General features: G+C 48.0%; 49 protein-coding genes (1 of these 49 running past the window's edge). 24 read left to right on the top strand and 25 right to left on the bottom strand.

Annotation, left to right across the window (positions count from 1 at the left end):
- Window positions 1–139: 139 nt before the first annotated feature.
- Entirely contained in the window at window positions 140–721 is a 582-nt protein-coding gene (locus tag VAE48_RS02265; protein ID WP_322791686.1) for a helix-hairpin-helix domain-containing protein, read from the bottom strand.
- Window positions 722–828: 107 nt separating this feature from the next.
- Between VAE48_RS02265 and VAE48_RS02270 the strand changes: the two genes are divergently transcribed.
- Window positions 829–1,248 (top strand): secondary thiamine-phosphate synthase enzyme YjbQ, encoded by a 420-nt coding sequence (locus VAE48_RS02270; protein WP_322791687.1) that lies wholly within the window; start codon window positions 829–831, stop codon window positions 1,246–1,248.
- Here the strand turns inward: VAE48_RS02270 and VAE48_RS02275 are convergent.
- Complete coding sequence (locus VAE48_RS02275; RefSeq protein ID WP_322791688.1) at window positions 1,181–2,140, bottom strand: DUF1385 domain-containing protein; 960 nt, start codon at window positions 2,138–2,140, stop codon at window positions 1,181–1,183. The two genes, VAE48_RS02270 and VAE48_RS02275, sit on opposite strands and share 68 nt — an antisense overlap.
- A gap of 19 nt (window positions 2,141–2,159) precedes the next feature.
- Complete coding sequence (locus VAE48_RS02280) at window positions 2,160–3,542, bottom strand: dipeptidase (protein ID WP_322791689.1); 1,383 nt, start codon at window positions 3,540–3,542, stop codon at window positions 2,160–2,162.
- Between the two features lie 333 nt (window positions 3,543–3,875).
- On the opposite strand from VAE48_RS02280, the gene ssnA reads away from it, so the two are divergent.
- The 15 genes from ssnA to VAE48_RS02355 are packed head-to-tail and all read left to right on the top strand — an operon-like array spanning window position 3,876 to window position 20,844.
- Window positions 3,876–5,228, top strand: coding sequence for a putative aminohydrolase SsnA (gene ssnA, locus VAE48_RS02285; RefSeq protein ID WP_322791690.1), 1,353 nt, complete (start codon window positions 3,876–3,878; stop codon window positions 5,226–5,228).
- Between the two features lie 25 nt (window positions 5,229–5,253).
- Entirely contained in the window at window positions 5,254–5,931 is a 678-nt protein-coding gene (gene npdG, locus VAE48_RS02290; protein WP_322791691.1) for an NADPH-dependent F420 reductase, read from the top strand.
- A gap of 9 nt (window positions 5,932–5,940) precedes the next feature.
- Window positions 5,941–6,711: a coenzyme F420-0:L-glutamate ligase gene (cofE, locus tag VAE48_RS02295; RefSeq protein ID WP_322791692.1), complete on the top strand. Its 771-nt coding sequence runs from the start codon at window positions 5,941–5,943 to the stop codon at window positions 6,709–6,711.
- Between the two features lie 9 nt (window positions 6,712–6,720).
- Entirely contained in the window at window positions 6,721–7,680 is a 960-nt protein-coding gene (cofD, locus tag VAE48_RS02300) for a 2-phospho-L-lactate transferase (RefSeq protein WP_322791693.1), read from the top strand.
- A gap of 3 nt (window positions 7,681–7,683) precedes the next feature.
- Entirely contained in the window at window positions 7,684–8,298 is a 615-nt protein-coding gene (gene cofC / locus VAE48_RS02305; RefSeq protein WP_322791694.1) for a 2-phospho-L-lactate guanylyltransferase, read from the top strand.
- Between the two features lie 23 nt (window positions 8,299–8,321).
- The gene (locus VAE48_RS02310) at window positions 8,322–9,320 is read left to right on the top strand and encodes an LLM class flavin-dependent oxidoreductase (RefSeq protein ID WP_322791695.1); all 999 of its coding nucleotides are present in this window, start codon (window positions 8,322–8,324) and stop codon (window positions 9,318–9,320) included.
- Window positions 9,321–9,371: 51 nt separating this feature from the next.
- A complete protein-coding gene (locus VAE48_RS02315) occupies window positions 9,372–10,133 on the top strand; it encodes an FAD binding domain-containing protein (RefSeq protein WP_322791696.1) in 762 nt (253 codons plus the stop codon).
- 13 nt (window positions 10,134–10,146) lie between these two features.
- The gene (locus VAE48_RS02320; RefSeq protein WP_322791697.1) at window positions 10,147–13,194 is read left to right on the top strand and encodes a molybdopterin-dependent oxidoreductase; all 3,048 of its coding nucleotides are present in this window, start codon (window positions 10,147–10,149) and stop codon (window positions 13,192–13,194) included.
- 17 nt (window positions 13,195–13,211) lie between these two features.
- Entirely contained in the window at window positions 13,212–14,006 is a 795-nt protein-coding gene (locus VAE48_RS02325; protein WP_322791698.1) for an XdhC family protein, read from the top strand.
- A 7-nt stretch (window positions 14,007–14,013) separates the two neighbouring features.
- Entirely contained in the window at window positions 14,014–15,441 is a 1,428-nt protein-coding gene (locus VAE48_RS02330) for an FAD binding domain-containing protein (protein ID WP_322791699.1), read from the top strand.
- Window positions 15,442–15,445: 4 nt separating this feature from the next.
- Window positions 15,446–15,823 carry a hypothetical protein gene (locus tag VAE48_RS02335; RefSeq protein ID WP_322791700.1) on the top strand — a complete coding sequence of 126 codons (378 nt, stop codon included), beginning with the start codon at window positions 15,446–15,448 and terminating at the stop codon, window positions 15,821–15,823.
- A 23-nt stretch (window positions 15,824–15,846) separates the two neighbouring features.
- Window positions 15,847–18,060: a xanthine dehydrogenase family protein molybdopterin-binding subunit gene (locus tag VAE48_RS02340; protein WP_322791701.1), complete on the top strand. Its 2,214-nt coding sequence runs from the start codon at window positions 15,847–15,849 to the stop codon at window positions 18,058–18,060.
- 19 nt (window positions 18,061–18,079) lie between these two features.
- A complete protein-coding gene (gene yqeB, locus VAE48_RS02345; protein ID WP_322791702.1) occupies window positions 18,080–18,895 on the top strand; it encodes a selenium-dependent molybdenum cofactor biosynthesis protein YqeB in 816 nt (271 codons plus the stop codon).
- Between the two features lies 1 nt (window position 18,896).
- Window positions 18,897–20,234 (top strand): selenium cofactor biosynthesis protein YqeC, encoded by a 1,338-nt coding sequence (yqeC, locus tag VAE48_RS02350; RefSeq protein ID WP_322791703.1) that lies wholly within the window; start codon window positions 18,897–18,899, stop codon window positions 20,232–20,234.
- On the top strand, window positions 20,227–20,844 hold the full coding sequence (locus VAE48_RS02355) for a nucleotidyltransferase family protein (protein WP_322791704.1): 618 nt from the start codon (window positions 20,227–20,229) through the stop codon (window positions 20,842–20,844). The genes yqeC and VAE48_RS02355 overlap by 8 nt, the downstream gene beginning before the upstream one ends.
- 3 nt (window positions 20,845–20,847) lie before the next feature.
- Here the strand turns inward: VAE48_RS02355 and VAE48_RS02360 are convergent, their stop codons facing one another.
- Complete coding sequence (locus VAE48_RS02360; protein WP_322791705.1) at window positions 20,848–22,041, bottom strand: S41 family peptidase; 1,194 nt, start codon at window positions 22,039–22,041, stop codon at window positions 20,848–20,850.
- A gap of 81 nt (window positions 22,042–22,122) precedes the next feature.
- Here VAE48_RS02360 and VAE48_RS02365 point away from each other — a divergent pair, with 81 nt between their 5' ends.
- Complete coding sequence (locus VAE48_RS02365; RefSeq protein ID WP_322791706.1) at window positions 22,123–22,977, top strand: aminotransferase class IV; 855 nt, start codon at window positions 22,123–22,125, stop codon at window positions 22,975–22,977.
- Here VAE48_RS02365 and VAE48_RS02370 read toward each other — a convergent pair.
- The 4 genes from VAE48_RS02370 to VAE48_RS02385 form a co-directional block, all read right to left on the bottom strand.
- Window positions 22,974–23,261: a putative signal transducing protein gene (locus tag VAE48_RS02370; protein ID WP_322791707.1), complete on the bottom strand. Its 288-nt coding sequence runs from the start codon at window positions 23,259–23,261 to the stop codon at window positions 22,974–22,976. The genes VAE48_RS02365 and VAE48_RS02370 overlap by 4 nt on opposite strands.
- Window positions 23,251–23,619: a hypothetical protein gene (locus tag VAE48_RS02375; RefSeq protein WP_322791708.1), complete on the bottom strand. Its 369-nt coding sequence runs from the start codon at window positions 23,617–23,619 to the stop codon at window positions 23,251–23,253. Before VAE48_RS02375 ends, VAE48_RS02370 begins: the two co-directional genes overlap by 11 nt.
- Window positions 23,616–24,581 (bottom strand): ribonuclease H-like domain-containing protein, encoded by a 966-nt coding sequence (locus tag VAE48_RS02380; protein WP_322791709.1) that lies wholly within the window; start codon window positions 24,579–24,581, stop codon window positions 23,616–23,618. The genes VAE48_RS02375 and VAE48_RS02380 overlap by 4 nt, the downstream gene beginning before the upstream one ends.
- Before the next feature lie 298 nt (window positions 24,582–24,879).
- Window positions 24,880–27,387: a DEAD/DEAH box helicase gene (locus VAE48_RS02385; protein WP_322791710.1), complete on the bottom strand. Its 2,508-nt coding sequence runs from the start codon at window positions 27,385–27,387 to the stop codon at window positions 24,880–24,882.
- Between the two features lie 163 nt (window positions 27,388–27,550).
- On the opposite strand from VAE48_RS02385, the gene VAE48_RS02390 reads away from it, so the two are divergent.
- Both VAE48_RS02390 and VAE48_RS02395 read left to right on the top strand, forming a co-directional pair.
- Entirely contained in the window at window positions 27,551–28,888 is a 1,338-nt protein-coding gene (locus VAE48_RS02390; RefSeq protein ID WP_322791711.1) for an MFS transporter, read from the top strand.
- Between the two features lie 2 nt (window positions 28,889–28,890).
- A complete protein-coding gene (locus VAE48_RS02395; protein WP_322791712.1) occupies window positions 28,891–29,637 on the top strand; it encodes a prepilin peptidase in 747 nt (248 codons plus the stop codon).
- A gap of 5 nt (window positions 29,638–29,642) precedes the next feature.
- Here the strand turns inward: VAE48_RS02395 and pckA are convergent, their stop codons facing one another.
- The 8 genes from pckA to VAE48_RS02435 form a co-directional block, all read right to left on the bottom strand.
- Window positions 29,643–31,244 (bottom strand): phosphoenolpyruvate carboxykinase (ATP), encoded by a 1,602-nt coding sequence (gene pckA, locus VAE48_RS02400; RefSeq protein WP_322791713.1) that lies wholly within the window; start codon window positions 31,242–31,244, stop codon window positions 29,643–29,645.
- Between the two features lie 33 nt (window positions 31,245–31,277).
- Complete coding sequence (locus VAE48_RS02405; protein WP_322791714.1) at window positions 31,278–33,749, bottom strand: glycoside hydrolase family 113; 2,472 nt, start codon at window positions 33,747–33,749, stop codon at window positions 31,278–31,280.
- Between the two features lie 60 nt (window positions 33,750–33,809).
- A complete protein-coding gene (gene nusB / locus VAE48_RS02410; RefSeq protein WP_322791715.1) occupies window positions 33,810–34,277 on the bottom strand; it encodes a transcription antitermination factor NusB in 468 nt (155 codons plus the stop codon).
- A gap of 43 nt (window positions 34,278–34,320) precedes the next feature.
- A complete protein-coding gene (locus VAE48_RS02415; RefSeq protein WP_322791716.1) occupies window positions 34,321–34,674 on the bottom strand; it encodes an Asp23/Gls24 family envelope stress response protein in 354 nt (117 codons plus the stop codon).
- Window positions 34,675–34,758: 84 nt separating this feature from the next.
- Window positions 34,759–35,547: an alpha/beta hydrolase gene (locus tag VAE48_RS02420; RefSeq protein ID WP_322791717.1), complete on the bottom strand. Its 789-nt coding sequence runs from the start codon at window positions 35,545–35,547 to the stop codon at window positions 34,759–34,761.
- 3 nt (window positions 35,548–35,550) lie between these two features.
- A complete protein-coding gene (gene larA / locus VAE48_RS02425) occupies window positions 35,551–36,819 on the bottom strand; it encodes a nickel-dependent lactate racemase (protein WP_322791718.1) in 1,269 nt (422 codons plus the stop codon).
- A gap of 1 nt (window position 36,820) precedes the next feature.
- Window positions 36,821–37,195: a VOC family protein gene (locus VAE48_RS02430; protein WP_322791719.1), complete on the bottom strand. Its 375-nt coding sequence runs from the start codon at window positions 37,193–37,195 to the stop codon at window positions 36,821–36,823.
- 5 nt (window positions 37,196–37,200) lie between these two features.
- Window positions 37,201–38,316, bottom strand: coding sequence for a VIT1/CCC1 family protein (locus VAE48_RS02435; RefSeq protein WP_322791720.1), 1,116 nt, complete (start codon window positions 38,314–38,316; stop codon window positions 37,201–37,203).
- Window positions 38,317–38,619: 303 nt separating this feature from the next.
- On the opposite strand from VAE48_RS02435, the gene VAE48_RS02440 reads away from it, so the two are divergent.
- Window positions 38,620–41,949 (top strand): HD domain-containing phosphohydrolase, encoded by a 3,330-nt coding sequence (locus tag VAE48_RS02440; RefSeq protein WP_322791721.1) that lies wholly within the window; start codon window positions 38,620–38,622, stop codon window positions 41,947–41,949.
- A complete protein-coding gene (locus VAE48_RS02445; RefSeq protein WP_322791722.1) occupies window positions 41,933–43,006 on the top strand; it encodes a mechanosensitive ion channel family protein in 1,074 nt (357 codons plus the stop codon). Before VAE48_RS02440 ends, VAE48_RS02445 begins: the two co-directional genes overlap by 17 nt.
- Before the next feature lie 6 nt (window positions 43,007–43,012).
- On the opposite strand, the gene VAE48_RS02450 is transcribed toward VAE48_RS02445, so the two are convergent.
- Together VAE48_RS02450 and VAE48_RS02455 are read right to left on the bottom strand one after the other, a co-directional pair.
- Complete coding sequence (locus VAE48_RS02450; RefSeq protein WP_322791723.1) at window positions 43,013–43,318, bottom strand: hypothetical protein; 306 nt, start codon at window positions 43,316–43,318, stop codon at window positions 43,013–43,015.
- 266 nt (window positions 43,319–43,584) lie between these two features.
- A complete protein-coding gene (locus VAE48_RS02455) occupies window positions 43,585–45,024 on the bottom strand; it encodes a flavin monoamine oxidase family protein (RefSeq protein WP_322791724.1) in 1,440 nt (479 codons plus the stop codon).
- Between the two features lie 98 nt (window positions 45,025–45,122).
- On the opposite strand from VAE48_RS02455, the gene VAE48_RS02460 reads away from it, so the two are divergent.
- Window positions 45,123–45,638: a peptidylprolyl isomerase gene (locus VAE48_RS02460; protein ID WP_322791725.1), complete on the top strand. Its 516-nt coding sequence runs from the start codon at window positions 45,123–45,125 to the stop codon at window positions 45,636–45,638.
- Here the strand turns inward: VAE48_RS02460 and VAE48_RS02465 are convergent.
- Together VAE48_RS02465 and VAE48_RS02470 are read right to left on the bottom strand one after the other, a co-directional pair.
- Window positions 45,635–47,311 (bottom strand): tetratricopeptide repeat-containing diguanylate cyclase, encoded by a 1,677-nt coding sequence (locus tag VAE48_RS02465; RefSeq protein ID WP_322791726.1) that lies wholly within the window; start codon window positions 47,309–47,311, stop codon window positions 45,635–45,637. The two genes, VAE48_RS02460 and VAE48_RS02465, sit on opposite strands and share 4 nt — an antisense overlap.
- A gap of 76 nt (window positions 47,312–47,387) precedes the next feature.
- On the bottom strand, window positions 47,388–47,849 hold the full coding sequence (locus VAE48_RS02470) for a copper chaperone PCu(A)C (RefSeq protein ID WP_322791727.1): 462 nt from the start codon (window positions 47,847–47,849) through the stop codon (window positions 47,388–47,390).
- A gap of 91 nt (window positions 47,850–47,940) precedes the next feature.
- Between VAE48_RS02470 and VAE48_RS02475 the strand changes: the two genes are divergently transcribed.
- Window positions 47,941–48,507, top strand: coding sequence for a DeoR family transcriptional regulator (locus tag VAE48_RS02475; RefSeq protein ID WP_322791728.1), 567 nt, complete (start codon window positions 47,941–47,943; stop codon window positions 48,505–48,507).
- Here the strand turns inward: VAE48_RS02475 and VAE48_RS02480 are convergent.
- Together VAE48_RS02480 and VAE48_RS02485 are read right to left on the bottom strand one after the other, a co-directional pair.
- Window positions 48,450–48,710 carry a DUF1858 domain-containing protein gene (locus VAE48_RS02480; protein ID WP_322791729.1) on the bottom strand — a complete coding sequence of 87 codons (261 nt, stop codon included), beginning with the start codon at window positions 48,708–48,710 and terminating at the stop codon, window positions 48,450–48,452. The genes VAE48_RS02475 and VAE48_RS02480 overlap by 58 nt on opposite strands.
- A gap of 91 nt (window positions 48,711–48,801) precedes the next feature.
- Complete coding sequence (locus VAE48_RS02485; RefSeq protein WP_322791730.1) at window positions 48,802–49,497, bottom strand: Crp/Fnr family transcriptional regulator; 696 nt, start codon at window positions 49,495–49,497, stop codon at window positions 48,802–48,804.
- A 315-nt stretch (window positions 49,498–49,812) separates the two neighbouring features.
- Here VAE48_RS02485 and VAE48_RS02490 point away from each other — a divergent pair, with 315 nt between their 5' ends.
- Window positions 49,813–54,345, top strand: coding sequence for a right-handed parallel beta-helix repeat-containing protein (locus VAE48_RS02490; RefSeq protein ID WP_322791731.1), 4,533 nt, complete (start codon window positions 49,813–49,815; stop codon window positions 54,343–54,345).
- A 77-nt stretch (window positions 54,346–54,422) separates the two neighbouring features.
- Here the strand turns inward: VAE48_RS02490 and aguA are convergent, their stop codons facing one another.
- The 3 genes from aguA to ptcA form a co-directional block, all read right to left on the bottom strand.
- Window positions 54,423–55,514 carry an agmatine deiminase gene (gene aguA, locus VAE48_RS02495; protein WP_322791732.1) on the bottom strand — a complete coding sequence of 364 codons (1,092 nt, stop codon included), beginning with the start codon at window positions 55,512–55,514 and terminating at the stop codon, window positions 54,423–54,425.
- Window positions 55,515–55,537: 23 nt separating this feature from the next.
- Window positions 55,538–56,920: an APC family permease gene (locus tag VAE48_RS02500; RefSeq protein WP_322791733.1), complete on the bottom strand. Its 1,383-nt coding sequence runs from the start codon at window positions 56,918–56,920 to the stop codon at window positions 55,538–55,540.
- Window positions 56,921–57,000: 80 nt separating this feature from the next.
- A protein-coding gene (gene ptcA / locus VAE48_RS02505; RefSeq protein ID WP_322791734.1) for a putrescine carbamoyltransferase crosses the window boundary here: on the bottom strand, window positions 57,001–57,671 show its 3' portion. The gene runs 337 nt beyond the window's last position; the window shows 671 of its 1,008 coding nt (coding positions 338–1,008); its start codon lies off the right edge, out of view; the stop codon is at window positions 57,001–57,003.

Raw genomic sequence — 57,671 nt, forward strand, 5'->3', positions numbered from 1 at the left:
TATCAATTTCAGCGTTCTTGATACTGGCAATGATTAATCGTAAAGTGCGCTTGCGAGTTTCGTTGCCGGACCTCATGGCGTCTTTCAATGCGCTTTCGATTTTTTGTTTTAGTTCCATGACTATTTTCCTCAAGTCGGGTCAGGGCAAATTCGTTACGGTGATATATGGCCGTATTTTTTCAAATAGGGCTGCACCAATTCCCGGTACATTTTGAATTTCTTCAATTGTAACAAATCTACCATTTTTTTGCCGATATGCAATGATTTCACTGGCTTTGGTTGGGCCAATTCCCGGTAAACTCTCTAATTCCTGCTGAGAAGCAAGGTTTAGGTCAATGATAACGGGAAATTCCTCCGAGGAATTGGTCGGGAGTGGGATTTGCATCGGGTTATTGACATTTAAGACCTCACCTTTTGCTGGAATGTAAAGTTTTTGACCGTCATTCAAGCGGGCTGCCAGATTAATTTGATCTGCATCGGCCTGTTCGGTGAAACCTCCCGCAATCAGCAAGGCATCCTGAACCCGGCTGCCGGGAGCAAGATAATATACCCCCGGCGAGTGCACCTGCCCAGAGAGGTGAACCGCGATCAATGGCGAAGTCGGTGTGGGTAATATAAGAATTGGCGCGCTGTGAGAAGGTGAAGAAATCAGTAAAATTAATCCTGCGGCCAGCAATCCGATTAAAATTCCAATCGCTAGGATATAGATCGTTTTTCCCATACTGCTGCTTCAAACCAAGATCTTCATTATCAGTATAATGAGGTTCGGTTAGTGGTCAAGTGGTTTTTGATTGGATTTCTGCCAACCTGTAAACAGGAAGGTGTATTATGAAAATTTTCACCATAGAATTTGAGATTGATACTCAAGGGAATACGGATATTCTCGATATCACCGGTAAAGTGGAGGAAATTATTCGTTCCAGTGATATTGAAACAGGAATTTGTGTGCTTTTTACTCCATCCAGTACCAGCAGCCTGACTACGATCGAATTTGAGCCGGGATGCCTTGAAGACTTAAAACGATCCTTTGAAAGAATTGCCCCTTCCACAGATCGCTATGCACACAATGCGCGTTGGGGGGATGGAAACGGTCACAGTCACATCCGGGCTGCATTGCTCGGTGCGTCTGTGACCATCCCGATTCAAAATCATCGGTTAACGCTGGGTACCTGGCAACAAATTATTCTGGTGGATTTTGATATCCGCCCCCGCCGCCGGCAGGTGAAGGTTCAGTTGTTGGGTGAATAGCCCGTGGCTGAAGTTTCTTTTCCAGTTCAAGCATGGCATTGAATGATGCAATGCTGACCTCAAGAATATCCAGATCCGGCTCGCGGGTTGTCAGAGATTGAAGCGCCAGATTTGGGCGAATCATCCATCGAATGAATGGATGATCGAGGTGGTTTGCGGTGAAACGGATATATTCGTACGCCAGCATGGCCAAAACAGGAATAAGAAGGACTCTGGAAAGCAGTAAAAACCCGAATGGTAAGTTCCCCACCAGTGAAAAGACCAGAACTGAAAGGACGATCAGGGTCAAAAGGAAAGATGTTCCACAGCGGGGGTGTTCCAATGGAAAATTCTTAACCGTTTCGGGTTTTAAGTCTGCTCCGGCTTCAAAGGCGTTAATGGTTTTATGCTCCGCGCCGTGATAGGCAAAAACGCGCTGGATATCTGGAACTCGCCCGATTGCCCAAATGTAGAGGACGACACCACCGAGCCGTAAAATACCCTCGATCAAATTCATGGCAAAGGATGAAATACCCGTCAGGTTTTGAATGGCTTTGCCGACTGCTGCGGGAGTGAGGAAGAATAACCCGATGGCAATCGCCAGTGAGGCTGCCAGGGTTAAATACAGAGAAACTCCTTCAATTTTTTCTTCTTCACCACTTTGTAAGTTTGCCGAGCGGGTCAAGTAACGCGTTCCCAGTCCTAACGCATCCCAAAGTAAAATCAATCCACGCAGGAATGGAACCTGGCTAAAGCCACTTTGATAAATCCCTTTCAACTCTTCCGTTTCAAGGATGATTTGACCATCCGGGGCACGCATGGCCGCGACAAGCGCGTACTTGCCGCGCATGAGAACTCCTTCGATGAGGGCCTGCCCACCATAAGAAGATAATTTTAATTTTTCCGTGCTCATGCCATAACCATTATTTTGTTCACCGTTGTTCACCGTAATTGTAAAAGAAATGGATCAAGGTCTGAATGCCTTTGTACCATGTCGGAAGGTGTAATTTTTCGTTTGGGCCATGAATGTTGTCATCTGACAACCCAAAGCCTGTCAGGACTGATTCAACCCCTAAAATTCTTTGCATGTTGCCAACCACTGGTATACTGCCGCCCTCTCTTTTATAAACAGGTGGCTTGCCCCATACGGATAAGAAAGCGCTGGCAAGCGCCTGAGTGGCCGGATGATGAATATCAGAAATGGATGCTGCCCCGTAAGACATTTGAATCAACTCCCAACGGACGGTTTTGGGGGCTTTCTCCATGAGGTATTGTTGGAGCTGATCAAATACCGCAGCCGGGTCTTGATCCGGCACCAGCCGGGTAGATACTTTTGCCATTGCCCATGAGGGTATGACGGTTTTTTGTCCCTGCCCGGTGAAACCAGAATAGATTCCATTCACATCCAGAGAGGGACGGGCTCCCACGCGTTCAACGGGGGTAAATCCCTTTTCACCATATAGTGCGGGCACGCCGGTCTGGCGTTTGTAGTATTCTTCGTCCATTGGCAATTTTGCCAGTTCTGCCCTTTCTTCTGCCGAGAGGTGACGTACACGGTCATAAAAGCCGGGCAGGGTAATCCTGCCATCCTGATCGTGCATCCCGGCAATCAGTTCACAAAGCACCTGTGCGGGGTTATGAACAACACCCCCAAACAAACCGGAATGAAGGTCATGTTCTGGTCCGTAAACCCGGATTTCAAAGTAGGCTAAACCCCGCAAGGCATAGGTGATGGTCGGAAGATCAGCAGCAATCATCCCGGAGTCGGGATTGAGCGCAACATCACAAGCCAGAAGTTCTTTATGGCTTTCCATGAAGGAGTTGAGGTTGGGCGATCCAATTTCCTCTTCGCCTTCGATCATGAACTTAATATTTACCGGCATATTTCCGTTCTTGAGAATGGATTCGACGGCAAAAATACTGGCCGCCACCTGTCCTTTCATGTCGGATGCTCCGCGCCCATAAAGGTTTTCCCCGCGGAGAGTCGCTTCAAAAGGCGGGCTATGCCAGAGATCGTCCGGCTCAGAGGGTTGGACGTCATAATGCCCATAGATCAAAACAGTCGGCGCATCTGGCCGATTGGCACAGCGGCACTCGCCATAAACTACCGGATGACCTTCGGTTGGAATGACTGCGACTTCATTCAACCCCAGGTCTTTCAGCTTGGTGGTAATCCACTCGGCAGCTGCCTGCATAGCTGCTTTTTTTTCGGGATCGGTAGAAATCGAGGGAATGTGAACAAAGGTTTTTAATTGTTCTAAAAAAGATTCTTGCATTGTTTGGGCGTATTCGAGTGCTTTTTGGCGGTTGTTCATGAACGATTCTCCTGATAGAAGGTGGTTTGATTATATGACAAAAGTCATTATTCAAAAAGAATTATTGCCTCAAGCGGAAATTCTGCTAAAATAAGGATACAGGTTCGGTGGTCAGTTCAAGTATATCTTGACTGGCGTCGGGTAATTTATGTTCAGCCCGTCGAAAAGTGCCGCCTTCCTCCTCCACCGATCCTATGCCAATCACTATTCAAATCACCTCCCCTAATTTCAATATTGCCCGGTATATATATCGGTCTGCAGGTTGATTAACCGAAAGGAACCCCTTTCGGTTTTTTTAAAATTCATTCTCCCAATCATGAGAGTGAGGTTGATATGATTATCAAGAATTGCAAGATCGTTACTTGGCAAAATCCCAACCAGATTCTTTACGATCAGGCCTTATGGATTGAGAATGGGGTTATCAAAAAAATTGGGCGATACGAAGATCTGAAACGGACGGCTCCATCGGAGGAGGTTATTGACGCAGCCGGACAATATGTGATGCCAGGAAATATTTGTGCTCATACCCATTTTTATGGGGCATTTGCCAGAGGAATGGGCATACCGGGGACGCCGGCAAAAGATTTTCCTGAAATTCTTGAAAAGTTATGGTGGTCACTGGATAAATCGCTTAATTTGGAGGATGTGCGCTACTCGGCGTTGGTATGCCTGATAGACGCAATCAAACATGGTACCACCACCTTGATTGACCATCATGCTTCTCCCAATGCAATTGGAGGTTCGCTGGATGAGATTGCTCAAGCCGTGGCGCAGGCCGGCGTGCGGGCCTCATTGTGTTATGAAGTCACTGATCGGGAGGGCGAGAAAGGTGCTGATGAGGGAATTCGTGAGAATATACGCTTTATCGAACTCGTAAAAAAGAACAATCCTCTACCGGGCAAACTGGCTGCAATGTTTGGCCTTCATGCCAGTTTATCTCTCTCTGAAGAAACCCTTAGAAAATGTCGTGAGGCGGTACCCGATGAGGTCGGTTTCCACATTCATGTTGCTGAAGATCCGGCTGATGAATATGATAGTCTGTATAAATGTGGTGAAAGAGTGGTGGACAGGCTCTATCGCCATGGTATTTTGGGCGAACGGAGTATTGCGGTTCATGCCGTTCACGTGGATATTCGGGAAGTGGAACTGTTGGCACAAACCCAAACATGGGTTACCCATCAACCGCGTTCCAACATGAATAATGCTGTGGGCATGTCGCAACCGGAAGGCATGCTGCGGGCAGGTGTGAAAGTGTGCCTGGGAAATGATGGTTTTTCCAATGCCATGTGGGAGGAGTGGAAAACGGCTTATCTGGCTCATAAATTATGGAATCGCGATCCCCGGAGGATGCCAGCAACCACGGTGGTGGAGATGGCTGTTTATAACAATCGGGAATTGGCCGAACAACAATTCAATACCGGCCCGTTAGGAATCATTAGCGAAGGCGCTCAGGCTGATCTGATTTTTGTGGATTACCATCCCTTCACGGAGATGAATGAAGGTAACCTGCCATGGCATATCATCTTTGGTTTTCATGAGAGTATGGTTACATCAACAATGGTAGCCGGCAAATTTTTGATGCGTAACCGTGAATTATTAACGCTCGATGAAGAAAAAATTGCATTTGAAGCGCGCCATCTTTCTTCGCAAACATGGCAGCGATTTCGGCAGCAATTTCAAGAATGATGAGATTGGGTAAAGGAGTAAATCAATGTCGCCACTCAAAGATTACACCATTGGAATTATTGGGGGAACGGGAAAAGAAGGGAAAGGACTGGCTTACCGTTGGGCAAAAGCAGGACACCGTATTATTATAGGGTCGAGGCAGGAAGAAAAAGCCCGAGCCGCGGCACAAGAAGTAATGGATCTGCTTGGGACGGATACCCAAATACGCGGTGAAGCCAACGAAACAGCCGCACAGGAAGCGGAGATTCTGGTCCTGACGGTGCCTTTTGCTGCTCACGCCGAGATGTGTGAACGAATGAAACCTTTTGCGCAGGGCAAGATAGTCATTGATGTTACCGTGCCATTGGTGCCGCCAAAAGTTACCCGCGTTCAAATGCCTCCCGAAGGAAGTGCTACCCAACAAGCCCAAAAAATTATGGGAGAGACGGTGCAGGTGGTTGCCGCGTTTCAAAATATCTCTTATGAACACCTGCTTAACGACGAAGAGGTAGATTGTGATGTGTTGGTGTGCGGTGGGAACAAAGAGGCACGCGAGGTTGTGCTGCAATTGGTTGAGGATGCCGGGCTGGTGGGCTGGAATGCCGGCCCGATTGAAAATGCCGTGGTTGTTGAGGGTTTGACTTCAATATTAATTGGATTAAATAAACAATATGGCGTTCCTTCCTCAGGAATTCGGATTACTGGTATTCCCCGAAAGTCATAACGGACTCAGATGAAAAAATTGGAGTTGACTCCATTAGCGGATATTCCTCTCATCCAGGCTGGGGATAATCTGGCAAAGATAACCCTGGATGCGCTGTCCCGACAGAATATAGATCTGTTCGATGGAGATATTCTGGTTTTTGCCCAAAAAATTGTTTCCAAAGCCGAAAACCGGCTGGTCTATTTACCGGAAGTTCAGCCATCCGAACAAGCCATTCAAATCGCTGCGGAAGTTGAAAAAGACCCCCGCTTCATTGAGCTGGTGCTACGCGAATCACACCAGGTGCTTCGGAAACGTGCCGGCACGATTATTGTCGAACATCGGAAAGGATTTATCTGTGCCAATGCGGGGATAGATCACTCGAATGTGCGAGGACCATACGGTGATCCGGATTTGTGGGTGTTGTTGCTGCCAGAAGAGCCAGATCGTTCGGCGCAGTTCATTCGCAATGAAATTGAGCAGCAAACCGGTGTGAAAATTGGGGTACTAATCATTGACTCTCATGGGCGCGCATGGCGGTTAGGGACTGTGGGTGTTGCAATTGGGCTGGCGGGAATGCCCGGTCTGGTTGACTTGCGCGGTGAAGCGGACATGTTTGGCTATCATCTGAGGATTACTCAGGTGGCCGTAGCAGATGAATTGGCTGCGGCGGCTTCTCTGGTAATGGGGCAGGCCGATGAGCGAACCCCAATCGTACATGTAAGAGGGTTTCCCTATCCGTTGCGAGAAGGTAGCTTTGAGGAATTGCCTCGACCAGCGGGAATGGATTTGTTTCGTTGAGAGGTGCTAATGGAGCATGTGACGGTTCTGGCAGGTGGCGTTGGTGGTGCAAAGCTGGCACATGGGTTTGCACTGTGTCAACCGGAGATTCACCTGACCGTAATCGTCAATACCGGAGATGATTTTGATCACTTTGGTTTGAGGATTTGCCCGGATCTGGATACGGTTTGTTACACGCTGGCCGGGCTGGCAAATCCACACACCGGCTGGGGGAGAAAAGAAGAAACCTTTGAGGTGCTGCGTCTGGTTGGTGAATTGGGCGGACCCACCTGGTTTCGCCTGGGGGACAAAGATTTAGCCACTCATCTTGAAAGAACCCGCCGTTTAAGAGAGGGGCAACGGTTGAGTCAGGTGGTTGAATCATTTTGCTCCCGATGGGGAATCACCGCGCGGGTATTACCGATGAGCGATGATCCGGTGCGGACAATGGTGCATACCCTCGAATATGGGTGGTTGGGTTTTCAGGATTACTTTGTGCGCTGTGCCTGTCAGCCGGCTGTGAAGGAATTTGCTTTTGAAGGGATTGAAAAGGCTCTCCCCGCTCCGGGGGTTTTGGAAGCGTTGGAAAGGAGTGACTTGATTGTAATTGCCCCATCCAACCCGTGGGTCAGTATTCAACCCATTTTATCGCTGAAGGGAGTTGCCTCATTAATTCAAACCAAAAAAGTGGTTGCAGTATCGCCAATCATTCAGGGTCAAACCATTAAGGGGCCGGCTGCAAAAATGTATCGCGAGATGGGGATTGAACCTTCGGCTTTAGCGGTTGCCCGTCAGTATCAACCTTATTTGTGGGGGTTTGTAATAGATGAATTGGACCGAGGATTGGAAACTACCCTGAAGTCGTCAGGTATAATGATATTGATTACTCAAACGATCATGCACCATGAAGAGGATCGGTTATTACTGGCAAAAAACATCCTTGCCTTCAGCAAAGCAAGAAAACTGGAACAACAAAGAAGGGAGTTTTGACGAATGGGCTTGTGGGCAATCGTCCCCGTAAAACCCCTGCGCCGCGGTAAATCGCGTTTGGCAAGCGTTTTATCGGAAGATGAACGGGCGTTGTTAAATTTCACCATGTTGAGCAACACCCTGCGCACATTGCGGGATGTTGAAGAAATCGAACAAATATTGGTCGTCAGCCGCGATCCGGCGGCACTCTCGCTGGCAAGAGAGTTTAACGCCCGAACCGTGCAGGAAGATGGTCAACCGGAGTTGAATACGGCTTTGCAACGGGCAACCGTGGTAGCGCAAATGTATGCCGCGCAGGAAATTCTCATCCTGCCCGCTGATTTACCCCTTCTCTCGGTAAGTGATGTACGGCGTATACTGCAATATGCAAAAAATCCACCTGTGGTCGTCATCTCGCCTGATCGGCGTAATGATGGAACCAATGCCCTTTATATGAATCCGGGGGGGATCATTGAGTATCGCTACGGGCCAGGGTCATTTCATCAGCACGTTGAACAGGCGCGTATAAAGGGGGTTCGGGTAGAAATCTGTCAATTATCTACGCTGAGCCTGGATCTGGATTTGCCGGAAGATTTAGATTTGTTGAAACAAATAGAAGCCATGCAAATCGAACCTTGAAAATATTCAAACAGGAGGAAACCATGTCCGAAAGAGTAGCGCTTTATTTACAGGATGCACACGATCTGCGGGACGGCCTTGATTATGTTCGCTATGCAGAAAAACGCGGCTTCGAGGCGGTCTGGCAGGCGGAAAGTCGTCTGGTCAGAGATGCAATTGTTCCCATGGCGGCTTACGCTGCCGTGACCGAGCGCATCAAGGTGGGGTCGGGTGTCATCAACAACTGGACGCGAAATATTGGTCTACTGGCAGCCACATTTTTAACCCTGGACGACCTGGCGCCCAACCGCATCATTTGTGGCATAGGTGCCTGGTGGGATCCTCTGGCAAAGAATGTGGGAATCGAAAGACGAAAACCGCTTACGGCGATGAGAGAAACCGTAATCGTTTTACGGCGTTTATTGAATATGGAACGGGTTACCTTCCACGGCGAGTTTGTTCATGTGGATGGAATTGAACTGGATGTAGTGCATGGGCGGCGTGAACCCAGAAACGTGCCGATCATGATTGGTGCAACCGGTGATCAGATGATGGAACTGACCGGAGAAATTGCTGATGGCGCTGTGCTAAATTATTGTGTCCCACCGGAATACAACATTAAAGCACTTGAATTACTGGAAAAAGGTGCTAAAAAAGCGGGACGCACACTGGACAATATTGATAGGCCTCAACTGGTGGTATGCTCGGTAGACCATGACCGCGAAAGGGCAATTGATACCACCCGCGAATTGTTAACCCAATATCTTGCTCAACAGCCACACATTGCCAAGGCCTCGGGTGTTTCGCCGGATGTGGTTGCAGAAATCCAATCTATTCTGGGTTGGCCCGCCACTCATGAGCAGATCCAAAAAGCCAAACATCTTGTGCCGGAAGAGTTGATCCACCGCATTACCGCATCCGGTACCCCCGAAGAAGCGCGAGCCAAAGTGAATGAATACAGAAAATACGGTTGTACCTGCCCCATTCTTTATCCGGTGGGCGGGGATGTAAAACTATTGATTGATACCTTTGCCCAACAATGACGATTCTCTTCTTTACATTCGGTTTAAATTGATTGCCGGGAGGCTGATGCTATGATCAAAGAGTACTATCGCCCCAAAACGGTTTCTGAAGCGGAACGGTTGTTTGCAGAGGCAGACAAAAAAGTTGTGCCACTGGGCGGAGGGAGTGTGCTCAGCCGTTCCAAACAGGATGATCTTTGTGTTGTCGACCTGCAGGAATTAGGGTTAAATCGAATTGAGGCGGTTGGGCAAAAACTGACCATCGGGGCAACCACAACCCTTCAACAATTGCTGGATGCTGATCCGATCCCGGCGGTTTTGAGAGAGGTTATTAAGAAATCGGCGACCCTGAATATCCGCAATCAGGCAACGGTGGCAGGGTATGTGGTTTCGGCAGGTGGTCGCGCACCTCTGGCGATTGCCTTGATGGCATTGGATGCCCAGCTTGTGTGGCATCCTCATCAAAACCTGCAACCAATTGGGGATTGGTTTTCCTTGCGGCGCCCACAGGGTTTCTGGATCAGCGAAATTCAATTGAACCTGAATATTGAATTAAGTTATGAGCAAGTTGCCCGAACTCCGATGGATCAGCCCATCCTTGCTTTGGCTTTAGCCCGCTGGCGTTCCGGGCGGGTGAGAGTTGTCGCAGGCGGTTTCGGTAAGTCACCCGTGCTTGCATTCGATGGTTTGGAAGATGGTGGCGTGTTGGAAGCGGTGAAAAATGCATTGAGTGACAGCGGTAATGAATGGGCCAGCACGGAATATCGAATGGACGTTGGTCAAGTGATGGTAAGACGAATTCTTGACAAAGCCGCTTCAGGCCTTTTGGGATAACAAGGAGGTTCGAGTGAAAACGGTTTCCTTTACACTCAATGGGATTGTCCAGCACTGGGAAGTTGCGGATGGCGAGACGCTGCTTTCTTCCTTACGGAGGCAAGGATTCTTTGGAGTCAAATTTGGTGGTTGTGAAAATGGTGAATGCGGCGCCTGCACGGTGTTGTTGGATGGCAACCCGGTTAATTCCTGCTCTTTGTTGACCGTTCAGGTGGAAGGTAGAAATATTCAGACCATCGAAGGAATGGGTGAACATCCGGACCAGGGCTGGAAAAAGACCGCCGGTCTTCATCCCATCCAAAAAGCATTGGTAGAGAGCGGTGCAATCCAGTGTGGTTATTGTACCCCGGCCTTCGCATTGGCTGCCAAAGCACTGTTGGAGAAAAATCCTTACCCCAGCGAAAGTGAGGTACGCGAAGCCATTGCCGGCATCCTTTGCCGATGTACGGGTTATTTGAAGCCGGTGCAGGCAATCCTCAAAGCGGCTTCTGTCCTGCGTGGAGAAAAGGGGGAAGAGGGCGATGTGGAAGAAGATAGCGGTCTTCCCTTGCCAATGAATTGGCCTGCGGGAACGGATGGACAGCCTTCAACAGGGGCAGGTAGTGATATTCCCCAAACCGTGACGCTGACTCGTCGCAAGGTTTTTATGCCGCTGATGGTTGAAACACCCGAAATACGCCAAAAGGGGCTTTCTCGCGTTGGTAAACCGGAATTGAAAGTAGATGCCATTAAGCTGGTACAGGGAAAGCCGGCCTTTGCAGCCGACATAGAAAAACGAGGCATATTAATTGCCAAAGTTTTACACAGCCCGGTTGCCCACGCTCGCATCAAACACATTGACCTCAGCAAAGCCCGCGCGCTACCGGGGGTGGCAGCCGTGTTGTGCTACAAAGACATTCCGCGCGTGGTTTATTCCACTGCTGGGCAGTCCGATCCGATACCCGGTCCGCTGGATACCTTTTCGCTGGACTCCAAGGTGCGTTTTGTTGGGGATCGGGTGGCGTTTGTTGCCGCCGAAACCGAAGAAATTGCCGAACAAGCGCTCAAATTGATTGAGGTTGAATACGAACCTTTGCCTGCGATTCTGGATGCCTGTGATGCGATGAAAACGGATGCCCCCATCATCCATGACGAACCGGAGTATGTCAATTTTGCCGACTCGAATCCTCACAAAAATCTGGCGGCGCAAATCCATATTGACATCGGGGATGTGGAAAAAGGGTTTAAGGAAGCTGACCGTATTTACGAAGCGGAGTATTTGGTACCAAAAGTTCAACAGGCTCACATTGAACCCCATGTGGTTGTCACATACTGGGATGAGGACGACCGGTTGGTTATTCGCACCAGCACGCAGGTACCTTTCCATGTGCGGAGAATTCTGGCCCCAGTGTTGGGGCTGCCCGTCAAACGCATTCGGGTCATCAAACCGCGTATTGGAGGAGGTTTTGGCGGTAAGCAGGAAGTTTTGATTGAAGACGTTGCTGCGCATCTAACCATTGCAACCGGCCGTCCGGTGATATATGAGTACACCCGAGAGGAGGAGTTTATCGCAGCACGCTCACGTCACCCCATGCGAATTCGCATGAAAACCGGGGTAAAACTGGATGGGACAATCACAGCTAACGAAATGCGCGTGCTTTCGGATACTGGAGCATATGGCTGTCATGGTTTAACCGTGACCGGCAATACCGGGCACAAATCCATGGCTCTTTATGTGGGCGATGGACCATACCGAAAATCACCCAATATTCGTTTTTATGCCGACGTGGTGTACACCAATACTCCACCCGCCGGGGCTTATCGAGGATATGGGGTTCCGCAAGGCTTCTGGCCGGTTGAAAGGCATATGGAACGAATCAGCCGTGATTTAGGGTTGGACCCAATTGCCTTTCGGTTGAAGAATGCAATCCGTGAAGGTGAACTTCATCCCTTCAGCACAGCTTGGAGTGAGGGACGGGAGCCGCGTCCAGAAATCATTCAGACGGTGGGGCTGGAAGAATGTGTGCGACAGGGAAAGGCCTTAATCGGCTGGGACCAGAAATTTGGGAATCCTGAATGGCATCGAGTGGAGGGCAAGCCACACTTACGCCGAGGAATTGGAGTGGCACTGGTCATGCAGGGTACTGCGATTCCCTACCTGGATATGGGTGGAGCCAGCATCAAAATGAACGATGATGGTTCGTTTAATCTCCTGGTTGGAGCCACGGACTTAGGTACGGGTTCGGATACCGTCCTTGCCCAAATGGCCGCAGAGGTTTTGGGTGTGCCGGTGGAAGACATTCTGGTGTATTCCTCAGACACCGATTTCACACCTTTTGATAAAGGCGCTTATGCCTCTTCAACCACTTATATTTCGGGAGCTGCGGTGGTCAAAGCTGCGGAAGAGGTTGCCGAAAAAATCAAGAAACGCGCCGCGCGAATGATTAAGGAGCGATATTCGGAAATAGAAGTGACTCCTGAAGACATTCTTCTGGAAGATCGTAAAGCAATGGCACCGGGTGGTCAATTTGTGACACTCGCCGAAGTAGCCTTGAACGCCCTGCATCACACCGATCAGGAACAAATCATGGGGATTGGTTCTTACTATTCTCCAGTTTCACCTCCGCCGTTTGCCGCTCAATTTGCCGAAGTAACTGTGGATGTTGAAACTGGACAGGTAACCGTTGACCGATTGGTAATGGCGGTTGATTCGGGTGTCATCGTCAACCCTGTAACGGCTTCCGGTCAAATTGAAGGAGGAATGACGCAGGCATTGGGTTATGCGGTTTGTGAAGAAATGGTATATGATAAAGAAGGTCGAGCGCGTGAGAAAGATCTGGTGGATTACCACATCTTCCGCGCCAACGAAATGCCCCAATTAGAAACCGTGTTTATTCAGACCTATGAACCCTCTCATCCCTTTGGGGTCAAGGCGGTCGCCGAAATTCCGATGGATGGAGTTGCTCCGGCAGTTGGCAATGCGGTATTCGATGCCTGCGGTGCAGATATTTTTGAGAACCCGATTACACCTGAACGTCTATGGCGGGCGTTGAAGGCAAAGCAATCTTTTACCGGAAATTAATAGTTGAGATGAGGTTGATGATGCTGGCTATTTATCGTGAAATTGCCAAAACAATTGAAGAAGGAAAAGCCGCTGCCGTTTGTACAATTATCGAAACCAGCGGATCGGTGCCGCGTCATGAAGGCAGCAAAATGCTGGTTTTCCCGGATGGTTCTTTTATCGGTACAGTCGGGGGGGGTGAGGTAGAGAGCCGGGTTATCGAAGAAGCCATCCAATCCATAAAAGATGGCAAGATTCGCAATCTTCGCTATAACATGGTTGATCCAAAACAGGGTGACCCCGGAGTGTGTGGTGGGACTTTGGAGGTTTATGTGGAACCAATATTGCCAAAACCCACGCTGGTTGTGATTGGGGGTGGACATGTTGGCAAGGCAGTAGTACATCTGGCAAAATGGTTGGGGTTTACTGTTGCCGTCAGCGATGACCGACCGGAGTTTTGTACGCCGGAAGCCAATCCTGGAGCAGATTTGTTCTTTCCGGTTAAAATGGCTGAATTGCCCCAGCATTTGAACATCACTCCGTACACTTATCTGGTGCTGACAACTCGCGGCAGCAATATTGATATTGAAGGATTGGAGCCTTTACTCCATACCGAGGCAGCTTACATTGGAGTGATTGGTTCAAAGCGGCGCTGGTTGGTAACCCGTAAGGCATTACTCGAAAGAGGTGTTTCTGAAGAATTGCTTAACCGGGTACACTCCCCGATGGGATTAGAATTAAAAGCTGAAACCCCTGAGGAGATTGCCGTCAGCATCATGGCGGAAATCATCATGCTGCGCAACGGCGGTAGTGGAGAGAGGATGAGCATTTAGGAGGGCAATGATGTGGAAGAATGTCTTTAGTGCAGTATCAATTGAGGAGGTTTTACATATCCTTGCCGAAAAAAAGGAAAAAGGGCGGATTGTCGCAGGGGCAACGGATCTTATTCTTGAAATTGAACGTGGTGTGCGGCATGGCATAGAAACGCTGGTAGATATTTCCCGTATTCCCCAACAGGATCACATTTTTTTGGATGAAGACGGATGGATTCACCTTGGCCCGCTGGTAATGCATAACCATTGTGTTGCCTCAAAGATGATTGTGGAAATGGGATTACCGTTGGCGCAGGCTGCGTGGGAAGTCGGTTCTCCGCAGATCCGCAATCGTGGAACGATTGCCGGCAACCTGATTACAGCCTCGCCTGCGAATGACACCATTACCCCGCTCATGGCTTTGGGCGCTCGCCTCACGATTCAATCTCTCCGCGGAAGCCGCATCCTTCCATTAGAGGCTTTCTATCAGGGCGTTCGGCGGGTGGATTTGCAGCCTGATGAGATGGTGGTGGATATTGCTTTCCCTGCGCTTAAGCCGAATCAACGTGGGATGTTCATCAAATATGCTCTTCGGCGGGCGCAGGCGATTTCACTGGTGAATGTCGCTGTAGTATTAACCTTTGACGGTGATGTGATCACAAAATCCAGCATCACTTTAGGCGCTGTTGCGCCCACAATCATCCATGCGATGGAAGCAGAAGAATACCTGCAGGGTAAATTCCTATCACCGGAGGTGATTCAGGGGGCAGCGCAATTGGCCATGCAAGCGGCACGACCCATTTCGGATGTGCGCGCTTCGGCAGAGTATCGCCGCAGGATGGTAGGAGTCATCACCCGCCGGGCGCTGGCTGCTTTGGCTGCTCACGCTGAGAAAGAAGGCTTTCCACAAAGACCGGTATTGTTATGGGGCGGTGAAAAATATCCGCAGGGGTACTTGAATAAATCCATTCTTCACGAAGCAGGTGTGCCGATTGAAACGACCATCAATGGCAAGTTTTATTCCATCCAGGGCGGCCATCAAAAATCGCTGTTGAGACTTATTCGCGAAGATATCGGCCTGGTTGGGAGTAAAGAAGGCTGTGCAGAAGGAGAATGCGGTGCATGTACCGTATTCCTGGATGGCGCTGCTGTGATGAGCTGTATGGTGCCAGCAACCCGTGCCCATGGTGCGCAAATTGTCACCGTTGAAGGTCTGGCAAAAGATGGCTCACTTCATCCTGTTCAGCAAGCCTTTGTTCAGGAAGGAGCAGTCCAGTGTGGTTATTGCACACCGGGGTTTCTGATGTCGGCCGCAAAATTGCTGGAAGAACGGCCGACACCCTCTCAAGAGGAAATCCGGCAGGCTATGACGGGGAACCTGTGCCGCTGTACAGGTTATTATAAAATCATTCAGGCAGTTGAAGATGCTGCCCAACTGGTTCAAAAGGGAGGATAAGATCATGCCCAACAAGTATGGAAATTTACAAGCCAAACAACAGGAGATGATGCGCGAATCGCGCAACAAGGTACATCCCATCTGGCGCGGGGTCGGATTCATTCTAATTATTCTGACGCCAATATTGGGTTACTTTGGGACCATCGCTCTGCTGGAAGAGAATTCCAGGCAGAAATGGTTTACCATACCCGCTGATTTACTGGCCCCGGGGGCTGATCCGCTGTTGTATGTCAAAATCGGAATGACCTTAATTTTGGCGTTTCTAATCTATTTCATCTTCCAATTCATCAGCATGATCCTGTTTCGTCTGCTGGGTCCTTCCCGCTATGGTCCCTATGATGTTCCTCCGGTCAGTTATCGCGGGAAGAAATATCGGCGATGAAAATGTGTTATGGAGGTTGAATTATGAATGTTGTCGGCGAGTCGGTTATTCGCGTAGATGCGGTTGGAAAGGTGACCGGTGAAACGCTGTATCCGGGGGATATCAATTTGCCCAATCAGGCTTACATGAAAATATTGTTTGCCAATCGTCCCCATGCAGTCATTAAAACCCTCAACACTTCAAAAGCCGAAAAATATCCTGGCGTAATTGCTGTATTTACCGCAAAGGATGTACCGAATAACGAATACGGTTTGATCATGCCCGATCAACCGGTTTTGTGCGGCCCCGGTTCAACCAAGCCCTATGCCGAACGAGTACGTTTTATTGGTGATCAGGTAGCGCTGGTGATTGCAGAAACCGAACAAATCGCCGCTGAAGCACTGTCTCTAGTCGAAATTGAGTATGAGGACTTGCCAGTTGTGACCGACCCACTGAAAGCAATGGAGGATGATGCGATTCTATTACATCCGGATAAGGGATCGAACATCTTTGGGCGTTACCGCATTCGGAAAGGTGACGTGGAAAAGGCTTTCGATGAGTCGGATGTGATTGTTGAAGGTGTGTACCAGACCCCGGCGCAGGAACATGCTTACCTGCAACCCGAAGCCGGTTTGGGTTATATTGATGAGGAGGGTAGAGTCACCGTCATCGTTGGAGGACAATGGACTCACGAAGATCAGGAACAGATTGCTCATGCGCTGGCTCTACCGCTTGAAAAGGTGAGGGTGATTTACCCGGCCATTGGCGGAGCGTTTGGCGGTAGAGAGGATATGTCCGTACAAATTGTTTTGGCCCTGGCAGCATGGAGATTGCATCAACGCGGTATTGATCGTCCGGTCAAAATAATCTGGTCGCGGGAAGAATCCATCATCGGCCATCACAAACGGCATCCCTACCACATCCGGGCAAAGTGGGGTGCAAAACGCGATGGCAGAGTCCTCGCCGCGGAAGTGGAGGTCGTTGCAGATGGCGGCGCTTATGCCTACACCTCAACGAAGGTGCTGGGAAACGCTACTTTAATGTGTACCGGACCTTACTCCATACCCAACGTTAAGGTGGATTCCTATGCAGTTTATACCAATAACCTGCCCAATGGGGCTTTTCGTGGGTTTGGAGGACCGCAAGGTGCATTTGCTGCCGAAATGCAGATGAATAAGCTGGCCGAAGCGCTGGGCATCGACCCGGTTGAAATTCGAATGCGCAACCTTTTAGATGAGGGTGACTTGCTTTCAGTGGGCACCCCACTGCCTGCGGGAGTTAGCATTAAGAAGGTGGTTGAAGCCTGTGCAAAAAGTGCCGGATGGGTAAAAGGAGAAGATGGATGGCACCGGCCGGCCGGATTTCAGGTAAAGACCGGCCAGGCACATCTCAAGCGAGGGATTGGTTTTGCATGTGCTTTTAAGAACGTTGGCTTTTCTTTTGGTGCCCCAGAAAACTGTTGGGCCATTATTGAGCTGCATGGTAATGCTGAAATAGAAAAAGCAGTCCTCTATCATGCTGCGGCTGAAGTTGGTCAGGGCTCGCACACTGTTCTGGTGCAAATGGCTGCCGAAGCATTGGGATTACCGCTGGAAAAGGTTGAACTGGTTGCTGCAGATACAGCAGTAACCAAAAATTCGGGCAGCGTGTCGGCGTCGAGAATGACTTTCATGGCAGGCAATGCCATTCGGGGAGCAGCAGAAAAAGCCTTGGAGGCGTGGAAGAACGAAGAACGACCTGCCAGAGCAGAATTTCAATACCGCCCTCCCCGAACGACACCCTACGACCCGGAAACCGGTAAATCCGAACCCAATTTTGCCTATGGGTACGTGGCTGAGGCTGTAGAAGTTGAAGTTGATGTTGAGACCGGACAGGTGCGGTTGGTTAATGTCATTTGCGCGGATGATGTGGGCAAAGCGGTCAATCCTCAGCAGGTGCAAGGTCAGGTGGAAGGCGCAGTGGTTCAGGCAGCTGGTTACGCCATTCTGGAAAACTTCATTCAGCAGGATGGACAGGTACTGACCAAAACCCTTTCCACATATCTGATACCGACGATCCTGGATATTCCGGAAAAGGTCGAGTCAATTATCCTGGAATACGCAGACCCGCGCGGACCGTGGGGGGCGCGTGGGATGGGTGAAATGCCATATTTACCACTGGCTCCAGCTGTTGGAGCAGCCATCCGCAATGCAACCGGGAAGTGGTTCGATCAATTCCCGTATACACCGGAAAGAATTTTATTTGGGCTGGAAGAATAATTATTAACCGGGCATGTAAATGACCAGACTGAGAGTGCTCATCCGCGGCGGCGGGGATTTGGGCAGTGGGGTTGGTGTGCGGCTTTACCGGGTGGGGGCGCAGATAATTGTGACCGAACTTCCCATGCCACTGGTCGTACGCCGTACTGTTTCTTTTGCCGAAGCGGTGATCAGTGGTTCAACCTTTGTGGAGGAAGTGCCTGCCAGAAAGGCTGAAGTGAAAGATGAAGTTTTAGAAATGCTGGAAAAATCGGTCGTGTCCGTGGTGATAGACCCGGATGCGGAATCGATTCACTGGTTGAAGCCGGATGTGATTGTGGATGCCCGCTTGAGAAAGTCTCCTCCTGAAATCGGTTTGAACTCCGCTCCTTTGGTCATTGGGCTGGGTCCGGGTTTTACCGCCGGTTTGAATTGCCATGCAGTTATTGAAACCAAACGCGGACCAACGCTTGGGAGGGTGTACTGGAGCGGTACTGCCGAGGTGGACAGCGGTTTACCGGAAGCCGTTAATGGATTTGTGGAAGAACGCGTACTACGAGCACCGAAGGATGGTTTTTTCAAACCGCTGGTACGAATTTGCGATTTTGTTTCCAAAGGTCAGCCGGTGGCGGAAGTGGATGGTGTGCCGATCCTCGCGAGATTTGACGGCGTGATACGCGGAATGGTAATGGAAGGATTGCCAGTCACCAGCGGAATGAAGGTTGGGGATGTCGACCCGCGTAAAGATCCCCGGTTGTGTAGTCTGGTATCCGATAAATCGCTCGCGATTGGTGGGGGAGTCCTTGAGGCGGTGCTCTCCCGGTCTGATCTGCGAAAACGGTTGTGTGGTGATTGATATGCGCTTATTGGATGGCCTACGGTTAGAAAAAACCAGCCGTCTCGCAATTGTTGGATCTGGTGGCAAAAGCACCATCCTGTTTAATTCCTCAAAAGAATTTGCCAGACCGGTTGTCCTGGCTGCCACTGTTCACCTCTGCACCGACCAGCTGAAACTGGCTGATACTCACACGGTCATTGAACATCCAGATGATGTTGAGCTTGCATTCCAAAAACCCCTGAACGGGATTACATTATTGACCGGGCCGATTGGAGAGAATAATCGAACGCGGGGTATCCAATCCCCAGAGATAGACCTCATCCGGGAGTTTTGTGACCGATTGGATTTACCGCTCCTGCTTGAAGCGGATGGTTCACGCAGACTGCCGCTCAAAGCCCCCGCCCAACATGAGCCGCCAATTCCGGCGTGGGTCAATCAAGTTGTGGTGGTCGTTGGGTTATCCGGGTTGGGTAAAGCTGTGGATGAGGAGACAGTTTTTCGGGCTGAAAAGTTTGCAGAAATAACCGGTACTCAACTGGGTGAAAAGATTACATTCGAAATGATCCTACGTTATTTGCTGGCGGATGAAGGAGGCTTAAAAAATATACCGAAAAATGCCAGAAAGAGTGTCTTTTTCAATCAGCTGGATCAGGTTGTTTTGAACGATCAGGAAAAACAAACCATATCCACACCTTTGTTGGAAAAATATCATCAAGTGATTTGGGGTAATGCTGCTCAGGTATCACCTGCAGAACGGGTAGAGCAGCGATTTGAACGAGTTGCGGGTATCATTCTCGCGGCGGGTGGTTCAACGCGATTTGGAAGGCCGAAGCAGATCCTGGAATGGCGTGGAAAGCCTTTCATCTGGCATGTGGTTCAAAAAAGTTTGCGGGCTGGTTTGCAGCCGATTGTGGTGGTCAGTGGTGCACACAACCAAGCAGTAGAAAAAGCTGTTGCTGACTTACCGGTTATGGTTGTGCATAATTCCCAATGGGAGATGGGATTGAGCACCTCGGTCAAATGCGGCCTGGCGGTTGTGGCTGATCAGGTTGGCGCTGCCGTGTTCCTGATGAGCGATGTCCCGCAGATTCCTCAGGGCGTGATTGAAAAACTGGTATCAGCACACCGTAAAAAGGCGGGCACAATTTTCTCCACTTCTTTGCAGGGGCAAACCGTGAATCCAGTATTATTTGACCGGCGTTGCTTTGAGGATTTATTGAAACTGGAAGGTGAGCGAGGCGGGAAGGCTTTGTTTAACAAATATTCGGTTGAAACGATTGAGTGGGAAAATCCAAATGATCTTCGAGATATTGATCGAGAAGAAGACTATGAGTGGTTGAGAGCACGGTATGGTTGAAAAATTGCGCGTAGCCAATGATGTAGCGGCGCTGGTGCTGGCGGCAGGTTTATCAACCAGGATGGGGCAACCGAAATTATTAATGGATTGGGGGGGAAAGACGGTTTTGCAAACGGTATTGAGTACTTTGCATTCCTGCGGAATCGTAAAAATTCACACTGTCCTTGGGGCGAATCGTGAGTTAATTCAACAGAGTATTCTGGCATTGCCATTTCCGGTTGAGATGGTTTTCAACCCGGATTTCGCCAACGGTGAAATGACCGATTCCATCCGGGTTGGAATCAGAACCCTACCGAAGGACGCCACGGCTGCATTGATTGTGCTGGGAGATCAACCTCACATGCGGATAGAAACCGTCAGTGGTGTATTGGAAACATATGGAAATACAGGCGCTAAAATTATCGTTCCGAGTTATAACTACCGCCGTGGCCACCCCTGGTTGATTGATCGAACGCTTTGGTCTGAATTAGAAAATCTGAATCCATCCTACACCCTGCGGGATTTTTTACGCCGTTTTCAGCATGAAATCCATTACTTCAACGTGGATTCGCCGAGTGTGCTTCAAGATCTGGATACTCCGCAGGATTATCAGCAATCGAAACCGATGTAAAAATCACGGGTTTGCATTCAGGTTGAAGGCTTGAAGGGCGGCTTGAAGGTAACGGTTATTCAGATTTTCGGGTGTTTCATTTTCAATCCAATCGTCGGGTAATACACCGTGATCACGGATGGGTGGTTCTAAACCCGGAATTTCCCATTCAGCTGCGGTGACGTGCAACGACGAGCCATCTTTCAGGTCAAAGACCAGCTGAATGGTATATTTTCCAAAAGTCGGCGTGCCAACTAATCTGGCTCGTTGCTGAGCTTTTAATGCGCCGGCGGTAATTTCAGCAGCGCTGGCTGTGGATTTATTTGTAAATATCACCAGCGGAATTTCAGTGAAAGGGCCGTCTTTGGAGGTTTGAATGGTTTGAGGAGGCTTGTCGCGGTAGGTTTGAGTTAATATTGGCTTGTCCGCAGGCAGGAATAATTCGGCAATCTTCACTCCGGTATCTACCAATCCTCCGCCATTGTTGCGTAAATCAAGAATGAAATGGTCAGCACCTTTCACAATCAAGTCTTTGATGGCTTTCTGAATTTCGTCCGGCGTGGTTGAGGACATGAGGTTGACTTGAATGAGACCGACTCGTTCATCCTCCGGCAGAGTATTCCAGGTAACCGAAGGGATTGGAATTTCCTCTCGGACGATTTGAAAGGAGTATTCCCGTTGTTCTTCTTCTCGGAAGATGACCAGCTGAACACTTGTCCCTTTTTCGCCTCGTAACAGAGATAATACATCATCCTGGGTCGTTTCTGTGGTTATCTTAACTTTATCCACTTCAATCAAGATATCTCCATCCAGTAGACCTTCCCGCCTTGCGGGTGAATCGGCGAATGGATAAAGCCTGTAGTTGTTTTGCGAATCGCGTTCTATGCGTGCGCCGATCCCACCAAATTTGCCGCGCAGCTGTTGACTTTGTAACTCATGCTGGGGTGGTTCGACAAATGTGGTATAAGGGTCATTGTAGGCCTGTAAAAGACCGCGAATCATCCCGTATTCAACTTTCTTCTGGTCTGGCAACGGGTAATATCCATGATCTAGCAATAATTCATAGGCTTGTTCGAGGAGTGGATAATTATTCTGGTTGATCGAAAAGAGTTGTTGGTCGCGGATATAGTAGCCACCTGCCAATCCGATTGCCAAATTCAGGAGGATAATCAAGCTTAACAGAGCGTAAAAGCGAAAATTTGGAGATTTTGACTTCACTTTACAACCTTCTAAATCTAAAAAAGATTTCTACCTCTTACCAGTATAATCCAGCAAAAAGGGTTCAAACAGGGAAAGAAGATGATTTCAGCGTATTGTATCACTCAAAATCCGGATGGGATTTCATTACAAAAAGCATTTGAGAAGGACGACTTAAAATCGCTGGATCAAGCCAACAGGTTGATACCGGATGGGGTTTATACCACTTTTCGAACTTTTGAAAAATTCCATGTGTTGGATTTAGAAGGACATTTTGACCGATTGGAGGGTTCTGCGCAGTTGCTTGGCAGAGAACTTAAATTGAATCGTCAGGCAATCCGCAACGCTTTAAGCGAACTGCTGAAAAACTTTCCTGCTGCAGAAGCAAGGGTTCGTATCAGCATTCCATTCACAACCGAAAATCGAGATGAGCTGCAGATTTACATTTTTCTGGAAAAATTAGTCTTACCTTCTTTGCGTGATTATCAAAACGGTGTGCGGGTGATCACGATTCGGATGCATCGGGAAAACCCTGCTGCAAAGACAACAACTTTCATTCATACGGCCGATGAAATACGGCGAAAATTACCGAACGAAATTAATGAAGCAATCATGGTGGATGAGAACGGACGCATGTTGGAAGGGTTGAGCAGCAATTTCTTTGCGGTAAAGGATGGAACGATTTTTACCGACGATCAGCATGTGCTGGCAGGGATTACTCGAAAGCAAGTATTGGAGATTATTCAAGAACTGGCAATACCGCTGCGTTATGAGGGTTTCCCGTATGCAGAATTAAAAACTCTTGATGAAGCCTTCCTCACCAGTACCAGCCGGGGAGTTTTACCCATTCATCAAATTGATGATCAGATCATTGGTCAGGGAATGGTGGGAGAGATAACCCAAAAAATAATGGAGCGGTATCAGAAAAAAATTCAAAAGGCAGTGCAGCCGATTTAAAAACCCTCATCTGGTGTATCTTCAATATCCCAATCATCTTCATCCGACTGATTTTCTAATTCTCCAGATTGCATGGACCGGATGAGTTGTTGGGCATCTTCGAACTGCCTTGCAGGCACATACAAATGAACTTCTCCCAATGGGCCGACCGTTAATCCGTAAACTGCACCGGCACTTTCCCGCCGCAGAATAACGGTGATTCCGGCTGCTTCCAGCATCAAACGTACCATGTCTGCTTCCAGCTGTCCGTAGGCTGTGAACACTTTTTGCAGTTCATCCATCATTGGTCTTTTCTCCATTTTTCTTGCTGGTCAAAATTACCTTGACCAACCGGTAAATCTCATCCAATCGTTGTTTGTAAGCGCGGTAATGATTGAAAATGCGTTGAAGATCAGGATCGGATTGATTATCAGATTTTTGAATTTCAGACTCCAAAGAATCCATCATGGCAAATGGCGTGAATTCGCCTCTTTGCTGTAAAGCTTGAAACACAAGTTTACTGACGTGCTCCTCATACAGGTAAAGAAAACGATATAGAATGTAAAGATTAGACTTTTCATCTACCTGTTCAAGGTGACTGGATTTTTGCTTGATGACGGCTTGTTTAAGCTGCTGTGACAAATTGTCAGTAAAGGATTTCATGAGGTTTCCTGATTTCTTAAGCGGTTTTGTTTCTGGATTAATCGCTGTCTTCGATGTTCTAATTCCATTCGTCTCTGCTTTTTGATATAACGCGGCATGGGTGACTGTTCGAGGTAGTTCAAGCCCAACTCCGTCCACTCAATTGCCTGAGAATAGGCTTTTTGTTGATGTTCGTAGAATTTGGCAATTTCGATGCAGGCACCCACTTCGTTGTATTCAGCGGCTTTCAGCCATAGGTTGAGCGCTTCTTCCGGTTGACCGGTGCGACGATGCAGGTTGGCAAACCTGTAAAGAGTCTGAATAAAAAAATGGGTGGGTAACCCGATTTCGAGACCGGCTTCATATAACTGAACTGCCCGGTTGTAATCGCCCAGTTCTTCATACAGGCGAGCAATCGCGATCAAATCCAGGCTCTGCGGGTTTTCTGCAGCGAGCGGATTATTTAATAATTGGGTCAAGTGTACAAACAATGCAGAGAGGGATAAGATATCAATCTGGTTATGATAGAAAACGCCTTGAAGAGGAGAAGCGTTCAAGGTTTGAAGATATTCAAAATAAATCTGCGGAACCATCCAGCCAGGAATCTCATCTGCTGAGCGAGTCAGGCTGAGAATCTCATGTTCCAGGTTGCCTAGCGAGCGATCATCCAGACGGTTGCGCCAGATTCGCCGTGTGAGTGAAAGCAGATCGATGTGATGTTTTTTCTTAATAGGTGATTGAAAACCGTTCAATACAAAGCGGTTGTTTAATAATGGCGCATCGAAGGATTTACCGTTGTAGGTCACTAAAACTTTGAAGGGAGTAAGATGTTCTTCCAGTGCAGTTAGGAATGCCGGTTCTTCATCGGGTTCCCGTAAAAACAGTTGAGTAAGGTGGTATTGATCATTTTTCCAGTATCCAAGGCCGACCAGAAATACAAAAGTTCCCGTCCCGCCTGCCAGACCGGAAGTTTCTGTATCCAAAAAAACAAATTCTTCAATGGGAGGATTGGATTCAAGGGAGATTCGAGACCAAGATAATAGGGGTGAAAGGTCTATCCCGGTTGTAAATTCAATAATTCCATGTTTGTAGTCTGCAGGATATTGTTTTTTTGAAATAAAAACATCTCCGAAAATGGTTGGATGATGTTGTCCAGAGATTACTTTTTCAATCGAAACCGAAACCTCAGGTTTTCGGTTTGGACTGTGAGAAACTGGTGGGTTCCCAAGTTGCATCCCCAGCGATTTAAGACGATTCAATAAGGAGTCATCCATACCTCTATTATAAGCGAAGGGGTAAGCCGTTAAGAATTTTAAGTATAGCCAGAGTCTCGGTTTTTTCAGCGCTCCCGTTTTCTCCACCAACCCCTACGCAAGCCGGACAACCATCAGTGCAAGGACAATTGAGGACAACTTCCAGGGCGCTGGAAAGGATTAATTCATGTTTGTCAAAAAGCATTTCGGATAAGCCGATTCCGGCAGCAGAGTTGTCATAGATCATAACGATGGGGCTGCCGTCACTAATCGGTGATTGTGGGTCACTATGAGACCCCAAATCTCCCGGATCGCATAAAACAAATAGCGGAGCAATTTGTGAAAGAAGGTAGCGCAAACCGGATAACCCGCTGCGGATGCGGACAACACTCTCAGCTTTGCGGTGGCAGGCCGGACAGAGAGTTATCAAATTTTCCAGGCGATTAGCCTGCTCAAAGGAGGGAAACTGGCGGAATGGTATTTTGTGATGTACATGGTGGGGGATGTTTTTTTCCGGAACGCCGCAAAGTTGACAGGTAAATCGGTCGCGTTGACGAGCCAGATTTCTTTGTTGATCCCAGTTTGGCCCATAATTGTTTGGCTTTCCTGACCACAAGTTGTTTTCTGAGAGAAGTTCTAAAGTTTGAGAATTGATTTCAATCCAGTAACCAACGGTTCGTAAAATACGGGGTGGCAGTTGCATTTCTTCAGTAGCAAGAATCTCTTTGCTCTGCCAGGAGATTTTTCGAAAAGCTTTCAATTGTTGGGTAACTTCAATCTCTCCAAAGTGAATGATACCACCAGGCACAGGACGGTTTTTCTCTTCAGATATTTTTTGAATGGTTTGGTCCATCAATGGTTGAGTGTAATAATCTCCGTTGAACGCTGAGAGAAGCACCCGTTTCTTCTCATAATTTAATTCTTCCACAAAATAAGATTGCCCCTGATGAAGATAAACGGCGTTGGGATGAACCATCCAATCCACACTACTTTGATCAATTTCACCGATGATGGTTAATCGCTCATCTTCCTCTAAATGCAGCAAAAACACCTCCCCGGATGTACTTCTCAGCGAAACGCTCTGAGATGGATATTGATTGGCGCGCCAGATAAAACGGTCAGCGGTTGCAAAAACCTCGCGATTTAAAGTTATTACCTGCAAGTATGGAAGAATATAATCCCATGAGAGTCCACCAAAGGTGTCGTTTTGTCGAAAAGGCAATTCAAACACAGCACAGCGGAGATGCTGCAATAAAATTAGAGGATTATTGGGATTAATCAATGCCATTTCCGGTGGTTTTTCAATAAGGTATTCCGGATGTTTGATGATGTATTGATCTAAGGGATTGGAAGACGCGACCAGAACAGCCAGCGAATCCTGTTTTTTTCTACCAGATCGGCCGGCCTGTTGATGAGTTGCTGCGATACTGCCCGGGTAGCCGCTGATGATCACCCCTTCTATCCCGCCAATATCCACCCCCAATTCCAAAGCGTTGGTTGCGACAACAGCTTTGGCTGTACCGTTTTTCAATGCTTGCTCAATTTTTCTGCGTTCCGATGGAAGGTATCCGCTGCGATAAGCAAAGATTTTATGTGCTTGATCGGGGTTCTGAGTTTGCAGTAACCTTACTCCAATTTCGACGTTTTTACGAGTATGGGTGAACAAAAGGGTCTGGATGCCTTTTACAATCAAATCGCCGCTCAGGCGAACAGCTTCGCTCAAGGCTGAACGGCGTACACCGAGTTCTTGATGAATGATGGGGGGATTGTAAAGGATAAAATACTTGTTTCCGCGAGGGGATTGATTATCTGAAACCTCGATAAAAGGTTCTTCAACTAAATTTTCCGCATGTTCTTTCGCATTAGCAACCGTTGCTGAAGTCAGAATAAAGGTCGGAAATACAGCGTAAAAACGGGCTATTCGCTTCAGGCGACGGAGTAAATTGGCTATGTGAGAACCAAAAACGCCTCGGTACAGGTGAACTTCATCCAGCACAACATAAGTTAAACCTCGAAAGTAGCGCTCCCACCCGGGATGATGAGGCAAAATTGCCGTGTGCAGCATATCGGGATTGCTGAGTAAAATTCGGGTGTTGTTACGAATTTTTGCGCGTTGTGAAACTGGCGTGTCCCCATCATAAATGGCGATTTGGGAATGTAAGGTTTTGGGCGACAGGCGCAAAAGATTTTTATACTGATCTTGTGTCAGTGCTTTGGTTGGAAAGAGCAACAAGGCAGTGGCAGTTTCATCTTCCAAACAGCGTTGCAGAATCGGCAGAAGATAACAAAGCGACTTACCACTGGCTGTTCCGGTTGTAATAATCGTGTTTTGAGAATGGGTAATTGACTGTATCGCTTCCGCTTGATGAAGATAAAGATCGCGAATTCCTTCCTTCTCGAGAATTTCCGATAGATTCGTGTCCAAAAACTCCGGTAATGGAACAAAACTCCCTCTACAGGCTGGAATGACCTGAATTGAGGTAATACCGGAAGAAATGGTGGGGTCAGCTTGCCAAAAATTTAAAACAGTCTTCATTCCGTAATTACAAACCCTCATTTTTTAGGTTTCTATTCAAAGGCATTTTTCATTATACCTTTCAAGATTCAGAAAATTAGGGGTGGGAAATCGTTTCTTTTTTTTTGCATCCTTGGCTATACTTTGGTTGTTTGATGTTATTTATGTGCACAGGAGTGGAATCATGAAACCATCCGGACGTTATCGTTGGTTTGTGGTAGGGGTGTTTTTTGTCTTTATGCTTCTGCACCAGGCGGATAAGTTACTGATTGGCCCATTGACTACCCCAATCATGGAGTACTTTCAAATAGATGAAGCCCAAATGGGGTTGGTTTTTTCTGGCGCAATCCTGGTTGGAGGAATTTTTTATCCCTTATGGGGATATCTGTATGACCGTTTTGCGCGGGCAAAATTACTGGCCTTAGCTTCATTGATCTGGGGAGCCACAACATGGTTGAGTGCTCTGGCAAAAACCTTTGGGGTATTTGTGGTGACCCGCGCGTCAACCGGGATTGATGATGCCAGTTATCCCGGTTTGTATTCTCTGATTTCGGATTATTTTCCGCCGAAAACCCGTGGTAAGGTTTACGGCCTCTTGCAGATTGCCAGCCCGCTTGGTTATATGATCGGAATGGTGCTGGCGATTACCTTGACGCAGGTGATTCAATGGCAGGGCATTTTCATCCTGACCGGTTCATTGGGAATTGTGCTGGCGTTTGTCATTTTTACCACCGTCAAGGAAATGCCGCGAGGGGGTACCGAACCCGAGTTGGAAAATATAGAACAGCATACCCATTACCGTTTTGAATGGAAGACGGCTCTGGGTTTATTCCGCAAAAAGAGTCTCCTCTTGTTATTTACCCAGGGCTTCTTTGGGGTTTTCCCATGGCAGGTGATCACTTTCTGGTTCTTCCGCTATCTGGAAACCGAGCGGGGTTTTGATTCCAATCAGGTGCTGGTTACGATGGTTATTGCCGTTTTATTTTTAGCAGCCGGCTACCCGATTGGTGGAGCTTTGGGAGATTACTTCTTCAAAAGGAATTTGCGGGGGCGTTTGATGGTTTCAGCATTCGGTGTAATAACGGGTGCGCTTTTGTTGTGGTTTTCACTCAGTATTCCCGAAAACAACACTTTGTTTTTCACTATTTCCATGGCTATTACGGCTGTATTCATCCCGTTTGCCGCACCGAATGTTCTTTCAACGGTTTATGATGTAACTCTGCCAGAAGTAAGATCCACAGCCAATTCAGTGCAAAATCTAATTGAGCAGGGAGGATCTGCTGTTGCACCTGCGTTGGCGGGTTTAATTGCGGTCAATTCATCTTTGAAGGATGCGATTCTGATCATCTGTGTGGGTGCGTGGATTCTGTGCTTTTTGTTTTTCTTAGGAGCAATTTACCTGTTGCCGCGTGATATTCAAGACTTGCGCCGTCAATTGGCAGAAAGGGCTGAGAAAGAAAAAATGGCGATACCTGATGGCAGTGTAAAAGAAAAATTTGCCTCTGCCCCAGCACAGGACTGACCATGAATTTCGCATTTCTGCCGTTTTTGTTATTGCTTGGGTGGGTGGTTGGAATTTTCTTGAATTATCTGGCGGATGTTTTACCCCGCACACGCCGATTGAGCGCACCTCACTGTCATCGGTGTGATGAGAAAATCAGCCTTGTTGATTTTTTTCTATTAAGAAAATGTATCCATTGTGGCTCAGCCCGCACCAATCGAACGAGAATTATTCAGAGTCTTTCGGTTGCCCTCATACCGGTCATTTTCTTTTTTCCCCCTGAGCGATTTGGTTTTTGGGTGACACTCCCTTATTTTTTATATTTTGCTCTTGTTTTCATCATGGATGTTGAACACCGGGTGGTGTTGTATGAAATGGTTGGGGCAGGTATTTTGCTGGGTATTCCAATGGGGATTTACTGGAATGGCTGGCTGAACACCATCATTGGTGGTGTTGCTGGTTTTGGGATCATGTTCGTTCTTTATTATTTTGGTGTACTTTTCAACCGGTGGATGTCCAAACGGCGGGGAGAGGAAATTGAGGAAGTTGCATTGGGATTTGGGGATGTCAACCTCAGTGGAGTACTGGGCATTATCTTGGGGTGGCCAAAAATAGCAATCAGTTTGTTCTTCTCGGTTGTGGCAGGCGGAGTATTCAGCGGGTTGTATCTGCTGGGCAGTTTACTTGCCCGGCGCTACCGTCCATTTACGGCTATTCCTTATGCGCCATTTCTGGTAATTGTTGCGGTGGTTTTGTTCTATCTCGCCTGATGTGCTCACAGGTGCGGCCCGGTTGCCAGCACCTCTTTTGTGACATTGTTGGCAAATTGGGTGCAATTGTTTTCAAATTGCATGATCAGGTTGCGAGCATACTCCTGATAGGCTTGCTTGTCCTTCCAGTTATATTGAGGATTCAGCACCTCTGAGGGAACACCAGGGCAAAACAGGGGAATGTGCAGTCCAAAAAATGGTTCCTGCCGGAAAGGCACTTCATCCAGGTCATGATTGAGTACGGCAGTGATCATTGCGCGAGTGTAAGGAAGATTGATACGCTTGCCAACCCCGTACGGGCCGCCAATCCAGCCTGTGTTGATTAGCCAAACCCGAACTTGATGGCGTAATATTTTTTCACCAAGTAAATCGGAATAGCGGTTGGGGTAAAGCGGTAAGAAAGGCGCTCCAAAGCAGGTTGAAAAAGTCGCCTGTGGTTCGCTGCCTAATCCTGTTTCGGTACCGGCTAGTTTGGAAGTGTAGCCGGAAAGAAAATAATACATTGCCTGTTCGTAGGTCAAACGGGCAATGGGCGGCATTACCCCAAAAGCATCAGCGGTCAGGAAGAATAAATTTTCTGGGTGGCCGGCATATCCCTGGCTGAAGCTGTTCGGGATAAAAGATAAAGGGTAAGCCCCTCGCGTATTTTCGGTATATTGATCGGAGTCAAAATCAACCAATCGGGTAATCGGATCATAAACAACATTTTCCAATACAGCACCGAAACGATTGGTGGCGGACCAGATCATCGGCTCATATTTAGGGCTGAGGCGGATGGTTTTTGCATAGCAGCCGCCTTCGATATTGAAAATGCCTTCGTCTGACCAACCGTGTTCGTCATCCCCGATCAACTGGCGTTCGGGATCAGAAGAAAGCGTAGTTTTGCCGGTACCACTCAACCCAAAAAACAAAGCTACATCGCCGTTTTTACCCACATTGGCAGAACAGTGCATGGAAAGTACACCCCGGCGGGGTAAAAGGTAATTCATAATCGTGAAGATTGATTTCTTTATCTCACCCGCGTAGCCAGTACCGCCAATTAAGACGATTTTCCGCTCAAAGTCAATCAAAATGACCGTACCGGAACGAACACCATCGCTTTTCGGATCAGCCTGGAAGTTTTCGCTTTGGAGGATGATGAAATCCGGAACCGTATGGGGGATTTGTGAAACTGGAACAGGGATTAATAAATTGCGCGAAAACAGGTTGTGCCAAGCTTTTTCGGTGATGACCCGAATAGTAAGCCGATAGTTCGGATGAGCGCCGGCATATACATCCTGCACAAAAAGGTCTCTGCCCTGAAAGTAGGCAAGAAACTTTTTATAAATTTGATCGAATGATTGTGGAGAAAGAGGTTGGTTGACTTTCCCCCACCAGATTTCTTCTTCCAGGTGTGGGTAATGAACAATAAACTTATCATTGGGAGACCTGCCGGTATGTTTGCCCGTATAAGCAATCACTGCCCCATCACAAGAAAGGGCAACTTCATTCCGTTTTATTCCTTCCTCAATCAGATTTGCAGAGGCGTAGTTCCAGTAAACATTACCAGTGTTTTGAAAGCCATGGTTCTCAATTCCGTAATTTGATGGAATTCCAAAGGCTTGCATCAAATTGATTTCTCCTTGTTATGAGTTTATGGTTTAAGGAGTATTCTCCGACCAACCCGAATACCAGTACCAGATAACGTCGGATGCCGGTTTACCGTGAATTGAGGCAGAGGCATCTTGGATGGCAACCGGAGGGAAGAACCCTTGCGAGATGACGCCATCAATCCATGAGCGCTCATTTACGGTTGTAAGAAGGGCTTTGTAAATCTCAACCTGAATTTGCAGGTCTTTGGATAATTGCTCTGGTGAAGAAAGCGGGGGCGAAAACGTATCGGTTATCGGACAATTGTTGGTGGTACAAACTGTTTCCTGTACCTGCGCCGAAGGAACAATGACCGCTACAAAAACTGGTTTATTGGTTGATTCGCGAAGTGGCCATAAAACCGAATCAAGGTAATTTGCGATTTGCTCAATTCTCTCTTCCGATGATAATGCGGAGGAAACCGTTGCTGGAATGGCAAGTTGAAGATACAGAAAATCTACGCGGTCCAGCCATTCCGGAATAACTGGATTCTCATCGGCGAGTAGGATATTCCAGCCAATCCTGCCGCTGTATCGCTGCCGGACGGCGTCCAAAATCAACTGCCAACGCTCTCCTGCGATATCCGGCACACCTGATGGTTGACCATCCGGGAGAATACCAGCTGGATAGGCAGGTGCTACGTCATTACCACCAAAGATGATTGCTGAAGAATTGGTTTGTGATGCTAAATCTGCAAAATGGAGGGCAAAGGTTTGATATCGTTCAAACCAGTTTTCCCACCAAATTTTATCAAGATGAGGTTGTGCCCAAATTTCCCCTTTGTCACGAATTTGCGGAAACAGCCATGCGGTAAGATTGGCTTGTTGGGCAGTTTGAACAGCCTGGATACTATCCTGCCACAGGGAATCTTTACCAATCTGCGGTTCGAAATTGGGGGTTTGAAGGTTTCGGTAAGACCAGGCAGGTGTGAGGACGATGGTATTGGCTTTCAGCAGGTTGATTTTATTAAGACCCCAAAACAGGTAAGGCTGCCAGCTGGGATTGTACTTGGGGCTGATTTCAATGCCGCGCACGAAATCAGGTGATCGAACCAAAGGCGTTGGGGCAATGATTTCGGTGGAACTCAGGGTGGTAGTCCAGTCGGACCATGCTTTAATCTCATCCCGGCGAATCTGGGGTTCACTGCCAATCGCCAACGGGTAACCGGTGGCTTGTAACCCAGCGGTGGCGACATCATCGGCATAACCACATTGGTCGTTGCGGCAGTAACGATATTGCAGGGCATTAAACATGTTCAGAGGACTGTAGAGGACAAACAACCATTGATTGTTGCCCAACGGCCACATCGGCAACGGATTGGTCCACGTGTATGGATTAAATTGAATTGAAACACTATCCTCGATTGGAGTGTTATTGGGGGAGCTCACCAAAAAAGTGATGGGAGCATTCTTTCCAGATTGCCATGTGTCAACCTGATCGGTGATGGTGGTATCCTGGGATGGTACAATGATTTGCCTGACGACAAATCCTCCGTTTGGGTCATGTTCGGCATTCCAAAATCCATCCCCCAGGGTGTATTTGTATCGCAAATCGAACCCGGAAGGCAGGCGGAGTGTGATAGCGTAGGCATTTTCGGCAACATTCTTAAGCAGAGGCGCTCGTGCTGCAAGTACACTAAATCCACCATTCAATTCGTTAAACGTATTCCCGAGTGGATAGATGTTTCCCACCATTCTAACTGGCAAACCTTGCAGATTGGAGGGGGGTGTCTGCACGATAAAAGTAATATTAACCCATTTGGATGGAGAAAGGGGAGTAAGCGCAAAGGTGGTCGAATTCGCTGCGACAATTGCCCCTTGCTGAAAGGTTTGGAATCTGCCATCCATGCTATAAATGACCAGATTATGAATACCTTCTGCCACATTCTCGACAATGAAAGTGCCATCGCTGGCAGTTAAGGTTTGAATCCCTCCAACAGAAACAAGGGCATTTGGGAATGGCGCTTTGGTATCGGAGTCAAACACCTGCCCTTTAATGGTCCCGGTTGGACCATTGAATTGAAAATCAGTCCAGCCGGCGATGGTATCCTGAACAAGGAGAGGATAATTGACAGCAGCCATGCGGTAACGGACTTGTTGGCCTTGAGAATTATATTCAACAAAATATGGAAAATTCCCCCTCAAGTAACGATACTTCACGATTGATCCAACCGGAAAAAGCAACTCGAGTTGATATGTCCCATCCGAGTTTTCAATCATGGGATAGCGTTGAGGATTCATCGCCAACCCAGTTACTTCATCCAGTATTTCCAGTGTAATTTCGCCTTTTGGGGCATCGGTTGGCGGTTTTGCTAGAAAAGTGACTTTGGTATAACTCAAATCTTGTTGGTTGACCGCTGCGGGGGCGGGCGCAGTTGGTGGTGAGCTGACCCACGAGGAAAAGTCCAATGAACATGCGCTGAGGAAGGTTAGAATTATCAGGACAAGGAATACAGTTTGAAAGGTGGTTGTTTTGTTTTCCATTTTCATCGAATTTCCCCAGCGAAAAAGTGTAATCAGAAAAAGAGAAACCGCTCTGGAAGGCTAATTCTGGTGAGCGGTTTTTTCATCCTGGTTTGTGAGAATTTTTTTGAATTTTTGCCTGATTTCCTGCTGTCGGTTGGCCAGGCTTCCCAAAACACCGTTTACAAAACGCGGTGTGCTGTCTGCCCCGAAGATTTTTGCCAGTTCAATTGCCTCGTTAATGGCAACTTTTACGGGTGTACATCCCTCCACCGCAAATTCCCACAGGGCAATCCGCAGAATGTTGCGGTCAATTACCGCCACTTGATCTAAAGGCCATTCGGGTGCGTGCTGGGCGATAAAATCATCCAGTTGATGGGTGATTGGTAAAACCCCGTTGATGATGTCGTAGGCAAATTTCACCAGATTTGCATCCAGTGTCTCGTCTTTGAGGCGCTCTTCCATGGCAGCCTGAGGAGAATGACTGGTCAGGTCGCATTCATAAAGCACCTGCAAGGCTAAGCTTCTTGCCTTGGTTCGGGGTTTCATAGCTCCTTCGTTGTTAATTTTCAAAAAGCAAAAATTTTCACAATTAAGAGGCAGTTATGCCGGTTTCAATGTCTTCCACATGAACATTGACTCGCCCAACTTCCATTCCTACCAATTCCGATACAGCGCGGGTAACCTGTTGTTGAATTGCCCGGCAAACTTCACGGACTTTTACATCACGATTGAGGACAACATAAAGGTCAATGTAAACACAATCATTTTCTACAGCAATCTTTATCCCCTCGCTCATGCCGCGGCTGAAAAAACGTTCCACTTCAGAGGGGATTGTTGCAAGCCGGTTAACACCGGGAACGCCTAAGGCTGTCAGCCGCGCAATGGATGTCAGTACTTCAGGGGCAATGGTGGTTTTGCCGGGGGGGCGGGAATTTTCGGTCATCCATCCTCCAATAACAAGGGTTTGGTTACCACACTTATTTATAATTATAACCCCTTCCGCAATAATCCATTCCAAAAAATACCGTCAAGAATTATGGTGAGGAGCGGTTAAGATCTGAATGAACTGGAGCGTCTGCGACTTTACCAAATCCAACTCCCGGTCTAATACGACACAATGTCCGCTGTTCTCCAACCATACCAATGATTTTTGAGATGAAGGTAATTTTGAATAGATTAATTCCGAGCCGGAAGGATCAATCGTTCGATCTTTTCTGCCTTGAAAAATCAAAACCGGTTGCTTTACTTGAAGAATCTGGCGTAGAACCTCTTTTTGAAGTTTTTCAAGTTGCGCAACGGCAGCCAGAGCAACTACGTTGTAGCCCTGCCACGGTAAATTTTGATTTTGATCATCCTCTTCATTATCTTCAGGTAGATAATTCTTGGGCATGATTTTTATGAAAGGGGCAAGCCATTTTGCGCGCCAGATTCCATTGATCTTGATGGCAGGGGCATATAAGATAACCCCTTTGATAGAAGGATGATTTGCAGCAAGAAGAAGGGAGAGCAATCCGCCCATTGATTCGCCTGCTACAAAAACATTGGGTGTGTGCTGTAACTTTTCCAATCCAATTCGAGCAGTTTCGTACCAGTCCTGCCAGTGGACGCGGATCATATCTTCCGGTTGGGTGCCGTGCCCTGGAAGCAGGGGAGAAAAAACGGAAAATCCAGCGGCATGGAGGTGCTCTGCTAGCGGTCGAACTTCAACGGTTGTTGCTGTAAATCCATGCAGCAGAAGGATGCCAGCTGGCTTTGTGCCTTGAAGAAAAAATGTTGAGCCATCGAGGTGAGGATTTTCAAAAACAGGACGTTTCATGGTTCAGTTCTGAGATGTGAATTTGGGTAAAAGTGCGGTTGCATGAGGAAGTACAACTGCGGTGAAATTAGTGGGTAGGATTTTGCGCGCAATTCTTACGGCTTGTTCAAGAGACTTTGCAGGAATGAAAAAGAACTTTTTAACCAGATCATCCGGCATTTCTGAAACCAGGATGATGTGATTCCTTTTCGCCTGAAGGGCAATCTGGAAAGCTTTGTGAGGGCCGATCCGAAACTCCATTTGTTTAAATCTGGCAATAGCCTGATCAGGAGTGGAAATTTGTTCAAGAAATTCAACAGCCTTTGCGCTGCCAATTCCTTCGGGGCAGGCTGCAACCAGGACAATGACCCCGTTTGGGCGGGCAAACAGTGCAGCGTGGGTTATGGCTTTTTGCGCTTGATATAAATTGATATCTTTGGGATGCCCACCGGCTGAGGCAATAACAAGGTCATAAGATGAAGAAACGGGCACCCTCCATAAATCATCTGAAATGGAGATGCCTTTTTCCATCACTGCACGCGGTGTTCCAAAGAGTGCAGTTAAGATTTGGCGGTTGGCATTTAAAATCACATTCAAAGCCAGGTGAATTCCCATCAAATTCCCGATTTCCTCTACATCCTGTCGCATTGGGTTGTGCTGGTATTCTCCCAAAAAAGCGAGGGGATCAATCAACATGGCATGATTGTGATTGATCGTTTCTCTTCCGGCCAGGCCAATAGCCGCGCTTTTAGCGCCACCTGAATATCCCATGAAGTGATGGGGTTCGATATTCCCAGTAACGATTCGTAAATCGGCTTGATAAAAACGCTTGTTGACCCATACAGGCGTTTTCCGTTTCGTGTGACCCAGAAAAATCAAATTGTCTTTGTCGTCGCAGTTATGAGAGAATATCCGGAATTTGTTTCGGTTAAGAATTGAAGCAGGGATGATTGCCTTTATCTGCTCATCTGTGGCAGGAGAGTGAGTACCTGTGGCGATGAAGAATTCGATCTCTTCGTCCGGAATTCCGTGTTCATTCAGCCAATCCAGCAAAGGAGGGAGTATAAAGGAATACGGCACCGGGCGAGTTTTGTCGTTTATGCTGATGGCGGCACATTTCGGTGGCGATGACCAATGGATGCCTTGCTGATCTAAAGGATTTTGTAAGGCTTGAATGACGACTTCGAGTGGATCGTCGGCCGGCCGGTATTCCTTTTGTTCGTAAAGGTCAAAAGGAAATTCTGGTTTGAAACGGAGTTGAGATGAACCATACGGAATTTGGATAGTTGCCATTTTATTGAGAAATTAGTGGGTCATCGAAGCGCTGGATTTCGATCCGATAGCCATTCGGATCAAGGATAAAGGCATGATAGATTTTGTATTTTGGGTTATAAGTTGGAGGTTTTTCTACGGTAGCCCCATTATTGATGAGTGTGGAGCACCATTCGTCCACATCATTGGTTACCAGGGTTAAGATAATTGACTTGTTGGGGGTTGGAATTTCTTCGCGGGAACAAAAGCCGATGAAACCTGTGGAAGAAATCCGAAAAATTTTACAGTCTCCTTGATCGCGTACCAAAGGGAGAGCGAGGATGTTCTGGTAAAAGTGGACGGTGGTTTTTAGATCAAGAACCGGTAAAAAGGTAATAAAATGATCAAACATTTTCATCGTAATCACCCGGCAATGCTGATTCCAATTAATCTGCCAATTCCGAAGGTGATTGCAGCAGCCAGCATGCCAAAGATCACCATTCGGGCGCCCGAGTACAAGATTGAACGACCCGTGAATAAGGTGATGGCAGCCCCAAGCACAAAAAGGCCGAACACACTCAATAAAATACTTAAAAGCAGGGCGGTGGTTCCGCCCAGAAATGTATAAGGAAGGACGGGTATGACAGCCCCAATGGCAAATAAAATAAAAGAAGTAATGGCCGCTTCCCATGCTGAGCCGCCAAGTTCCTCGGGGTCAATACCCAGTTCTTCGCGCGCAAGTGTATCCAGTGCGCCTTCCTTGTTTTGCATAATTTTGCGGGCCATTTGTGATGCCTGTTCGGCAGGAATGCCGCGGTATTCGTAAATCAAGGCCAGCTCCTCGGCTTCTTCCTCCGGGGCTTGTTCGATCTCAAGTTCTTCGATTTTGATTTGGTTAGCATACAATTCTCGGGAGGACTGAACGGAAAGCCATTCGCCGAGTGCCATGGAGAAAGCTCCTGCCAGTAAGCCGGCAATTCCGGCAACCAAAATGGAACGATTGTCCATGGTTGCTCCGGCTACGCCCATGACCAGGCTCAGGTTGCTAACCAACCCGTCATTTGCTCCCAATACGGCGGCGCGTAAGGCATTGCCTCCGGTTGAACGATGACGACCTTCCAATTGGGCGAGAGCGCTTCCCTCCATACCGCTACGGGCTAAGTTCTTAATCTGACCGAGAACAAGAGCGTGAGTTTGTTCATCTCTGGCCATGTGCTTTCCGGATTCGACTTTGAGATAAGCCGAACCGCCGTCTTTCTCCATAGCCTGCAGGCTTGGAATAATCATTTCAGGGCCGAAGCGTTTTGCCAGCCAGATTAATAGGCGAACGCGAAGGGTTGGTTGGAATGGGGGGGGCTCTACCCCTTCGGCGCGCAATTTTTCTTCCCAATTTTTGGCGTGTTTACGTTCTACAGCCGCCATTTTTTCATATACCTGGCGGATCCGTTCATCTTTTTCAATGCCTGCAAGCGCTTCGTAAATTGCCGCGCTGCTTAATTCATCCTCCCTGAAATCGAGATAAATTTTCTTATTTGCCATAATTGATTTTTCCTTAAGTCGGATTTATATGCAATTTTACTCTTTCTTGATTAAAAAAACGGAAAACAATTCCCAAGAATGACTTGTGAAAAATCTAATGTCCTGTAAAATATTAATATCATTATGATAGAAAAGGCGATTGGGGATTTATCACCTTTTCTTTCAAGCCAGTCTTTTTTAATCAATTTGTCTTAAACAATGCTTCATCTTTTTAAGGGATTACGGTTCAGGCTCACGCTGCTTATCTTGCTCGCAATCTTGCCAATGATATTTGCGGCGGGATTTTTTGCATTCAATTGGGGGATGAATATATACCGGAATCTCGAAAATCAAACCGAGCTGCTGGTCAATAGCGTTGCAGAGCGGCAATTGTGGAGCGTGGAAAATGCTCAAGTTGTCATTGCCGAATTAGGCGCGCGAGTTGACCGCAGGTTACCGTTGCAAATCTCGGAATGTAGAAAATTATTGAATGAGTACTATATTCGGGGAAGTTTTGTCAGTCTGGCAATTTTAAATGAGCAGGGAGATATTCTCTGTGATGTACCTGAGTCATCTTCAGTGAAAAATATTGCGGGGGTTGAATCTGTGTCCCAATCACTGGAGAAACAGTCATTACAAATCGGGACAATGCAGGTTGATCCGTTAACAGGGCGGATGGTGTTGCCGTTTGTATTTCCGATTCAAAGAGAGAATAGTAAGTCGAGCGGTTATATTTATGCCGGAATCCCAGTAGAACTGATCCAACAATTAATTATCCGCTCGGGCACCCCCCCGGAAACCGAAACCGTGATGACCGACTTGAGCGGGAGAATTATTGCAGTTCTACCTGAAAACCCTGATTTGATTGGGACGAAAGACCAGATTTTTGATCAAAAAATTTTGAATGACGAGCTGGTTAATCAGGGTAAATTTACTTCAGCTGGAATGGATGGCACTATTCGCCTGTTTTCTTATCGAGTAATTGCGTTTGAAGGTCAGCCATTCGCAATTTTACGAAGTGGATTACCCTTTGAAAATGTCAATCGAGAGTTTCAAAAACTGCTTTATACGATAGGCTTTTTGTTCATTGCGGTTTTCTTGCTCAGCATACTTCTGGCATATTTGATTAGTGGAAGAGTTTTGGAAAGGAGAAGCGAGCCGCTTTTGGATGCGGCAAAAAAGATTGCCCGTGGTGATCTGGCGGTTCGCACAAGACCGCGAACAAAAGCCACCGCAGATGGATTGTTGGAACTGGAAAAGACCTTCAATCAAATGGCGGAAGCGCTGGAGGAACGCGAGAAATCACACCGAAAAATTGAAGAAGCGCTGAAGGAATCGAACGAGAAACTATCGGCAATTATTCGTACTTCGCCACTAGCGATTGTTGTGGAGAACATGGAAGGAAGGGTGATTGAGTGGAGCCTGGCCGCAACTTCAATTTTTGGGTGGACAGCTTTTGAGGTTATCGGAAAAATGATACCGGTTTTGTCGGCGGATCAGAAGGAGTTTTTTCAGTCCACTCGAAATCGAGTTTTGGCGGGAAAGACCATTCAGATTCAAGAAGTCAAGTGTCGAACCAAAGATGGGAGGGAAATTCCGGTTGGTCTTTCTGCCGCCCTATTGAGAAACACCTCCGGTGAGGCTGCGGGGATCACCTACCTTTTTGCTGACTTGAGCGAACAAAAGAAGGCATTGGAAACTGTAACGGAAACCCAGCAAATGTTGTCGGTTTTATTACACAATCTGCCCGGTATGGCATACCGCTATTCTTTGAAAGAACGACGGATCACCTTTATCAGTCCGGGGTGTGGGGAGTTGACAGGGTATTCACCTGAAGAATTGCTGGAGGGCAACCCGATTCAATTTCAGGATTTGATTCATCCGGACGATCGTGGCGAAGTTGCCAAAACGATTGAGGAAACCGCCGTGGGAGGAAAACCATACCGGGTGATTTACCGGATTCGAACTGCCAACCGCCAGACGCGCTGGGTTCTGGAGCAGGGGGTTGGGCTGACCAACAACGGGGGTTCGATCCATGCTGTTGAAGGGTACATTACAGACATCACGGAAGTAAAAAAGCGAGAAAGAGAGATGGAAGTGATTGCCTCGATCAGCGCTGTGATGCGTTCTGCGCGAGGTAAAACTGAAATCAGCAGCATTGTGCTTGACCAAATTGCCCGTCATCTCGATGCTGACGGAGGTGCCCTTGCTTTTCGTGAACCGACCGGATTGAGTGTGGTGGAAATGGCGGTGGGAATCCTCCGCCCAATTCAGGGTTATCGCTACAATCGTGGAGAAGGCCTGATCGGTAAAGTGATTGAAAGTGGAATGCCAATTTTTGGAGATGAAATCGGATTAGATAAAAGTTTCATGATAGCGGATATTGAAGACCGGGCAAATGCGGTTTTGTGTGTGCCCTTGCTTGAGCGCGAACAGGCGATGGGCAGCTTGCTCATAGTGCGGGAAAACCCCTTCTCTCAGGACGATTTGAGATTGGTTACTTCTATATCGGACATGGTGGCAACAGCAATTCGTCGGATCACTTTATATGAGCAAACCGAAAAGAGGCTGCAACAGCTGGTTGCGCTACGAACCATCGAAACAGCGATCACCTCCAGCCTCGATTTCCGCTTCACCTTGAGTATTTTGTTGGATCAGGTCGTATCGCAGTTGAACGTTGATGCTGCGGACGTGTGGTTATTTGATGCCAAGACCGAAAGATTGGTATTTGTAGCCGGTTGGGGTTTTCGCAGTCTGGAAATTCGTACCAGTCCTGCGCCATTGGGTTGGGGTTTGCCAGGAAAGGTTGCCCAGCAGCGATCTCCCATTTTTGTGCCTAATTTTTCTGAGTGGGAAGGGGAGAAAGAACATATTATCCCGTTAGAAAGAGAGGGATTAAATTCATATTATGGAACACCCATTATTGCTAAAGGCCAGTTACATGGCGTTTTGGAGGTATTTCAGCGACATACTTTACGACTGGATGCTGACAAACGTGAATTTTTAAATTCGTTAATATCCGGCGCAGCAATTGCAATTGACAATGCCAGAATGGTGGAAGATTTACAGAAAACGAATCGCGAGTTGGCAGCAGCTTATGATCAGACCATCCTTGGTTGGTCAATGGCACTCGAAATGCGCGATGCTGAAACGGAAGGTCATACCCGGCGGGTGGCTGAAGCCACCGTAAAGCTTGCCCGTGAAATGGGTTTGAGCGAATCGGAAGTAGTTAATGTTTGGCGCGGAGCGGTTTTACATGATATCGGTAAAATGGCTGTGCCGGATACTATATTATTGAAAAAAGGCGAGTTGACAACGGAAGATTGGAAGATTCTACGAAAACATCCGTTGTATGCTCAATCCATGCTTTCAGGAATTGAATTTCTGCAGCCGGCTCTCGATATTCCCACATTTCACCATGAGCATTGGGATGGCAATGGCTATCCATTGGGATTGAAAGGTGAGCAAATACCCCTGCCAGCGCGAATTTTTGCGGTGGTGGATGTGTGGGATGCTCTGCGTTATGATCGCCATTACCGGGCGCGCTGGGAAGAAAAAGATGTCATAGATTACATTACAGGTTTATCAGGAAAACAATTTGATCCGCGGGTCGTTGAAGTGTTTTTGCGAATGTTGAATGAGGGTAAGTTATAATCCATTTACGATGATATTCGAAAATATAATCTTCAGTAATGGTTTCGATAGATGGCTGACGGCACTGGGGACAGTGCTGGCTGCTTACGTCTTTTTTGCCTTACTGAAAAGTATTCTTGGTTCAAATTTTAAAAGCAGGGCGGAATTTTCCAAATTCCAAAGTTTTCGACTCCTTGATCGGATTGTTCACAATATTAAAGGCTGGTTTTTATTGTGGCTCAGTATTTACATAGGGAGTTTGTTTTTAGAGTTAAGCGAGCCAATGCTTTCTGTACGTTCAATGGTTACGGTTGCCGTTGTCTTGCTTCAGGTTGGTTTTTGGGTGCTGGGATTAATTGACTACTGGATTGAGCAGAAAGCACTGAGCGAGGATATGGGCGGGGAGCGAAAGACAACCCTGAGTGTGATGGGTGTAATTTTAAAAATTGCTGTATGGATTTTTGTTTCCTTAATCATCCTGGATAATCTTCCTGGTGTAGAAATTACAACATTGATTACCGGTTTGGGTATAGGGGGTATCGCGGTTGGTCTTGCGGTTCAGAATATCCTAAGTGATTTGTTTAGTTCAGTGTCAATTGCCTTGGACAAGCCCTTTGTTATTGGAGATACGATTAAATCTGGTGAATTTATTGGGACGGTTGAGAGCATTGGCTTGAAAAGCACCCGATTGAGGAGCCTGAGTGGTGAACAATTGATTATCTCCAATTCAGATCTGCTTTCCAGTCGAATACAAAATTTTAAGCGCATGGACCGCAGGCGGATTTTGTTCTCCCTTGGGGTCACTTATGATACATCCCTCGAAAATCTTGAGAAAATTCCCGCGTTATTGGAAGATATCATCTCAACCAAACCCAATGTCACTTTTGATAGAGCGCATTTCAAGGAATTTGGTGTTTTTTCTTTGAATTTTGAGATTGTTTATTTTATCGAGAGCAGTGATTTTCGACAGTTCATGGATGTTCAACAGGAAATCAATCTGGAAATCTACCGCAGATTTGGTCAGATGGGCATTCAGTTTGCTTATCCAACCCAGGTCGTTTACACTCGTCAAAATTGAACATAGTTAACTTTCGCGAATTTGCTCGATTACAGCGCGGTAGAATTCTTCCTGATATGGGGCAGGTCCATTGCCAATTACCTCGCGCACTTTTCTACGGGTCCATTCCACCATGCGTGTTCCGGTGGGGTTTTCTGGCGGGCTGAATTTCTCAAGGTTGATAATTTTGGTCGTGTCGGCAACGAATAGGATACGGCGGTCGGGGCGGTAAATTAGCGCCGAAAAGTACGATTCACCATCGCTGATTGGTTGTGGCAACAAAATCATGGTGATCAAAGTACGGTTGGCTGGTTCCCGGAAATAATAATTCAATCCGAACGAATCTCTTTTCAATGCGGGTGGACATTTCTCACCTGCAAGTTTCCAGTAAAAGCTCAGAAATTTATTTCCGTCTCGGTATAAAAACTGTAAAAATTGTTCAGGTGACGAGTGAAACAAAGAGGGGATGACCTCATCAGTAAAAATCTGAGACTGGGATTTTCCTTCATTCATTCACAATCACCACTTATACAATAATTAAAACGAAAACAAATTTCAACCAATCGTCAAATCTACATAGCGAATGATCTAAGAACTGCTCAGGGTTGAGGAACGAGGATAGATGTGGCAACTTCATAAGCCGCGCGCAGGCCGGATTCGATAGCGCCTTGAATCCAGGCGTGATATAAGGATGTATGTTCTCCGGCAAAGAAGATTCGCCCTTCGGGATTGCGAATGTGATCATAAAGCAATGTCTGTTGACCGGGGTCAAATAAGGCGAAGGCGCCGCCGGCAAATTCGTCGTCATGCCACATGTAGGAGTGGCCAACCTCAAATTCATCCTGAGCACGTGGGTGAATTGCGGTGACATTCTCCAGTGCCTGACGAAGCCTTTCATCCGGGGGGAGTGATCCCCATCGTTGGGCGTCTTCACCCCAGGTGTATGAGGCTAATAAAACACCTCGTCCGGTTGGATTGGGTTGTTGCGGGTAATACATATTGCGTATAGCCAGATCAGTAACTGTACCGCCACCCGCAATACCTTCCTCTTCCCAAAAACGTCTGCGAAACTGGAGAAATATTTTGGCGGAGGCGTCATAATGCAACTGTCGGATAGCCCGCTGCTTTGCCGGACTGAATGCTGGGATTATTTCAATATGGCGTAAGACCGGAAAAGGCAGGGTGATGATGGCATAATCGCCGGTCAGGGTATGCTTGCCTGAAATCGAGCGAATGTGAAAAGTCACTGAGGCGTCATTTTGCTCAATGGCGGTAATTTTTTGACCATACCAGATGTTCTCCCTCAAGTCCGCCAAAAAAGCATTCGGGAGTTGATCCATCCCTGCTTCGATGGTGACCATTTCCCTGTAATATTGACCAACTTCTTCTCTCAACAATTCCAGAAATGATGAATTCATGATGGCTTCCTGATTAAAAAGCAAGCCAAAGCGCTCAATAGCGGCTTCTGACCACCCTTTTATTTCTAAAAATTCTCGGACGGAATATTCATCGTATTCACGGACAATTGAATCCCAAGCGGAATTGCCCTCTTTTTCGACTTTCCTGATAAAAGGTTGAATTGCTTCCAACCATAATTGTTCAGCGCTTTTTTGTTTTTCTGCGTCAGTTAACTTATATCCAAAAAATTCGGTGGTTTGTTCTGCTTCACCCATGCGGATTTTTTTGCAGTTGATAAAAATATAGGCGGATGGATTGTGATTGATGAAAGGGATGGTTTTGAGTCCAAATTTATTAATATATGCCAAAGTTAAAAAATGATTTGTGGGGATACGCATTGCACCAGCCTCTGCAAACAGCCCATCCGAAAAGGGATGGCGCAATGTCAGGATGCGACCGCCGACACGCTGCTGGGCTTCGATGATTTGAACCTCATAACCAGCCCGCTTTAATTCGCTGCCGGCTACTAATCCAGCAACTCCCGCCCCCGCAACGAGTATTTTTCGGGATTGGGACGTTTTCGGCAATCCTTGATGAATCCATTCCAAATATTGGGTTTCATCGAATAATTGAAGATTCATGTTTTCACCTCTGAATTTTCAGTTAAAGAACATAATTCGGGTATAATCAGGTTGATTTTATCTTTTATAACATTTTTCTTGACTTCAAGGAATATAAAATGGGAATTGACACAGTACAAGACGGGGTTGTTGTAGCGCTCGAATACTCTTTATGGGTAGATGGAGAGATCGTTGACAGCTCGAATGGAACTCCATTGGAATACCTGCACGGGTTTAACAATATTATTACCGGTCTGGAAAACCAGCTCAACGGTTTGAGTGCTGGCGAAGAGAAAGAAATTGTTGTGAAACCTGAAGATGCCTACGGGCAGTATCATCCCGAGGGGGTGTTTGAACTACCAAAATCGCAATTTCCTCCTTCCTTTCCCTTTGAGATTGGCTATCCCTTCCGGGTACGAACGGATCAGGGTCAAATTCTGAATGCTCGAATTGTTGGCTTGAAGGATGAGGTGGTCGAGATTGACACAAATCATCCGCTGGCGGGTAAGGAGTTGCGGTTTTTTGTGCGGATTGCAGGACTCAGGGAAGCTACCGACGAAGAATTGATTTCGGGCAGGGTTGGAGGCGGATGCGCTACCTGCGGTTCAACAAGCGGCTGTGAAAGTTGCGGCTAGAAATTGGTTTCATTGTAAAAAGTAACCCGATCCCGTCCGTTCATCTTTGAATTGTACAGTGCCCGGTCTGCCCGCTGGAGCAGTTCATCCAGAGAAAGGCCGGGATCGTTTACGTTGCTTGCCAGGCCGATGCTCAGCGTAATGGGGATCGAAACACCGCCGGCTGTAATGGGCTGCTGAGATAGGGCTTGCCTTAACCGTTCGGTCAATCTCCGTGCGCCTTCCTGAGTTGTTTCGGGCAGTAAAATAACAAATTCATCTCCACCGTAACGTCCCAGAATATCAACCTTACGCAGTACGGCCTGCATACACCGCGTAATATGAACCAGTACTTTATCGCCTGTTTTATGCCCAAAGGTATCATTCATTTCTTTGAAGTGATCTACATCAATCATAACCACCGATACCGGGCGTTGATAGCGTTTTGCCTGTTCCATGATTCGTGAAGCAATTTCGAGGAAATAGCGCCGGTTGGCAACGCCGGTAAGCGAATCCTGGGTAGCCAGTCGTTCCAGCGCGGCCTGAGCTTTTTTGCGCTCCTCGATTTCTTTTTGCAGAGCAACGTTCCTGAGTTGATAAATTTCGGCATCTTTGCGGGCGTTTTCAACCTCGTGAATGACCTCAAGCGTTTTCAGACGACGATCTTTGTCCTCGTTATACACAATTTGATACACGGACATATATTTTTCATATTCTTCGAGGGCTTGCAAGTAATCTTCGGCACTCTTGTAGGCCTGTGCCAGTGCCTGATGACATTCCATCTGTTCATTTTGAGCGTTAAATTCATCAGCAATGGTCAATGCGGCCTGTAATGCCTGCACAGCAGCCGGAGTGTTGCCCATTGAAAGATGAATCATTCCCATCTTTCGATAGGCTCTGGCCAGTTCAAGACGTTTATCGAATTTTTTTGCCACATCGGCAGAGAGTTGAAAGAAATTGAGCGCCAGCCCAAATTCTCCTCGTTTGAAATAAACCTCTCCCAGTGTATTGAGCGCTTCAACTTCTCCCCGATGAATGCCTAAATTCTGGTAAATTTCTACACCGCGCAATCCGGACTGCACCGCGCTTTGGTGGCGGCCACATTCGGCAAATGCCTGACTGAGATAGACCTGCACCGCGGCTTCCAGTTTCAAATCGGTCAGATACTGGGCGAGATCAAGTGCCGTCTCTAAATGGGGGAGGGCTTTTTCGGCTTCGCCCAGCAAAAGATAAAGTTTACCCAGTTTGATGCGCACAGCCGCTTCGCCGTTTTGATTCTTAAGATTTTGAAAAGCAGAAAGGGCGCGGATCAGGTATTGGAGTGCTTCGGGATAAGACCCCATGATGATCATGCCACTGCCAAGGCCCAATAACGCCTCGGCAGTTTCGTTCGTGTCAATCGCGGGGTTGAAGCATTCCAGAGCGCTGATGTAACACGGAATTGCCTGATGGTATGCGTCCAGTTCCAGCAGGGCTTTCCCCTGGGCAATCAAAGCCCGCCCCAATACTTTGCGGTGTTCCAGGCTGGAGGGTGCATTTTCCCCGGCCAAACGGGCTGCTTCGCGAGCCAGTTCAAGAGCACGCTTGGGGTTGCTTTGGGTCAGCGGACCGGTGCGTCTGAGCAGCGCTTCGATCTTCTGAGCAGTGTTTTCTCTGGTTGAAATTAGAAGATTTTCTGGTTCAGTATCGCTCATCGTTTATTTTTCCCCCTGCAATGGTGCAATTTTGATGCCGGGGAGAGGTCCTGGGCCGCTCCCCGGCGGTTTGTATTTAAGGTGTGCGAATTTCAGCTTCGAGGTTGATTTCGCCGTTCTTTTCAAAAATGAGCGTGACGGGCAACTTTTCCCCGGCTTTCAACTCTTGCTTGAGGTTGATCAGCATGATGTGATAGCCGCCCGGTTTAAGTTCCACTTTGCCGTTGGCGGGAATTACAACACCGTCCACTTTTTGCATTTTCATGATATCGTTTTCCATGCGGGTTTCGTGAATTTCCACCGTTTCGGCAACGCTGGTTTTGGCGGCAATCAGGCGATCATCCTGTTTAGTTTGATTATAAATCACCATATAAATTGCGCTGGTTTTACCGCCCATCGAATTGTGGTTTTGTTCCATTGGCATGGAGCCGGTTGTGGCGCGCGCCCAGGCATCCTGGACGCTGATCGAATTTTGCGGCGGGGCAGAGCAGGATACCAGCAGAATGAATAACAGACCCAGCAGTAAACCCTTTTTCATGACTGTACTCCCAAAGTGATGTAAAATGTGATTTTATGATAAAATTATATCAAATAATATCCAAAATGTAGAATAATCAAAAGGTTGTACCATGATTCGCGAAGTTCGGCACCAAAAAATCATCCAGTTGATCACCCAGCACCAGGGCATGAGTGTGGGTGAATTGAGGGCAGCGCTGCAGGTTTCTGCCATGACCCTTCATCGCGACCTGAACGTGCTCGAATCCAGGGGTTTGGTGCGCAGGGTTCACGGTGGTGTTGTTATCATCGGCGGGACGGATTCTGGAGAGCTTTGTGTTTACTGCGGTAAGCCAGCCCCGGCAAGGACTCGAATGATGTTCTTCACCGAAACCGGGCAGAGGCTGATTGCCTGTTGTGCCCATTGCGGCATGGGACTGATGCGGCATGCCAAAGGCATTTCCGCCGGGCTGGGGGTGGATTTCATCCATGAAACGGTGGTGGATGTTCCGCGCGGCTACTTCCTGGTAGAGCCGGATGTGCAGGTGTGTTGCAATCCGGCGGTGCTGGTTTTTGCCCGCAAAGTAGATGCCGAACGAATGCAAAAGGGGTTTGGGGGAAAAATTATGAACTACGCTGAGATTTATTCGTGTTTTATGGATGCGCCGCTGTCCGAATTGCCTTGCGGCGGTTCGAGTTGAACGAAGTTGTTTAGCTCCAAGAGGAACTCTTCCATATCCAGCCCGTAATTCCAGACGGCATCCGCAATCGTGTCGAATTTTGACATCCAGCAGCCAACACAAACCATGCGGTGGCGGATAAATACCGGAATGGTGGCGGGGTGATCGCGCAATAATTCGCTGATGCGGGCAGTCGGATGAATTTTGGCGGAAGGTCGACTCATTTTCAATTTCCGAATTCTATCTTTTCATCATACCTTGTAATGAATTGGATTAATTTGCGCAAAATCAATCCAACGGGATGGAGTCTTCTTCTCAGGTTTCCTCATCGGCAATTTTTACCAGTCCATGAGGATGAAGAATGATGAGGCGCTCTCTCCCCGAATGAATCAATCCCTGCGTTTCCCATTGGGAGAGGGTGCGGCTGACGGTATAGAGCGTGGTTCCGACCATTTCGGCAAGGTCTTGACGGGAGAGGGGCAGGTTGACCTCTACACCGCGCTCGGTTTTTACGCCAATTTGATTTGCCAGACGGAGAATCATGCGCGCCAGCCGGCGTTCTACCCGCTGGGTAGCAATTTCAGTGAAGCGCTGCTGAAATTCCTGGACATGCTCGGCAAGGATTTTTACCGCATTGATGGCCAGTTGAGGATATTTGACCAGCAACTGGTCGAGGGTGGCTTTGGACCAGACGATGGCGGTGCAGGGTTCGATTGCCTGAGCCGAAACCGGATAATGCTCGTTTTCCGCCAGGGCTACGGCTCCAAAAGGGGTAACGGGCACAATGATGCGCAGTAAAATTTGCTGACCGTCCGAGGTAAATTGCGACAGGCGCACTTTGCCCTGGCTGAGCACATAAAAGGCTTCGGCAGGATCATCCTGCATAAAGAAAAATTCCTCGGCGCTGATCTTTTTTTGACGCCCGGTGTACAGGATAGTTTCAACCTCTAAAGGGGAGAGGTTTTTAAATAACCCAAGGTCTTGCGGGCGAGAAACAGGCTGAAACGGCATAGAGAGATTTTAACACAAAGCCAAGGCGGGTCAGGTGGTGAACTGCGGCTTGACAAAAGTCATGATGCAGAGATGACAAATCTCTTAATTGGTGGGGAAGTTCGTTTTTTCAACATTTTTACTTGACTGCTGCTGGCGATTTTGCTAAAATTTATGCAGAATTTACGTCAAATTTACGGGGAATTTACCAGAACTTTACGCGTTTTTTATGGAGGTGAGAACAAGGGGGAAAAGAGTTAATTTTATTTCACCAGAGTTAATCCGGTCGGGTATTCGCTAAATTTTTCAATTTGGAACAAAAGGAGGATTGATCAGATGAAACCGTTGTCGTTTCTATTCCGTTTGGGGTTGATTGTTGTTCTGGCTTTCAGCGTACTGGCGGTTTTGCCTTTGCCTCGGCCAGTATCTGCGGCTACAATCACGGTTTGCGGTAGTGGTTGTTACTACACCACCATTCAGGCGGCTGTAAATGATGCGAACAATGGGGATGTGATCGAGATCCAAAGTGGAACGTATACCAGCGGGACAATAAATATTTCAAAAGCTATAACAATAAAGGGAATAGGGACAGATCCCGTTGTCATACAAGCCGGAGCCAATGGTGGTTATGGGCTTAACGTTTCGGCAAACAATTTCACTATTGAAAATGTTACGATTGAAAATTACAACAATGCAAATTATGGTTTGAAAATTTCGGGTTCAAATAATGTTTCTGTTAAAAAAGTTGAATTCAGGAATTTTGACCGTTCTGGCGTTGATTTGATCGGGTGCAACAACGCTGTTATTGAAGATGTTTATTCTCACGACAATGGCGGTGTTGGGATTGCGGTTTCCAATTCAACAAATATCACGCTGCGGAATATCACCACCTCAAACAATGCGTGGGGCGGAGTTGGTTTATTCACCAATAAGAATTTTTATCCTAATAATTTGAGCGATGGAAAAACTGGATTAGACGGTATAACCCTCGAAGGGGTTAATTCTTTTGGTGAAGTCAATCCCTTATACACTGAACTTGCCGATGCTTCCCATGTCATTCGCAATTTCACCCAAACGGAATTTGCCTATGTTGTCAGGAGTACGTTATTGCCATTACGTACGGGGTATCAGAAAACCAAAGAATCGGCCCTGGCATTTATTAATGCCGCAAACACCGTAAATCCAACTTTCAAGCCGACTGCGGCTATTCAGAAGTTATCTGACGAAAGTTTTTATGTGTTTGATACCATGAAAATCCAGCCGGCGATAGATCTGGTGGAGGCGGGTAAGACAATTTATGTTTACCCCGGTACTTACAATGAAACAGCGGTTGACCGCTATGTGTTGGGCAACAATGGTCCGCACCAGTTCGGTTTATTCATCGAGGACAACAAGGATGGAATTCGTCTAATTGGCGTCTATAGTAATGGTGACCCAATTGTGGATTATTCCCAAGTTAAGGCCACCATCAACACCAATGCAACCAACAATTTTGGTTACTCGGGGATATTTATTGAAGCCGACAATGTTACCATTCAGGGCTTGCGAATCGGCCCAAACACACCATGGGATAATAAAACCATTGAAGTGATCGGTGACAATTTCACCTTGAAGCATTCGCACATTGCAGTGCCAGACGGAGGTTCTGTTTATATCAATGACTGGAGATTTGATAATAGCAATCAGGTTTCTCAGGTTTCTCATGTTAAGTCATATTTTATTGAAGATAACTGGTTCGAGTTTGGCTCCAGTGTAGACATTGCCAGCGGTGCGGGTTATTCGGGAAATATTGAAAACCGGAGGATTTTCAGAAATAAATTTACTGGTGGTCAAAGTGTAAATTGGGCGCTGATTTCCTTCAACGGCTCTGGAGAAGTTCCTTGGTACACCTATCCAATTGGTGGTGCGATAGTTCGAGACAATGAATTCAGTGGCAGCACGCAGTATATTCGAGCCCGCAGCAGTTATGATAATTCTCAATTTGACTGGAAAGCATTTTGGGAAGAAAACACCTTTGACAAAGCTGTGGTTACTCTTGCTGATGTAGCCAGCTTTGATTTGCGTGCTTATGCCTACACAAGCGGATCCTATAACTTTACCAATGTAAGAAGGATTGGTGCTCTTATACAGGGCGAAATTAATAATGCGGTTATGGGTGACACCGTCCTCGCTAAGCCAGGTGTATATGTTGAGAATCTCATATTCAACAAACCAATCAGCCTGATCGGTTCAGGTAGCGGCGACAATTCATCAGAAAATACGATTTTGAGAAAGAACACGAATGCTGCGGTTGTCACTCTGTCGGCATCCGGTTCAACCAGCACACCAATCCTGTTAAAGGATTTGCGAATTGAACCTGTGGGGGTGTATGGAATTAATGTGCCGAGCGGATTGGTTGAACATGTGACATTAGAAAATGTTAAGGTTGTTGGATCGAAGCCAACAAATGATACCGAGAGTGAGGTCGGCTTAAAGGTGGCAACCTCTGCAACACTAAAATACTTAACCGTTGAAAATTCGGGGTTTGATAATCTGCATTATGGTTGGTATTTTGCAAAGCACGGAGACTGGACGGCCAATAGCAGTACAGTGGAAAGCGTTGTTGTTGAAAATACCACGTTCAAGGAGAATGCTGCTAAAGGAATTTATGTTGAGAAACTTTCCAAAGCGACTTTCACGAATGTGACTGTAGAAGGAAACGGTTGGAACACTTCATTCTTCAACGCCCGTTGGAATGCAGGTATTGATATTAACCTAAAGGGCGAGACTGGAGGAAAAACCTATCAGGACCTGGTGTTCAATAATCTTACGGTTAGAAACAATGCTCGGGGAACCAAAGATGGCGCTGGCTTGATGATTAAAGCTCGGGATGATGGAGCAACTTACTCACAATATCCAGCCACATTGAACAATATTCAAATCAACGGTGGTATGTTTGAAAGCAATGAGCGTGGCATCCGCTTTGGTGAACCGGGTCAAAATAATGCCGGCCCGACGAATGTAGTCATCCAAAATGCGATCATCCGCAATAACCTAAAGACGTATTCTGGAACGGATGGGAGTGCCTATGGGGGTGTCATCAATTACACCCAACAACAGATCAAAGCGGAAAACAACTATTGGGGAACCTTAAGCTGGGCGGGTTATGGCAGTGTGAATGGTATCCAAACCATGATTTTTGGGGCTGTTGACTGGCAGCCATGGCGGAATGAAACCCTCACCCATTCATTGGATATCCCCACCATTACCTACGCCGATGATGACAATGCCGGCAAGACTGAAGGTCAGGCGGGTGCCAATGGCGGAACCTATGGCTATGATGCTTTTGCGACCATTGAGGATGCCCTCAATCATGTAGCGCCGGGCGGGACTGTTTATGTTGGCGCAGGGAATTACAGCGGCGACATTCAAATCAACAAAGCGGTTACGCTGATTGGTCAAAACCGCCCGGTGCTGGATGGGCGCTTCTGGGTCAATGCCAACAATGTGACCATTCAAGGCTTTGAAATTAAGAACGGGGCGTCTGGCAATGGCGCGGAACTCAGCGGTATATATATCAATGGCGCGCAGAACGTCACCATCCGCGATAATCACCTGATCGGTACCTGGACGGGTGGAGCAACCAATTACACCGGCGGGCGCGGTATCTTAACTTCCTATGACGTCGGCAACCTGATTGTGGAAGAAAACACGATCGAAAAGTGGGTCAGCGGGCTGTATCTCAACCCGACCAGCGGTTTGATTATTGTGAGGAACAACGAAATCCGCGGCAACTGGGCCGGCGCCGGCACGGATGGGCAGGGCAATGTTCAATTCCGCAACAATTACTTCCGCAACAACATCGAGGGAATCGGCGCTTCCAGTGTTGGGGCTTCTTTCGTGGTGGAAGAAAATGCTTTTATCGGGAATACCACTGCTGTCCAGCATTACAGCGGCTCTCAAATCAAAGCCGAGCGCAACTGGTGGGCCAGCCCAAGCGGGCCGACCAACAGCGCCAACCCCGGCGGCAGCGGTCAGCCGGTTGTGGGTGTGGTGGACTTTGCGCCGTGGTTGTGCGATGGCAGCGATGCTCAACCCGCTCAAATTGGCTTCCAGCCGGTAACCGACGCTGCTGGATGCACGGTCACTTCGGCGGCCACCCGACTGGTCTTCGCACAATACCCGGATGGCGGTTTTGAAAATGTGCCGTTTTCCACCCAGCCGGTGGTGCGTGCCGAGGATGATGACGGCAATCTGGCGGTCAATTTCAATGGTGTAGTGATTCTGTACCTTGCCAACAACCCGGCTGGCGGCGCTCTGCAGGGCAGTCTGCTGGCAAATGCGGTCAACGGCGTGGCTACGTTCAGCGGGGTCAGCATCAGCAAAGCCGGAGAGAATTACCGGCTGGCGGCGATTACCACTTCGCTCGATCCGGCGGTAGGTGGTTTCTTCGATGTGCTTCCCCAAAATGCCGACCTTGCAGTTTCCATCAGCGCATCGCCCAATCCGGTTGAAACCGGCGCTGCGTTGACCTACACGGTGGGAGTACAGAATCTCGGTCCGCTGGCAGCCAGCAATCTGACTCTCACTGTCAACCTTCCGAATGGAGTGACCTTCGTCAGCGCTGGCGGTACAGGCTGGACCTGCTCGCACAGCGGCGGTGTGGTGACCTGCACCCGCTTCTCGCTGGCAGCAACCAGCAGTGCACCGGATGTGGCCATCACGGTCAACGCGCCTAATCAAGCGGGCAGCATCACGGCAACCGCTTCCGTCACCGCTACGACTCTGGATCTGGTGAGCAGCAACAATCAGGCGAGTGTGAATACCCTCGTGGTAACCATTCCGGAAACGGGTGGTATTACCATTTATCTGCCGCTGGTCAAGAAATAGACGGTGCGGTAGATAAAAAAGTTACCCCTCCGCCAATCCCCCGGCGGAGGGGGTTTTCTTATTTTACCGGAATTTGATTAAGGCCGGGGCTGCTGTTGCGTAATGCAGTGGATATTGCCGCCGCCCAACAAAATTTCACGGGCCGGGACGGGGACGATTTCCCGTTCCGGAATCAGCTCGGCCAACTTTTGCAGGGCAGGCTGATCGTACGGGTCGCCAAATACCGGCACGATAGCCGCGCCGTTTGCCATGTAGAAGTTGATGTAGGAACCGGCCAGGCGGTCGCCTTCTTCACGCGGCAGTGTGCCTTCAATCGCATCTACACCTTCGCTTTCCTCGCGGGTGATGTAGATCGGCCCGGGTTGATGGATTTTGTGAACCTCCAGGTGGCGGCCGTGGGCGTCGGTCATGTGCATGAGCCGCTCATAGGCATCCGCCGAGATGTCGTACTGCGGGTCATTTTTGTCGTCTGTCCAGGTCAAGGCTACCACGCCGGGGCGAATGAAGCAGGCCAGATTATCCACGTGCCCGCTGGTTTCATCGTTATAAACACCTTTGCCCAGCCAGAGAATTTTCTCCACGTTCAGGTATTCCATCAACAGGTTTTCGATCTCGGATTTGGAAAGATGGGGGTTGCGGTTGGGATTGAGGAGGCACTCCTCGGTCGTCAGCAGAGTGCCCTGGCCGTCCACGTGAATTGAACCGCCTTCCAGCACCAGAGGCGCCTTGTAACGGTCTACCCACTCGATTTCGGCAACCTTGCGGGCAACCAGATCATCCTGATCCCAGGGAAAGTACAGACCGCCATCCAGCCCGCCCCAGGCGTTGAAATCCCAGTCCACTACGCGGGCAATCTTTCCGTTGGTGACAAAGGTCGGGCCGCAGTCGCGCATCCACGAGTCGTTGTAAGAGAGTTCCACCACGCGAATGTGCCCCGGCAGCAGATTGCGCGCATTTTGAAACTGTGCAGCAGAAACGCCCATGGTAACCCGTTCAAAGCGGGCAATCGCGCTGGCTACTGCCGCAAATGCCTTCTGAGCCGGTTTAGCGCCCAGCCGCCAGTTGTCGGGGCGTTCCGGCCAGAGCATCCAGCAGCCTTCATGCGGCTCAAATTCGCCGGGCATGCGAAAACCATCTCTGCGGGGAGTGCTTTCAATGAGATGAGACATGGTTGTTTACTCCTTGTATGATTTCAACGTTTGATCAAGAATTCTCCAATAATCAGGGTGATGGCAACACCAACCAGTACCGGAATGGCGTAGCCCCAATCTACAGGTTCACCCGGCACCCAGATGAAGAAGACGATGGCCTGGAGGATGAACAGGACGCAGACAATGGTCATCAGGATGGCGGTCAGGTGATTGCCGGGTACGCGGTAAGGCCGCGGTCGGTCAGCATCAACGCGGCGTAGTTTAAGGAACGCCGGAAACATCGCCAGATAAGGCATGAGGAAGACAATTGAGGAAAAGGCAAACAGCGACCAGAACAATTCCTCGGCAGTGGCAGCCATCAGGCCGTAAATGACCAGAACAGCGCTGGAAACAATGCCGGTCAATACGTAGGCGCCTACCGGTGTTTTATTGACGGGATGTAATTGCCCGAAAAAGGCGGGTAATTCCCCTTCATTAGCGGCTTCGGCGGCGGTGCGGTTTGCGCCCATTGTCCAGGTGACCATGTTGGTCAGGAAGGTGTACAGAGCGCCTATCCCTAAAATGGTTACAATAACTCCGCCAAGGCCGCTTTCACCGAACAGGATTCTCAAAGTGTCAATGATACCGGTGACCAGCCCCAACTGTTCAGCTGGCAGCGCCATCAACATGCCGATTGTGCCCATCAGGTAGAAGAAAGCGATCAGCAAACCGGCGGTGATAATGGCGCGGGGAATGTCGCGCTGAGGATTTTGCATCTCCTCACCGGCTCCGGACATTAATTCAAAACCCATGAAGTTATAAACGATGACCGGCAGGAAGTATAAACCGGCATCCCAGCTGGGCAGAATGTTGCGGAATGAGAGATCATTGGCGACACCATGACGGGCTGCGTAAACAAACGCGCCAACGCCAATGACCAGCATGATCAGGGCTTTCATCAGGGCACCGATGTTGGGTACCCATTTGCCAATATCCAGCGCGATGATGCCGATGACGACCGTGACCCAGGTCATTAGGATGCCGATCAGAATTTGCCCCCACAGGCTCAGGTCGGGGATGAATAATTGAGCGAACATCCCGGCAAACAGGACGTAAACCGAGGGCATCCACAAGGCCACATTGATCCAGTAAAGCCAGGTGGTGCGGGCAGCCCAACGTTCACCAAAGGCATTGCGAACCCAAACGTAGAGACCGCCCTGTTCAGGGTAGGTGGTGCCCAGTTCGGCCGTGATCAATCCGTAGGGGATGAAGAAAAGGACTAAAGTGATGATCCACCACGAGATTGAGGAAGGGCCAATTGCGGCGGATGGAGCCAGCGTGTCTATGACCAAAATGGCAGCCACGGTGAACAAAGTCATATCAATGCCGCGAAAGGCTTTTTTGAAGCCGTTGCTTTTTTTACTAGTTGCAATTGCAGTTTCCATGAGGAAATCTCCTTGAGTCACTGGAAGAGAAATCTGCTTCGGCAGGGATGAGAAATTATCCCTGCCGAAGAAAACACCGGTTAGCGATTAAGAAAATTTTCGATTTGTCCGCGGTGGAAGGCGGCCAGTTCAGCGGATGGTCGCTTCATGCGCGGGTAAAGCAGCCAGACCAAAATCCCTTTTTCGGTATGCAGGCGGTTTTCCGCCTGATCAAAGATGATGGATTGGGGTGAGTCCATAACCTCATCGGTTACCTCCACGCCGCGTGAGGCCGGCAGGCAGTGCATGAACTTGCAGTGCGCAGGGGCTTTGGCCATCAAATCCCTGTTGACCTGATATTTTGGCATGAAGGCAGCCCGGCGTTCGGGGATCTGATCTTCCTGTCCAACCCACCACCACAAGTCGGTGTAAATAAAGTCGGCATCTCGGACGGCCTCCACCGGGTCTTCGGTAATCCGCAAAGTGCCGCCCGAAACTTTGTTGTTTGCCTCTGCCCAATTAATCCATTCTGCGGGCGCCTGATACTTCTTTGGGGCTGCGTGTGTAAAATTCATGCCGAGCCGGGTACAGACCAGCATCAGAGATGAGAGGACATTGGTGGCATCGCCAATGAAAGTCACCTTCAAATCCTCCAGCCTTTTGCCGGCGGGAGCGTGTTCGATCATGGTGAGGACATCACAAACAACCTGAGTGGGGTGGTTGTAATCGGTCAGACCGTTGATCACCGGAACGGTGGCGTATTTTGCCAGAC

This window comes from Bellilinea sp., assembly GCF_034432615.1.
Taxonomy (GTDB): Bacteria; Chloroflexota; Anaerolineae; order Anaerolineales; family Anaerolineaceae; genus Bellilinea.

Bases quoted from the DNA above. Each gene is read 5' to 3' on its own strand.
- VAE48_RS02430 (WP_322791719.1), bottom strand. From the start codon at position 37,195: ATGAAAATGTTTGATCATTTTATTACCTTTTTACCGGTTCTTGATCTA.
- VAE48_RS02485 (WP_322791730.1), bottom strand. From the start codon at position 49,497: ATGCCGTTTCAGCCTGTTTCTCGCCCGCAAGACCTTGGGTTATTTAAA.
- VAE48_RS02465 (WP_322791726.1), bottom strand. From the start codon at position 47,311: ATGAGCGATACTGAACCAGAAAATCTTCTAATTTCAACCAGAGAAAAC.
- aguA (WP_322791732.1), bottom strand. From the start codon at position 55,514: ATGTCTCATCTCATTGAAAGCACTCCCCGCAGAGATGGTTTTCGCATG.
- nusB (WP_322791715.1), bottom strand. From the start codon at position 34,277: ATGAAACCCCGAACCAAGGCAAGAAGCTTAGCCTTGCAGGTGCTTTAT.
- VAE48_RS02435 (WP_322791720.1), bottom strand. From the start codon at position 38,316: ATGGCAAATAAGAAAATTTATCTCGATTTCAGGGAGGATGAATTAAGC.
- larA (WP_322791718.1), bottom strand. From the start codon at position 36,819: ATGGCAACTATCCAAATTCCGTATGGTTCATCTCAACTCCGTTTCAAA.
- VAE48_RS02385 (WP_322791710.1), bottom strand. From the start codon at position 27,387: ATGAAGACTGTTTTAAATTTTTGGCAAGCTGACCCCACCATTTCTTCC.
- VAE48_RS02470 (WP_322791727.1), bottom strand. From the start codon at position 47,849: ATGAAAAAGGGTTTACTGCTGGGTCTGTTATTCATTCTGCTGGTATCC.
- npdG (WP_322791691.1), top strand. From the start codon at position 5,254: ATGTCGCCACTCAAAGATTACACCATTGGAATTATTGGGGGAACGGGA.
- VAE48_RS02490 (WP_322791731.1), top strand. From the start codon at position 49,813: ATGAAACCGTTGTCGTTTCTATTCCGTTTGGGGTTGATTGTTGTTCTG.
- VAE48_RS02395 (WP_322791712.1), top strand. From the start codon at position 28,891: ATGAATTTCGCATTTCTGCCGTTTTTGTTATTGCTTGGGTGGGTGGTT.
- VAE48_RS02475 (WP_322791728.1), top strand. From the start codon at position 47,941: ATGATTCGCGAAGTTCGGCACCAAAAAATCATCCAGTTGATCACCCAG.
- VAE48_RS02365 (WP_322791706.1), top strand. From the start codon at position 22,123: ATGATTTCAGCGTATTGTATCACTCAAAATCCGGATGGGATTTCATTA.
- VAE48_RS02405 (WP_322791714.1), bottom strand. From the start codon at position 33,749: ATGGAAAACAAAACAACCACCTTTCAAACTGTATTCCTTGTCCTGATA.
- VAE48_RS02340 (WP_322791701.1), top strand. From the start codon at position 15,847: ATGAATGTTGTCGGCGAGTCGGTTATTCGCGTAGATGCGGTTGGAAAG.
- VAE48_RS02460 (WP_322791725.1), top strand. From the start codon at position 45,123: ATGGGAATTGACACAGTACAAGACGGGGTTGTTGTAGCGCTCGAATAC.
- VAE48_RS02500 (WP_322791733.1), bottom strand. From the start codon at position 56,920: ATGGAAACTGCAATTGCAACTAGTAAAAAAAGCAACGGCTTCAAAAAA.
- VAE48_RS02415 (WP_322791716.1), bottom strand. From the start codon at position 34,674: ATGACCGAAAATTCCCGCCCCCCCGGCAAAACCACCATTGCCCCTGAA.
- cofD (WP_322791693.1), top strand. From the start codon at position 6,721: ATGGAGCATGTGACGGTTCTGGCAGGTGGCGTTGGTGGTGCAAAGCTG.
- cofC (WP_322791694.1), top strand. From the start codon at position 7,684: ATGGGCTTGTGGGCAATCGTCCCCGTAAAACCCCTGCGCCGCGGTAAA.
- VAE48_RS02420 (WP_322791717.1), bottom strand. From the start codon at position 35,547: ATGAAACGTCCTGTTTTTGAAAATCCTCACCTCGATGGCTCAACATTT.
- VAE48_RS02325 (WP_322791698.1), top strand. From the start codon at position 13,212: ATGATGCTGGCTATTTATCGTGAAATTGCCAAAACAATTGAAGAAGGA.
- VAE48_RS02310 (WP_322791695.1), top strand. From the start codon at position 8,322: ATGTCCGAAAGAGTAGCGCTTTATTTACAGGATGCACACGATCTGCGG.
- VAE48_RS02335 (WP_322791700.1), top strand. From the start codon at position 15,446: ATGCCCAACAAGTATGGAAATTTACAAGCCAAACAACAGGAGATGATG.
- VAE48_RS02315 (WP_322791696.1), top strand. From the start codon at position 9,372: ATGATCAAAGAGTACTATCGCCCCAAAACGGTTTCTGAAGCGGAACGG.
- VAE48_RS02280 (WP_322791689.1), bottom strand. From the start codon at position 3,542: ATGAACAACCGCCAAAAAGCACTCGAATACGCCCAAACAATGCAAGAA.
- VAE48_RS02275 (WP_322791688.1), bottom strand. From the start codon at position 2,140: ATGAGCACGGAAAAATTAAAATTATCTTCTTATGGTGGGCAGGCCCTC.
- cofE (WP_322791692.1), top strand. From the start codon at position 5,941: ATGAAAAAATTGGAGTTGACTCCATTAGCGGATATTCCTCTCATCCAG.
- VAE48_RS02445 (WP_322791722.1), top strand. From the start codon at position 41,933: ATGAGGGTAAGTTATAATCCATTTACGATGATATTCGAAAATATAATC.
- VAE48_RS02455 (WP_322791724.1), bottom strand. From the start codon at position 45,024: ATGAATCTTCAATTATTCGATGAAACCCAATATTTGGAATGGATTCAT.
- VAE48_RS02440 (WP_322791721.1), top strand. From the start codon at position 38,620: ATGAATATATACCGGAATCTCGAAAATCAAACCGAGCTGCTGGTCAAT.
- VAE48_RS02355 (WP_322791704.1), top strand. From the start codon at position 20,227: ATGGTTGAAAAATTGCGCGTAGCCAATGATGTAGCGGCGCTGGTGCTG.
- VAE48_RS02375 (WP_322791708.1), bottom strand. From the start codon at position 23,619: ATGAAATCCTTTACTGACAATTTGTCACAGCAGCTTAAACAAGCCGTC.
- pckA (WP_322791713.1), bottom strand. From the start codon at position 31,244: ATGCAAGCCTTTGGAATTCCATCAAATTACGGAATTGAGAACCATGGC.
- VAE48_RS02370 (WP_322791707.1), bottom strand. From the start codon at position 23,261: ATGATGGATGAACTGCAAAAAGTGTTCACAGCCTACGGACAGCTGGAA.
- VAE48_RS02480 (WP_322791729.1), bottom strand. From the start codon at position 48,710: ATGAGTCGACCTTCCGCCAAAATTCATCCGACTGCCCGCATCAGCGAA.
- VAE48_RS02270 (WP_322791687.1), top strand. From the start codon at position 829: ATGAAAATTTTCACCATAGAATTTGAGATTGATACTCAAGGGAATACG.
- ssnA (WP_322791690.1), top strand. From the start codon at position 3,876: ATGATTATCAAGAATTGCAAGATCGTTACTTGGCAAAATCCCAACCAG.
- VAE48_RS02265 (WP_322791686.1), bottom strand. From the start codon at position 721: ATGGGAAAAACGATCTATATCCTAGCGATTGGAATTTTAATCGGATTG.
- VAE48_RS02390 (WP_322791711.1), top strand. From the start codon at position 27,551: ATGAAACCATCCGGACGTTATCGTTGGTTTGTGGTAGGGGTGTTTTTT.
- yqeC (WP_322791703.1), top strand. From the start codon at position 18,897: ATGCGCTTATTGGATGGCCTACGGTTAGAAAAAACCAGCCGTCTCGCA.
- VAE48_RS02330 (WP_322791699.1), top strand. From the start codon at position 14,014: ATGATGTGGAAGAATGTCTTTAGTGCAGTATCAATTGAGGAGGTTTTA.
- yqeB (WP_322791702.1), top strand. From the start codon at position 18,080: ATGACCAGACTGAGAGTGCTCATCCGCGGCGGCGGGGATTTGGGCAGT.